The organism is Sphingopyxis sp. 2PD (assembly GCF_005503695.1).
In the GTDB taxonomy this organism is placed as follows: Bacteria; Pseudomonadota; Alphaproteobacteria; order Sphingomonadales; family Sphingomonadaceae; genus Sphingopyxis.
In genome coordinates this window covers 57,154-106,065 of the sequence record NZ_SCMU01000010.1, presented here as the reverse complement: position 1 = coordinate 106,065, position 48,912 = coordinate 57,154, and the positions used below count along the sequence as shown (strand labels likewise).

Here is a 48,912-nt window from a genome sequence, read left to right as displayed (position 1 = left end):
CTCGATGTCGATACGGCGCAGGCCTATAATGCGAAGCGCACGGGCGAGAAATATCTGATCAAGCCGCACGGATAGGCGCGGGGCCGGTTTCGTCCGAATACTGTCGTCGCCCCCGCGAAGGCGGGGGCCGCCAGCCGTCAATTCCTGCGACGCAGTGTAAACCGGCAGCGGCCCCCGCCTTCGCGGGGGCGACGGTCTAGGTACGTCCGCCCCAACCCCAATGCCGCCACCCGCATCCTACCGCTTCATGCACTGCCTTGCATCGTCGCGCTTATATTCGCTGCAATTCCACAGCGCCTTTTCGAACCCCGCCTTGTCGTCGCGGAGGTAGGAAAAGCTCATTGCCGCGCGCTGCGTGTCGCTCATCGCGTCGCTGTCGGGTTTCAGGACCGGGTTGGTCCAGCCCATGAACTTGCAATAAGGCTTGTCGCCGCACAGCCTGAGCGCGGTGGTGACGAAGCTCTCGGGCGCGGCGCGGCGGTCGAGCTGGGTGTAGATGGTGTCGCGGCCCGCGCTATCGCCCGCACCCGCCACGACGCGCGCTTCGCCGACCGCGGCGTTGGCGTCGACGCCCGTCGCGAGTTCGGCGGGCAACCCGAGCGCGATAGCGTGGAGCGGTGAGATGGCGGCGAGTTTTGCGACCGGTCCGTCGCTGCCCGACACGGCACCGCGAAACGCCCCCGGCGTGCCCCAGTAACCCGGCCAGCGGAAGAAAAGGTGCGTATCGACGATCGCGATCTTCTCAAGACTGTCGCTCCAATAAGGGCGCACCCAGTCGGTGTGATAATGCGTTGCAAGGCCGACGGGCGGATAGGTGCCGCCCGACAGCATCAGGTCGGCGTTGTTCCGCGCGCGCTGCCAGGCGGCGTCCGAATAGCGGCGGGCGAGCGCCCCGTCGCAGGTGAAGGTAAACTGGCAGCCGGTGACGCGCTCCGATCCCTGGAATACCACCCCGCAGATCGATTTGGGGAAGGCGGGATGGCGGGCGCGATTGATGACGACCTGACCGACGGCCTGCTGGCCCCTCGCGTCGTCACCCGCCTCATACAGCATCGCGGCGGCGAGGCAGTCGCGTGCGCGCGCCTTGGCATCGCCATTTCCGGCGTAGATGAAGGGACGCGGGGCAATGAAGCCCTTTGTAATGAGGGCGATGCGCGCGTTGGCAGCGCGGGCGTCGTCCTCCGCGACCGGGGCGAATTCCATCGGCAGCACGTCGGGGACGACGTCGGCGGGCGGCGCGACCGGGTGCGGGCGCGCGGTCAAGGCCCGCTCGGGGTTTCGGCCGCTGGCATAAAGGACGAGCGCGATCGCGGCCGCGGCCAGCAGCACGAACAGCCAACCGGACCAGTCGCGCCATATTGGCAACGCTGCTTGATCGCCAACGGGGCGCATGAACCGTCCTCAGATCTCCGGCAGGAAATCGGGGACCGAAAGGTAGCGCTCGCCGGTATCATAGTTGAAGCCAAGCACGCGCGTGCCCGACGGCAGATCGCCGAGCTTCTGCGCGATTGCGGCGAGGGTGGCGCCCGACGAGATGCCGACGAGCATGCCTTCCTTGGTCGCGGCGCGGCGGGCGAAATCCTTCGCCGCGCCAGCGTCGACCTTGATTACCCCGTCGAGCAGGTCGGTGTGGAGGTTGCGCGGGATGAAGCCCGCGCCGATACCCTGGATCGGGTGCGGCGCAGGCTGGCCGCCCGAGATGACCGGCGAGGCTTCGGGCTCGACCGCGAACACCTTGAGGTTCGGCCAATGTTGTTTGAGGAACTGCGCGGTGCCGGTGATGTGGCCGCCGGTGCCGACGCCGGTGATCAGAACGTCGATCGGGCTGTCCCTGAAATCGGCGAGGATTTCAGGGCCGGTCGTGCGGACATGGACGTCGATATTGGCTTCATTTTCGAACTGCTGCGGCATCCACGCGCCGGGGGTCGTCTCGACGAGCTCGATCGCGCGCTCGATCGCGCCCTTCATGCCCTTTTCGCGCGGGGTCAGGTCAAAGGTCGCGCCATAGGCGAGCATCAACCGGCGGCGCTCGACCGACATGCTTTCGGGCATCACGAGGACGAGCTTGTAGCCCTTGACCGCGGCGGCCATCGCGAGACCGATGCCGGTGTTCCCCGACGTCGGCTCGACGATGGTGCCGCCGGCTGTCAGGCTGCCATCCTTTTCGGCTGCCTCGATCATCGCGAGGCCGATGCGATCCTTGATCGATCCGCCGGGGTTGCTGCGTTCCGATTTCACCCAGACTTCGGCGCCCGGAAACAGCTTGGCCAGACGGATGTGCGGCGTGTTGCCGATGGTATCGAGGATCGAATTGGCTTTCATGATCGGTGCGCTCTTTCGTTGAATTCGAAACGCGGGTCGCGGCGGACGCGGTTTGGCCAGTCACCGGCGCGGAGCCAGCGGGCCTCGTCCGCCAGCACCGGCGTCGGCGCGGGTTGTAACGAGGCGAGCAGATACTGTCCATAAGGCCAGTCCCCGATACCCGATTCGGCGTTGATATGGCCAAAGGGACCCGCGTTCACGAACCGCGCGTCCCAGTGCCGCGACAAGCGCCAGACATGCGCGGTTTTTGCATAGGGATCGTCATCGCTGGCAACGACGATCATCGGCGTCCGTGACGACAGCGCGGGCGAATCGGCAAAGCCCGCTATGCGATGATTGCGGCGCAGCTGCGTCAGGTCGGGCGGGGCGACGAGCAGTGCGCCGACAATGCGGTCGCGCGCGACGCTGCTCGCCCCCGCGAACCAGTGGGCAAAAGCGTGACAGCCGAGGCTGTGCGCGACGATCAGGATCGGATCGGGTTCAACGCCGATCGCGTCGGCGATCCGGTCGACCCATAGGTCCTTGTCGGGGGCATCCCATTGTCCAAGCTCGACGCGTTCGCATCGCGCGAAGCGGCGTTCCCACAAGCTTTGCCAGTGGGTCGGGCCGCTGTTGTTAAGTCCGGGGATCGTCAAGATTTTGTGCTGGATAGTCAGGTGATGCATGGCGGTCGCTCCATTTGAGGGGGAGGGGAAACCGCGGTGACGGGTGGAGGAAATTTAACTCAATCAAACTAATTGACAATAGCCGATAGATGGACCGACGGGCAAATGCGTTGAACCGATTGCGCTAATGCGTCTGCTGCTTGAATTGCGGTTCAAAAGTTCGGGCGCGCCGCAGTTCGGGAAATATCCACGCCCACAGCGCCGTGACGCCGATCGCTGCGACGCCGCCGACGACGATCGCAGGGATCGGGCCGAAGGCCGCCGCCATCGATCCCGCGCGCATTTCGCCAAGCTCGTTCGACGCCGAAATCGCCAGCCCCGACACCGCGCTGACACGGCCGCGCATATGATCGGGGGTGTTGAGCTGGATCAGCGTCCCGCGGACAAAGACCGAGAACATGTCAGCCGCGCCCATCAGCACGAGCAGGCCGAGCGAGAGGAAAAAGTTGCTCGAAAAGCCGAAGGCGACGGTCCCCGCACCGAAGGCGGCGACCGCCCACAGCATCTTGACCCCGACGTTTCGTTCGATCGGGCGGACGGCGAGCCCGAGCGCGACGATTGCGGCGCCGACCGCGGGGGCCGCGCGCAGGAAACCGAGCCCTTCCGAACCCGTCTGCAAGATGTCGCGCGCGAACACGGGCAGCAGCGCCGTCGCACCCGACAGGATGACTGCGAACAGGTCGAGGGTGATCGTGCCGAGGAGAAAGCGCTCGCGCCAAGTGAATTGCAACCCGTCGGCCATCTCGCGCAAGGGGTGGCGGCGGACCTCGCTGGGAGGCGGCAGCACCGGGCGCACGCGGCTGATCGTAAAGGCCGAGATGGCGAGCAGAATGGCGGAAAAGACATAGACCGATGCGGGATGCGCGGCATAGATCAGCCCGCCCGCGGCAGGGCCCACGACCGATGCCGACTGCCATGCGATGCTGCTCATCGCGATCGCGCGGGGCAGGACGGCGGGCGGGACGATGTTTGGAGCGATTGCGCTCATCGCGGGACCGACAAAGACGCGCGCGACGCCGTGCAGCGCGGCGAGGGCAAAGAGCAGCGGCAGGGTCAGACCGTCCGTCCAGGTGTACCAGCCGAGCAGGACCGCGATGGCGAGGTCGATCATATTGGCAAAGATCGCAACCTTGCGCCGCTCGAACCGGTCTGCGACCCAGCCCGCTACCGGGGTCAGGATTGCCAGCGGTATGAACTGGACCAGCCCGAGCAAGCCGAGCTGGAACGAAGCCTCGCGGATCGACATGCCGTAATCGGTGCGCGCGGTGTCATAGAGCTGGTACCCGATGACCACGACCATCGCCATCGTTGCCATCACCGCAGTGAAGCGCGCCAGCCAATAATAGCGATAGTCGGGAAAGCTGAGTGGGGACGGCGTTTTGGGTGTCGCGTCCGGCAGGACCGGTTCTACACCTTCGGGGGGAGGGATCGTCGCCATTGCGCTTTGCCCTAAACGGCTTTTTGTCGCTGTCCAGAGGGGTTGCTGGTGCCGTTCGTCGATTATCGGATGTCAACGGCCAGCAGGAATGCCAGTAACAGGCTGCTGGGAATACAGGGAGATAGCCGAATGACACGCAAATTTACCCGTTTTGGCGGCGCGGCCATGGCTGGTGCACTGTTGGTGCTGACCGCGTGCAACGCATCGGACAACAAGTCCGCGACCGCGCCCAGCACAGCAAGCTGGACCGAATTTCGCGACCAGTTCCTGGCCGGTTATTTCCCGCTCAATCCGAATTTCGCGGTCTATCAGGGCAAGCATGAGTTTGACGGGCAACTGCCGAACTGGTCGCCCGAAGGGCTGGAGAAGCAGGCGGCCTATCTGGAAAAGGCGATTGCCGACGCCAAGGCGTTCGACGGCGCGATGACCGACGCCGAAAAATTCGAGCGCGACTATCTGGTCCATGTCGCGCAAGGCCAGCTGTTCTTCTTGCGCGACACCGATTTTGCGCAGAAGAACCCGGCCTTCTACACCGGCGCGCTCGACCCCAATGTCTATATCGCACGGCCCTATGCCGATGCGACGACGCGGATGAAGGCGTTCATCGCCTATGCCGAGAAAGTTCCGGCAGCCGCCGCGCAGATCAAGGCGAATTTGAAGCTGCCGCTGCCCGCAACCTTCGTCAAATATGGAACCGCCGGGTTCGGCGGCTTCGCCGATTATTACACCGGCGACGCCAAGGCCGCTTTTGCCGAGGTGAAGGACGCGGCGCTGCAGACGCAGTTTGACGAGGCCGCCGCCAAAGCCGGTGCGGCGATGAGCGATCTTGCCAAATATGTCGGATCGCAGCCGGGTACGCCCGACGGCTATGCGCTGGGCGCCGACAAATTTGCGAAGATGATCCTGACCAACGAAGGCGTCGATATCCCGCTGGACCAGCTGGAGCGCATCGGACAGGCCGATCTCAAGCGCAATCAGGACGCACTGAAAGCCGCCTGCGCAACTTATGCCGCGGGAATGACGATCGGCGACTGCATGAAGAAAATGGGCGCCGACAAAGCCGCCGACGGTCCGGTCGCCGAGGCGCGGCGCCAGTTACCGACGCTGCGGGCGTTCCTGATCGAGAAAGACCTGGTGACGATCCCGGGTACCGAACAGGCACAGGTCGAGGAATCACCACCGTACAACCGGCAGAACAGCGCCTATATCGATATTCCGGGGCCGTATGAAAAAGGGCTGCCGTCGGTCTATTACATCTCGCCGCCCGACCCGGCGTGGGACAAGGCAACGCAGGATGCTTTCGTCCCTGGACGAAAGGATCTGATGTTCACATCGGTCCACGAAGTGTGGCCGGGCCACTTCCTCAACTTCCTCCATTCGAACCGTGCCGAGAGTATCTTTGGCAAGCTGTTCGTCGGCTATGCCTTTGCCGAGGGCTGGGCGCATTATGCCGAGGAGATGATGTGGGAAGCGGGGCTGGGCGAGGGCGATCCCGAAACGCATATTGGCCAGCTGTCGAACGCGCTGTTACGCAACTGCCGTTACCTGTCGGCGATCGGCCTGCACACCAAGGGAATGACCGTCGCGGACTCCGAAAAGCTGTTCAAGGAGCAATGCTATCAGGATGAGGGCAATGCACGACAGCAGGCGGCGCGCGGCACTTATGACCCGTTGTACCTCAACTACACGATGGGCAAGCTGATGATCCGCAAGCTTCGCGAGGACTGGACGAAAGGCGACCGGACCAAGTGGAAGGCCTTCCACGACGAATTCCTCTCCTACGGTGGCCCGCCGATTCCGATGGTGCGCGCGGCGATGATGAAAGAGGATGCGCCGAAGGCGGTGTTTTGAGGCTGCGTGCCGATATCTGAGGCGACCGGCCCTTGAAACCTGCTCCCTCCCTCTTGATGGGGGAGGGAGCGAGACTTGCCAGCTTGCTGGCTAGTCGCAGCCGTGGGGGTGGGGCCTCGGCCTGAAGCGACGGTACATAGACGCACCCTCACCCCCATCCAACCTTCCCCCATCAAGGGGGCAGTGGCGAATCCGCGCAGGCCTCATCCCGCCGGTGCCCGCAGCCGGGCGACAAAGAAACCGTCGAGCCCGCCAGCATCGCCCAGCACACCGGGCAGGGTGCGGACGAACCCGCTTGCGTCGGGTGTCACCGCATTAGGCAGTTCATCCGCCTGCACGGGATCGATCCGCCATGTCGGGTGATGCGCGAGAAAGGCTTCGATCTGCTCCTCGCCCTCGGCGCGTTCAAGCGAACAGGTGGCGTAGACCAGCGTACCGCCGGGCTTCAGCCAGCCCGCGGCGCGCGCAAGCAATTCGCCTTGCAGCACCGCCATCTCGTCAATCTGGCGCTGCTCCACCCGGTGCAGCACGTCGGGGTGTCGGCGGAAGATGCCGGTCGCCGAACAGGGCGCGTCGAGCAGCACCGCGTCGGCGGGTTCGGCAGGCGCCCATGATCGGATGTCGGCCTGCACTATGTCGGCCGCCAGCCCCGTGCGCGCCATATTGGCACCGAGTCGTTCTAGGCGTTTGGCGCTGGCATCGACCGCGACGACATGCCAGCCAGCGGCCGCCAGCTGCATCGTCTTGCCACCGGGAGCCGCGCACAGGTCGAGCACGGTGCGTGCCTCGCCCGGACCGAGCAGCCGCGCGGGCAGGGTTGCGGCCAGATCCTGAATCCACCAGCCGCCTTCGCGGTAGCCCGGCATCGCCTCGACCGCCTGGCCGCGCGGCAGGCGGCGATGGCGCGGTGCGAGCGACACGGCATCGGGCCATTCGTCGGCGCCCGGTTCTGCGGCGAAGCTCAGGTCGATCGGCGGCGGCGAACTCCACCCGGCCTCCGCCGCCTCGACAATTGGCAGGCTCCATTGCTCGGCCCATCGTTCGGCGGTGGGCAGCGGCAGGGTGGCGCGGTCGGGGAGGTGCCAATCGTCCTGCTGCGCGCGCGACAGGATCGCGTGAACCAGTCGGCGCGGGCCGCCCGCGACGAGCGGCAGCGCGGTCGCCACCACCGCATGCGCAGGGCTTTTGAGCACGAGCAACTGCGCCAGGGCGATCCGCAACACGGCGCGCGATTTGACGTCTTCGGGCAATATCTGCGCGGTCGCGCTGTCGATCAGCGCATCGATATCGACCATCCACCGCAAGGTTTCGGATGCGATCGCCACGGCAAAGGCGCGGTCGGCGCCGGTCAGACCCTGCGCCGCGGCATGCATCGCGACGTCGAGTGAATCGCCGCGGCGCAGGATGGCGTCGACCAGCCGCAGCGCAGCGCGGCGCGGCGCGGTACCCGGGGGATCGGGCTCATGTCCCCGGCGCTGCCTGGGGCGCCGCGAGCGATCAACCATGACGATATTCGGCGAGACTGGCGTGATGCATGAAAAATCCTATATGATGCGCGTTATGACTGACCGCAGCGAAACAGACACGATCGGCGGAACGCCGCGCGCGGTGCAGCGTCCTGCGCATGTGAAAGCGCCCGCCGAATGGACGGCCAGCCCGGTACCACGCCCCGAACCGATCTGCGAGGAAAAGGCCGAGGATCAGCCCGGCGGCCGCAATCCGGTGCGCTATGGCGACTGGGAGCTGAAAGGCATCGCCGTCGATTTCTGACGTGACCGCAGCCGGACGCGTCAAAAAGGGTTCATCCGCCCCATCAGCCCGTTGCGATCGACAAACTGGTGCTTCAGCGCCGCGAGGATGTGCACGACGGCGAGTCCCAGCATGGCGAGGCCCAACACCTCGTGCCGGTCGTGCATGACGTCGGCCAGCCCCTCGTTAGGCGCGACGATCGTCGGAATGGTCGCCACCCCGAAAAAGTCGATCGGGCGACCCGCGGCGGACATCCAAACCCAACCCGACAGCGGGAGCAGGATCAGCAGCGCGTAGAACAGGAAATGCACCGCCCCGGCGAACAGTCGTTGCCAGGCTGGCGTCGTCATCGGTAGCGGCGGCGGTTTGTGGCCGAGCCGCCACAGGATGCGGAGGATGGTCAGCCCCAGAACGGCAATGCCCAGCGCCTTGTGCACATCCATCGCCGCACGATGCGTTTCGCGCGGCATGTCTTCGGTCAGCATGGCAAGGCCGATATTGGCGATCACCGCCAGTCCGATCAGCCAGTGAAGCCAGATGGCCACCCTGGTGTAACGCGAACCGGCGGTGCCGGTGGTTTCTGCCAGGGTAGCCATAGCTTTTACGCTCCTCAGATCGCGGGCATTTCCTGCATGTCCGGCACCTTGCCAGCTTTGACCTGCTCGGCAAAGACTTCGCGCATCAGTTGCAGCGAGAAAAGATGCGCAAAGATCAGGCCGAGGATGCCGTTCTGCATCATCTTGCGCAGCACGTCGCCGCGCAGTTCGCGCAGCTTGTTCTCGTCGACCATCTGGAAACCGCGATAGATATAGGGCTTGTCGACGCCTTCCTGCTGGATGCTGACTTCGCCTTCCATCAGCAGGTCGGCCTTTTTCAATTCTTCCATGAACAGACCGGTGCGCTGGCCGGCCTCTTCGAAATTCTTGCAGAATTCAAGGATCGCCTCGACCGGCTGGGTGGGCTGGCCGTTTTCGAACAGCGCATCGCCTTCGTCGAACTTGCCGATCGCGTTCGAGGTCGGATCAAAGCACAGCGACAATTCTTCCGAACCTTGCTGCAGCCGGGCCAGCATGAACGGATAGCGGCGCACATAGGCAGGAACATAGACCGGGTTGATCAGCTTGCCATTGTCGTCGACGAAGGTGTTCACGCCTTCGTTCAGGCCCATCAGCGCCAGCGGCACGGGATTGTCGCCCGCCGAAAAGACGATGGGAAAAAAGCGGCACGCCGAAACAAACTCGTCCGACGTCAGCGGAACCGCGTGCTGGTTGATCAGGAAATCGGCATTGTCCATCGGACGCGCGTGGAAATCGGCATGCTCGACGCTCGAAAGCGGCATCAGATCCTTGTAGAACAGCGGCAGGTTGGAAGGGGCGGGCGCAGTGGCCATGACAAAACTCCGGTAGGACGCCCCGACCAGCCGGGACGCAAAAGATAACAGCGCGCCTTATTGACCCGCGCCGCGTGGCGCAAGGGGGCGATGATCGGCGGCGGTTACGGCATCAGCCGATCAGCTTGCCGGGATTTAGAATCCCCGCCGGATCGAGACCGGCCTTGATCGCACGCAGCGCGGCCAGTCGCGCTGGGCTGTCGAGTTCGGCCATGACGTCGCGTTTCAGCTGGCCGATGCCGTGTTCGGCGGACAGCGAACCGCCAAGTTCGATGACATGCGCATAGACGAGGCGGCTGACCCCGGCGCCATGCTTGGCCAGCCACGCCGCGCCGTCGGTCCCCACCGGCGGTTGGACATGATGGTGGACATTGCCATCGCCAAGATGCCCGAACGACAGCGCACGGGCGCCGGGGAAGGCTGCGGCCAGCCGCGCCGGGTTGTCAGCGATGAAGGTCGGCATCAGATCGACCGGGACGCTGACGTCATGCTGCAGCGCCGGCCCCTCGGCGCGTTCCGCCTCTGAAATGGAGTCGCGCAGGCGCCAGAAATCGTCGCTTTCGCGATCGTTCTTGGCGATCACGACGTCGCGGATCAGCCCCGCATTGAGCGCCGTGGCAAGTTGGCGTTCGAGCGCATCGCTCAATTCCTGTTGATTGTCGCCCGCGAGCTCGGCGAGCACATACCAGGGATGCGGCGCGGCGATCGGGGCGCGGGTTTGCGGAATGTGGCGCAGCACTGCATCCAGGCAGGCGTGCGGAATGATCTCAAACCCTTCGAGTTCGCGTCCGATGCTGGCGTCGAGCTGGCGAAGGAGGCGTAGCGCCTGCTCCGGCGAATCGATCGCGATCCACGCGGTGCAGTGGGCGATCGCCGCTGGAACGAGGTGCAGCGTCGCGGCGGTCACGATGCCAAGCGTACCCTCCGCACCGCAGAGCAGGTGCCGCAGGTCGTAGCCGCGATTGTCCTTCTTGAGCGGTGCGAGGCCGTCAAAGATGCTGCCGTCGGGCAGGACCGCCTCGATCCCCGCAACCAGCGCGCGCATCGTGCCGTGACGCAGCACCTGGGTGCCGCCGGCATTGGTCGACACGAGGCCGCCGATCGTCGCGGACCCCTTGCCACCGAGGGTCAGCGGAAAACGCAGCCCGTGCGCAAGCGCGGCATGATGAAAGTTCTCCAGAATGACACCCGCCTCGGCCACCGCAACCTGCGCCGCTGCATCGATGCTGCGGATACGGTTCATGCGGCGCAGGCTCAGCAACAGCTGGTTGCCGCCGGGGTCGGGGGTAGCGCCGCCAACCATCCCGCTATTGCCGCCCTGCGGCACCAGCGCTGCCTGTTCAGCGGCGCACAGGCGCACGACCGCCGCGACCTCTTCGGTCGATCCCGGCGACAACATCGCCGCGGCGCGCCCGGTATATTTGCCGCGCCAGTCGGTCAGCCAGGGCGCCATGCTGTCGGGGTCGGCCATATAGCCCTTGGGTCCCAGCAACGCGGCCAGACGAGCGAGCAGATCGGGCGATGGCGCCGGGCTCATGCCTTGTTTTCCCACCTTGCGGCGGCGCGCGGGCGAATATAGTTCATTTGATGTTCAATCATGGCTGTTAAGGCGGGATTGGATGAATACCGGATTTTCGTCCAGAGGGTTTGGACGCGGGAGCAAAGAGTGACCAGCAATTTCGATCAGGACGCCGAAGGAGCGGCAGCGCGCTGGTGCTGACGGCGGCGGCCCTGTGGATTGCGGCGGCAGCCCCGGCGGGCGATGCTTTGCCGCCGGTCGCCGCGCCCGAACCGCTGGTCGCGCTGACCGCGCCGACGCCCGAACAGATCAGCGCGTTCTGGCAGGTGGTGATCGAACAGCAATTGATCATTCGCGTTCCGGCGCAGCGTTCGCAGCTCAACAATTTCGCCGCTGGACCGATGCCGTCGCGGCGTGCGACCGAAATCCCGATCGTCTGGAAAGAGAAAAAGGCGCCCAAATGTGTCGCGATGCGCAACATCATGGGGATGCAGGCGACCCAGCGCGACAGCATCGACATCATCACCCGGCAGAAGCAGCGGCTGCGGGCGCAGCTCAATCGGGGGTGCCGGGCGCTCGACTTCTATGCCGGTTTCTACATGCAGGGCAGCAAGGACGGAAATTTGTGCGAGGATCGCGATCAGATCCACGCGCGAACTGGCGCCAAATGCGAAATCGACAAGTTTCGGTTGATGGTTCCGGTCCGCGACGACGATTGATTGCGCATTTCGTCGCCATTTCTTGACTTTTCATCGCCATTTGCCCAAGGCCCGCGCAGCGCCGCCTGCGTGGAAGGCTGAGCGTCACCTCTTTTTCCGGACATGGTACCTCATGAAATTTGCCGAGATCGGCCTTTCCGACGAACTGTTACGCGCCATCGACGAGTCGGGCTATGACGAAGCGACGCCGATTCAGGCGGGGGTGATCCCCTCGGTCCTGATGATGCGCGACATCATCGGCATTGCCCAGACGGGTACGGGAAAGACCGCGTCGTTCGTTTTGCCGATGATCGACATCCTGGCCCACGGTCGCGCGCGGGCACGGATGCCGCGCTCGCTGATCCTCGCGCCGACGCGTGAGCTCGCGGCGCAGGTGGCCGAAAATTTTGAAAAATACGGCAAATACCACAAGCTTTCGATGGCGCTGCTGATCGGCGGGGTCCAGATGGGCGATCAGGTGAAGGCGCTGGAAAAGGGCGTCGACGTGCTGATCGCGACGCCGGGCCGCCTGATGGACCTGTTCGAACGCGGCAAGATCCTGCTCACCGGGTGCAACCTGCTGGTGATCGACGAAGCCGATCGCATGCTCGACATGGGGTTCATCCCCGACATCGAGAATATCTGCACCAAATTGCCGGCAAACCGTCAGACCCTGCTGTTCTCGGCGACGATGCCCGCACCGATCAAGCGGCTGGCCGACAAATTCCTGTCGAACCCGAAAACGGTCGAAGTCGCGCGCCCGGCAAGCCGAAACGAGAATATCGAACAGTTTCTGGTCAAGACATCGGAACGCGGCAAGCGCGATACCCTGCGCGGCTTGCTCGAAGCGGAGGACGTCAACACCGCGATCATCTTTTGCAACCGCAAGACGACGGTGCGCGAATTGGCGAAGGTGCTCCAGCGTTCGGGCTATAGCGCGGGCGAGATCCAAGGCGACATGGACCAGTCGAGCCGCACCGCCGAACTCGACCGGTTCAAGAATGGCACGATCAATATCTTGGTCGCGTCGGACGTCGCGGCGCGCGGCCTCGACGTCAAGGGCGTCAGCCATGTTTTCAACTTCGACGCCCCGTGGCACCCCGACGATTATGTCCACCGCATCGGCCGCACGGGGCGCGCTGGCGCCAAGGGCCGCGCATTCACGCTGGCGACCCCGTCGGATGACGAGGCGATCGACAATATCCAGAAACTGACCGGCTATAAAATTCCGGTCCATGGTGGTGATGCCGTCTCCGCCGACGGCGCCCCTGCGGCACCCCGCGAAGCGGACGACAAGCCGCGCCGGGCGCGCTCGGAGCGTGGTGGCCGCGGTCGCGGCGCCAAGGCGGACAAGGTTGCAGAGCAGCCGCGCGACGAAGCCAAAGCCGCCCCGGCCAAGGCGACCAAGTCGCGCGACGATCGCAAGTCGGCCGTACCGTCAAAGCCGAAACCTGCGCCGCGGCACGACGATCAGGATGGCCCCGACGACGGCTGGAACGGCCCGACCCCAAGCTTCTTGTCAGTCGGTTTCGGGAGCTGAGCGATTAGTCGGTCAGGTTCGTCAGAGCTTGACCAGCATCTTCCCCATATTGGCGCCGGAAAACAGGCCGAGGAAGGCGTCAGGCGCTGATTCAATTCCGTTGTGCACCGTTTCGCGGATCGTGACCGCGCCGCTGGCGATCAGGCCGCCCATGTCGGCGTAAAATTCTTCCATGCAGTCGAAGAACTGGTCGGTGTAAATAAAGCCTTCCATGCGGATCCGCGCCGGGATCGAACGGATGAGATATTTCATCTCCTGCGCCTTGCCGTCATTATAGACGTCGATCATCCCGCAGATCGCAAAACGTGCGAAATCATTGGCCGTCGCAAAGGCGGCGTCGAGATGTTCGCCGCCGACATTGTCGAAATAGACGTCAATCCCCGGTTTGCCGAGGTCGCCGAGTGCCTGCGCCAGCCCCGCAAGCACCGGGCCAGCCTTGTAATCGACCATCGCATCGGCCCCAAGTTCCTTGACCCATGCGCATTTTTCCGCTCCGCCAGCCGAACCGATAACCGTCATCTCGCGCGCCTTGGCGATCTGGACCACCGCCGACCCGACCGCGCCCGCCGCGGCCGACACGAACACCACATCGCCCGGTTTCGCTGCGGCGACGCGGAGCAGCCCGATCCACGCGGTGCCGCCGGTCAGGCCCATATTGTGCAGGAAGGTCTGCGGCGTCATCCCCGCGTCCAGCGCCGCGCGCGGCAGCTTGTTCGGCATCATGTCGAGTCCGACGACGCCGCCGTCGCGCCAGCCGCCCATGTGCAGGATCAGGTCGCCGGGCGCGAAACCGTCCATTCGGCTCTCGGTCACCTCGCCGATGGCGCCGCCCGTCATCGGTTGGTCGAGCTGGAAGCTCGCGGCATAGCTTTTGGCGTCGTTCATCCGTCCGCGCATATAGGGATCGACCGACAGCCACAGGTTGCGCACGCGCAGCTGATCGGGTTCCAGCGCCGTATCGGGCATCTCGCGCAGCGCGAAATTGTCCATCGTCGGCAGCCCCTGCGGGCGGCTGATCAAATGCCAGGCTTTGCTCATCGGAACCCCCATTCCCTGATTTGCGCGGCGATGACGGCGGTGGTCAGAAAAGCCGTTGCCAACTGCAATGCGGTGCGTTTATTACGCCGCGGTCGCGGGGCCGTAGCTCAGATGGGAGAGCGCTGCAATCGCACTGCAGAGGTCAGGGGTTCGATTCCCCTCGGCTCCACCAGCGACCCCATCCACCCTCACGACCGATCAGCCCGCGTAATCGCGGATCATGTTCTTCGCGATGACTAGCTGTTGGATCTGCGTCGTTCCTTCATAAATGCGGTAAATGCGGCAGTCGCGATAGAAGCGCTCGGCGAGATATTCCTTCAGATAGCCAGCGCCGCCGTGGATTTGGACCACCCGGTCGGCGACGCGGCCGCACATTTCGCTGGCGAACATCTTGGTTGCGGCTGCCTCGACCAGGATTTTCTCGCCGCGATCGGCGCGCGCGCAGGCGTCGTTCAGCATGCAGTCGGCGGCATAGATTTCGGCCTTGCTGTCGGCAAGCATCGCCTGGATCAGCTGGAAATTGGCAATCGGTTCGCCGAACGCCTTTCGTTCCATGGCATATTTCAGCCCCGCGTCGAGCATCCGCTTGGCATAGCCGACGCTGGCGGCCGCAACCGACAGGCGCCCATTGTCGAGGCTCTGCATCGCGGCGCGAAAGCCGATGCCTTCCTCGCCGCCGAGCAGCGCGTCGCCGTCGACATGAACGTCTTCCAGGATGACATCGGCGATCTGTGATCCGGCCTGGCCCATTTTGCCATCGGGCTTGCCGATCGAGACGCCGGGCGCATCGCGCGGGACAAGGAACGCGCTGACGTGCGCGTTCTTGGGCAGCGGCTCGACATTGGTGCGCGCCATCACAAGGATCATGTCGGCAAAGGGCGCATTGGTAATATAGCGTTTGGTGCCGTTCAGCACATAGCCATTGCCGTCGCGTACCGCGCGGGTCTTCATCGCTGCGCTGTCCGATCCGCTGTCGGGCTCGGTCAGGCCAAAGGCTGCAATGCTGCCCGTCGCCAGCTTGGGCAGCCAATATTCCTTCTGTTGCTCGGTACCAAAGCCGAGCAGCGATTTGCACACCATGCCGATGTTGATTGATACGATCGAGCGATAGGCCGGCGAGGCATAGGCGATTTCACGGATGAAGCCGACATATTGGCTGATATTCATGCCCGCACCGCCATATTGTTCGGGCATGGTCACCCCGAACAGGCCCATGTCGCGCATTTCGGCCAAGATGTCGTCGGGGACGCGGCCCAGTTCTTCAAGCTGGTCCTCCGCCGGGATCAGTCGCTCGCGAACATAGCGCTGCAACTGCTCGATAAAGGCGTCGTAGATGTCGGCGTCCATTCCCGGATTGGTCATTATTTTCCTGTCCCTTGGTCCATTATTCCGAATAGCTGTCGATCGCCGAGAAAATGCGGGTCAGCTGTTCCCGCTCGTCGGCATCGATGTCGGGACGCCAGATTTCGAACAGCAGGACGGTACGATCGCTGGTGCCGCGATTCCACGCTTCATGTTCGAAACTGTCGTCGAAAATCAGCAATTCGCCCTCGGTCCAGCCAAGCGTTTCGGGGCCGACGCGCAGGCCGCAGCCATCGGGTACCACGAGCGGAAGGTGGCAGATCAGCCGCGTATTGAGCATGCCGTGATGCGGCTGGATGTGCGTGCCGGGGGTCAGGCGCGAAAATAGCGCGAGCGGGGCGCGGCCCGGGATGACCGGTTGGGGTGCGCATTCGAGCGCAGCAAGCGTGGCGGGGCAAAGCAGGTCCATCCCATCGGCGACCTTGCCGTCCTTCCACAGCCACGCCGCGCCCCAATCGGGTTTATCGAGCAGCGGATTATTCGGTGGCGGGCGATTGGGTGCGGCGGTGACATAGGGACCGAAGCGATCCGATGCGATGTCGGTCAACGCCAGCAGCTCGGCCCGAATGGCATCGGTCGCGGCCTCGATCGCCGGGACCCAATCGAACATGGCGCGGTCGAAGACAGGCCGCTGCGCAAGGCCGGGGAAATAAAACATGTTCGGTTGCTGCAGATAGACTTGCTGTTCGCCCGCCAGCAGGCGCAGCGCTTCGGCAACGCGCGGTGCCGCGGTTCGCGCATCGATACCCGCGCCGCGCAATTGGCCCAGCAAATGGTCGGCAAAGGCGCGTTCGGACGCCACGATGAACTGTTCGGCGCGCTGAAGGCCCGGATGAAGCGAGGTCGGCACATTGCCCATCTGGGCCGCGGTGCCGAGCGCCAGCCGATAGAAGGTCCCCGCCGCGCGGTCGTCTTGCAAGCTGCGCTGCAATTCGGCCATCGCCAGGATCGCGGCGATGTTGGCACGATCGGCCTGGATCGCCGCCCGCAGAATAGCGGCTTCGGCCTCGACATCGCCGCGGCGTTCGGCGTCGCGCGCTTGCTCCAGCCATGTCGGTTGCTGCGTCATCGACCACGCCATAACGCAGCAACCGCCCTTTGCAAACGGCGCGCCGCTTCGTGTCAGACGCCAGGCGGTATCACCGGATCAACCGCCTTTTGCGTGCTTCGCAATTGCTGGCGAACGGCGCCGACGAAGCGGCTGCGCCAGAAGGCGATGAGCAGCGCGAGCAATATGCCCCACGGCAGGACCGCGGCGCCGAGCGTCAGGACAAAGGCCAGCGCGGTGCTGCCGCTGCGCATCAGCGTCTCGCCCGCATTGGCAAAGGGGTTCTCGTGGCCGATCCCGGGCAAGCCGCCGTCGCTGACGTAATTGAACGCCACGCTCGTCCACGCGATCCGCGCTTCGCCCGTGCGGCGGCTCTGGCGTTCATCGCCGAGCTGTCCGCGGAGCTGGCTGATTTGCGATAGCAGCTCTGCGCGCTCGCGCTTGTCGAGCCCGCCCGCTTTGAGCCGTGACTCCAGTCGCGCGATCTCGGCTTCCGACCCGGCGCTGCGCTGCTGCGAGGCGAGGATATTGGTGCCGACATCTTCGCCGGCCACGCTGGCGTCGGCGAGCACTCCCTCGGCCTTTTCGACGCTGGCGATCGCATTGGCGCCGAACCTGCGGGCGATGCCGGGTTCGAGTTTGAACTGGGTTTGCGCCTCGACGAGCTTTTCATCGCTCAGCTGATAGCGGACATCGACGATGCGGCAACGCTGGACGCCCAATGTTTCGCAGGCGGCGGCATGTTCCTCCTGTACACGGGCGATGTGCTTGTCGACCAGGCGGAAGGTGTAGGCATAGTCGAAGGCGACGCCGGGAGCCGCCTCAATGCCGATGCGGGGGGCTGCCGCGGCATCGGCGCTTTCTTCGGCGACCGCGGGGGCTTCGGTGTCGGTGGCAGTGCCGGTGCTTGCTTCGTCGGAAGATTGTTCCGAACAGCCGACCAGGGCGAGCGCCATCGCGCCCGCTAAGAGCTTCATTTTCATCGAGGATTCTCCCAAAGCGCGACTCGATGGTCGCGTGGGATGACATAACATAACTGTTCCAGTTGACAATAGGCTCAGGCGAGGCGGACGAAACTGTCAAGCACGCGCTTGCTGCCCGCCTGTTCAAAGGCGACTTCCAGCTTGTTGCCGTCGATGTCGGCGATTTCGCCATAGCCGAATTTTTCGTGGAACACGCGCATCCCGATCGCGAGGTCGGCGCGCGGTTTGGCGCCGACCGACGCCGCCGGGCCTTTTTCGCTCGGGGCAGGAGCGCGCGTGATCGTCGACGATTGCGCGGTGGCGCGCTGCCACGCCGGGCCGCGTGTCATGATCCGCGACGGCTGCCGTTCCGCAACATGCGCGAAGGGATCGCCCTGCGCCGACCAATTGGCGCGCCACAGGCTCTGTCCGCCGCCGAAGCTGTTTTCGCTGTCGACATGTTCGGGTGGGATTTCGGCGATGAAGCGGCTTGGGATGCTGCTCATCCACTGGCCGTAGATGCGACGGTTCGCGGCGTGATAGATGCTCGCGCGCTGGCGGGCGCGGGTGATCGCGACATAGGCGAGGCGGCGTTCCTCCTCGAGACTGGCGATACCGCCTTCGTCCATCGACCGCTGCGACGGGAACACGCCGTCTTCCCAGCCCGCAAGGAAGACATGGTCGAATTCGAGCCCCTTGGCGGCGTGAATCGTCATGATCGTGACCGTCTCGACCTGATCGTCATTGTCGCGGTCCATGACGAGGCTGACATGCTCGAGAAATTCCTCGAGCGTCTCATATTCCTCCATCGCGCGAACGAGTTCGGAGAGGTTTTCGAGGCGCCCCGCGGCCTCGGCGCTGCGGTCGGCCTGGAGCATCGCGGTATAGCCCGATTCGTCGAGGATCAGCTGGGTCAGCTCGGGGTGCGACAGCTCGTTGGCCTTGCTTTGCCAATTGCGCATCTGGGCGACGAAACTTGCGAGCTGTCGGCGCGCCTGCGGGGTCAGTTCGTCGGTTTCGGTGATCCGCGACGCGGCGTGGAACAGCGGGGCACGTTCAGCGCGCGCGAACTGGTGGATGCGTTGCAACGCCTTGTCGCCGAGCCCGCGCTTCGGAACATTGACAATGCGCTCGAAGGCGAGGTCGTCGGCGGGTGACTGGACGAGGCGGAGATAGGCGAGCGCGTCGCGGATTTCAGCGCGCTCGTAGAAGCGGAAACCGCCGACGATGCGATAGGGCATGCCGATCGCGATGAAGCGGTCCTCGAACTCGCGCGTCTGGAACTGCGCGCGGACGAGGATCGCGGCGCGGTCGAGGCTGACCTGCCGATGCTGGAGCGTTTCGAGTTCCTCGCCGATCCGCCGCGCCTCTTCTGGCCCGTCCCACACGCCGACGACGCGGAGCTTGTCGCCGGGTTCGAGTTCGGTCCACAGCGTCTTGCCAAGCCGGTCCGAGTTCTGCGCGATCAGCGCCGAGGCGGCGGCAAGGATCTGCGGCGTCGAGCGGTAATTTTGTTCGAGGCGGATGACGGTCGCGCCGGGAAAATCCTTTTCGAAGCGCAATATGTTCGCGACCTCGGCGCCGCGCCACGAATAGATCGACTGGTCGTCGTCGCCGACGCAGCAGATATTCTTGCGCGCCTGCGCGAGCAGGCGGAGCCAGAGATATTGGCTGGCGTTGGTGTCCTGATATTCGTCGACGAGCACATATTTGAAGCGCTGCTGATACTGCTCCAGCACGTCGCGGTGCGTTTTCAGGATCACGAGCATGTGGAGCAGCAGGTCGCCGAAGTCGCAGGCGTTCAGCGTCTTCAGCCGCGCCTGATAGAGCGCGTAGAAATGCTGCCCCTTGCCATCGGCATAGGCTTCCTTGTCGGCGGCATCGAGGTCGGCGGGGGTCAGTCCGCGGTTTTTCCATTTATCAATGAGCCCCGCGAGCTGACGCGCGGGCCAGCGCTTCTCGTCGAGGCCTTCGGCCTGAATCAGCTGCTTGAGCACGCGAAGCTGGTCGTCGGTGTCTAGGATGGTGAAATTGCTCTGCAAACCCACCAGTTCGGCGTGGCGGCGGAGCATCTTTGCCGCGATGCTGTGAAAGGTACCGAGCCAAGGCATCCCTTCAACCGCGTCGCCGATCATCCGTCCGATACGCTCGCGCATCTCGCGCGCCGCCTTGTTGGTAAAGGTCACCGCGAGGATTTCGGACGGCCAGGCGCGCCGCGTCGCGATGATGTGCGCCAGCCGTGCGGTCAGCGCCGCGGTTTTGCCCGTGCCTGCGCCCGCGAGCATCAGTACCGGCCCCTCGGTCGTCAGCACGGCCTGCCGCTGCGGCCCGTTCAAGCCTTGCAGGTAGGGCGGGTCCGACGGGTCGGGGCGGGTCAGGTCGGTGGTCGAGATGGGGGGCATGTTCACGCGCGAACGATTAGGGAACGCAGGGCAGGCTGTCCAGCGCGAGCAGGCGCATTTTGACCTTGCACCGATCGCCTCGTCGCGTCCAAGGCGGCGCCATCAATCCGGGAAGGGGCATTAGGCGTGGAACTGGCACCCTATCGACAGCATCGGCGCATCCTGACCGCGAGCCTTGTCGGCACGGCAGTCGAGTTTTACGATTTCTATATCTACGGGACGGCCGCAGCGCTCGTGTTCGGGCCGCTCTTCTTTCCGTCCGAATCGCCGTCGGCGCAGCTGATGCTGAGCTTCATGAGCTTTGGCCTTGCCTTTTTCGCGCGGCCCGTCGGCGCGATCGTATTCGGTCATTATGGCGACCGGATCGGGCGCAAATCGACGCTCGTCTCCTCGCTGATGCTGATGGGCGCCTCGACGCTGCTGATCGCCTTCCTGCCGACCTACGCGATGGTGGGCTGGGTCGCGCCGCTTCTGCTTTGCGTCCTTCGGTTCGGGCAAGGCTTCGGGCTCGGCGGCGAGTGGGGCGGGGCAGCGCTGCTGGCGGTCGAAAACGCGCCGCCGGGCTGGAAATCGCGCTTCGGCATGTTTCCGCAATTGGGCGCACCGGTCGGATTTATCGCGGCCAACGGGCTTTTCCTGCTGCTCGGGCTCGGCCTCAGCGATGCCGAATTTACGAGCTGGGGCTGGCGGATTCCCTTCCTCTTTTCGGCGCTGCTCGTCGGGCTTGGCCTCTGGGTGCGGCTGAAGATCGGCGAGACGCCCGATTTTCAGGAAGCGCTGGAGAAGGACAAGCCGGTGGGCGTCCCGATCGGCGAATTACTCCGGCATCATATGTTGCCGACGCTCGCGGGCACGTTCGCGGTCGTCGCCTGCTTCGCGATCTTCTATCTCGCGACCAGTTTCGCGCTGGCGCACGGGACGACAGAGCTCGGTTATCCCAAGGAGCAGTTCCTGCTGATCCAGCTTGGCGCGATCCTGTTCATGGCGGCGGGGATCATCTTTGCAGGCTACGCGAGCGACGCGTCGAGTGCGCAGCGTGTGCTGACCTGGGGCTGCGGCGCGACGATCCTCGTCGGCTTCGTCTTTGGGCCTGCGTTGGCGTCGGGAAGCTGGCTGATGATCTTTGTGGGGCTGGCCAGCGCGCTGTTCGTGATGGGGCTGGTCTATGGTCCGCTCGGCAGCTGGCTGACCGCGTTGTTTCCCGTCCACGTCCGCTATACCGGAGCGTCGGTGACGTTCAACGCGGGCGGCATATTGGGCGGGGCGATGGCGCCGATCATCGCGCAGGCGCTCGCCGAACGCGGCGGGACCGAAACGGTCGGGCTTTATCTGGCGCTGGCGGGCGCGGTGAGCTGGCTGGGGCTGCTGATGGTGCGGCGGCAGATGATCAGGCAGGCCTGAGCAGCGTCAGCTTGGCCTTGCCGACCTTGCGTGTCGCATCGATTTCGAACCCCGCAGCATCAACGTCTTCGTTGTGCGCCGTCTCGATTGAAATCCAGCTGTCCGGCCCGATCCAGCCGAGGCGAGCGAGTTTGTCGAGCGCCACGCCGCCCGCACCGGTGCCATAGGGTGCATCGAGCATCAGCAGGTCGTAGGTGCGCGGCGCCGGACCGAGCGCGAGCACCGACCCGGCGCGGACATCGGCGCGCCCGGTTGCGCCCAATGTCGCCAGATTCTTGCGCAGCGCGTCGAGTGCGTCGCGATCCTGTTCGGCGAACAGGCATTGTTCGGCACCGCGCGACAGCGCCTCGATCCCGAGCGCGCCCGATCCCGCAAACAGGTCGGCGACCACCAGCCCCTCGAAACTGCCGACGCGGCTGGTCAGCATCGAGAACAGCGTTTCGCGCGTGCGGTCGGCGGTCGGGCGCGTCGCGTCATTCCTCGGCGCGTGCAGCTTGCGGCCGCGCCATTCGCCCGAAATGACCCGCATCATCCCATCTGCCGACGGAATTTGAACAATTCGTCGCGCGGAACGACATCGACCGCGCCCAGCGGTATACCGCCCAGTTCAAAGGCGCCGTAGCGGGTCCGGATCAGGCGGCTCACCTGAAGCCCGAAATGTTCGAGCACTTTTCGAACTTCGCGGTTCTTGCCTTCGGTGAGCGTCATTTCGACCCACTGGTTGCGGCCCGTGCGGCGCTCGAGGTTCGCGTCGATCTTGCCATAGCGAACGCCGTCGATCTCGATCCCCATCGCCAGTTCCTCAAGCTGCGCCTGGCTGATGTCGCCAAAGGCGCGCGCGCGATAGGTGCGCTCGACCCCGCTCGCGGGCAGCTCGAGCTGGCGCTTGAATTCGCCGTCATTGGTCAGCAGCAACAGCCCCTCGGTATTATAGTCGAGACGGCCGACGGGCATCAGCCGCGGCAGATCGCGCGGCAACAGGTCATAGATGGTCTTGCGGCCTTTGGGGTCGCGGGCTGCGGTCAGGCAGCCTGCAGGCTTGTGAAAGCGGTAGAGGCGCGTCGAAACGGGTTTGGCGACGGGATTGCCGTCGACCGTCAGGCCTTCGAGCGAAGCGAGCAAAGGCGCGGGCTGAACGATGACCTGGCCATTCAGCGCGATGCGGCCTTCCTCGATCATCCGTTCGACGTCGCGGCGCGATCCCACGCCGGCACGCGCCAGCAGCTTGGCGATCCGCTGCGGCCCATCTTCGCGCTCGTCCTCTGCCGGCTTGGTTTTGAGGGCGGAGGCGGCGCCGCGCGCGGCGCGGCGTCCCCTTGGCGCGTCGCGGTCGCCGGCGGCTTTGGACGCGGTCCGCGGGGCGGCACGGGGAGGTCGGCGAGTGGTCATTGGAACGGATACGGCCTTTTGTCATTATGTGGGGCACAGTGTTGCCCTTGAGCCACGCTCATAGCCGGAAAAGTGTCGCTTCGTCGATGGGAAGCAGAAGCAATCTTGCACAGTGCCAACGGGCGCGTCATGGCGCCGTTAAAGGGAGTATCCATGCTGTTTGCGTCCCGCCCGTCCTGCATCAAGCGGCTGCTGATCATCGAGGATGATCCGCTGGTCGCGTTCGATAACGAGCGGACGCTGAAACACAGCGGTTACGATATCGTCGCGACGGTCGATTCGGGCGAAGCGGCCGTGCCGATCATCGCCGCTGATCAGGTCGATGCACTGGTGCTCGATTTGGGGCTGGCCGGGCATATGACGGGCCGCGAAGTGGCGCGGCTGGCACGCGACCGGGGTATCGCGGTCCTGCTCGTGACCGGGCAATGCCCCGACGACGCTGGCGATATCGCGGTGGCTTGCCTCAGCAAGCCGCACAGCGCCTCGGCCCTCGTTGCCGCGTTGCGCGCGGTGGAATCGATAAGCTGCCAGAACAAGATGCCGCGCAAGGTCAGCGGCCTCACCACCTATTGGCGCCCCGAGGCGGCGTAAGCCGCACGGCTGGCCGCGTGCATCTCAAATACCCGCTTCCAATTTGACCCCAAGGCTTTAGGCCTTGACGCCAAGCACAGAGCCGCTCGCCCGCGGCCCGCGGGGAGCACCGAATGTCCGTCGACCTTATCCGTTTTCTCATTTTTGCCGGCATCCTCGGCGGGCTGGTCGTCGTCGCGCTCGCGGTCCCGGCCTTCCGGCCCTATCTGCGCAAGAATCCCGCCGTCGCTTTCCTTCTCGGCATTTCGAGCGGGTTCCCGTTCACGCTGGTTGCCGCCACCATGACCTTCTGGCTGGCAAAGGTCGGCTTCACGCCGACAACCATCGGCTTTGCGGTGATGGTCGGCATCCCCTACACGATCAAATTCCTGTGGGCCCCGCTGGTCGACAAAATTCCTTTGCCCGTCTTGACCAAGGCGCTCGGCCAGCGGCGGAGCTGGCTGTTTCTGGTCCAATTCTTCCTTGTGATCTCGATCTGGCAGATGGGCGCGAGCAACCCGCAGCCGGACGATTATCGCTGGTTCCTGTTCTGGGCGGTCGTCACGGCCTTCTTTTCGGCAACGCAGGACATCGTCATCGACGCCTATCGCATCGAAATCCTCGAAGAGGACGAATTCGCCCACGGTACCGCCACCAACCAGTTCGGCTATCGCACCGGCAATCTGATCGCGGGCGCGGGGACGATCTATTTCGCCTCGCAGGAAGGGCTGGGGCTTGGCTGGGCCATGGCCTACGGGCTCACGACGCTCTGCGTGCTTCCCGCGGTCCTCGGCGCCTTCTGGGCGGGTGAGGGCAAATTTGTCGACCGCTTCAGTAGCGCATCGGGCATGAAGCCGGGGCAGTGGCTCGTCGAAACGGTGGTCAACCCGTTCCGCGAGTTCCTGACCCGTAACGGCGCGCTGATGATCCTGCTGTTCATCCTGGTCTATAAGGTCGGCGATGCGATGGGGCAGGCGATGCTCGGCCCGATGATCGTCGACCTCGGCTTCGCCGACCTCGACTATATTTCGGCGAACAAGATCTGGGGCTTCGCTGCACTGATTATCGGGTCTGCGCTGGGCGGGCCGTTCGTGCTGTGGCTCGGCATGGGCCGCGCGCTGCTGGTTTCGGTGCTGCTCATGATGTTCTCGAACGTCATGTTCATGGCGCTGTCGATCGTGGGCAACGACTATTGGATGCTGGTGGCGGCGATCGTGACCGAGAATATCACCAGCGGCATCGGCCTGACTGTCGTAGCCGTCTATCTCTCGGGACTGTCGAACATCGCCTATACCGCAACGCAGTTCGCGCTGTTGTCGTCGGTTGCGGTGATCGGGCGAACCTTCATGGCCGGGCCTGCCGGGTTTGCCGCGGAAAGGCTGGGTTGGACAGGCTTCTGGGGGCTCACGATCCTCGCCGCTATCCCGGGCATGATCCTGCTGTGGATGATGTGGCGCAAGGGCTATGTCGTGCAATCGATCCGCCAGAGCGGCGCGATCGACGAAGGCAAGCTTCGCAAGCCCGTCGGCGCCGCGCGCATCGCCGGCTTTGCGCTGATCGTCGCGGGCGTGGTCGGCGTGTTGCTCGCCAACCAGCTCGAGCTGGCGTGGCAGATCATGTACGCGTCGCTTGCCGCCCTGGTCGTTGGCGCGCTGCTGGCGTGGAAGGGGCCGGCGCCGAAGGTGGCGTGAGCCGCTTCCGGGAGCGCGGTCAAACCACCATGTCCATCCCGTTCGTGTCGAGCGAAGTCGAGACACCCATGAGGATCGCGTGCCTTCGCGTGTCTCGACTACGCTCGACACGAACGGAAACTAAGGGCGGTGTTGAACCGCCCCCACATGATATCCCCTAAACCGGCATCTCGCCGTTCGCGCCCAGCACCACGCCCGCCAGATAAAGCGACCCGCAGATCAGGACATCGCCCGCTGGCCGATGCGCCGCGATATGGCGGAGCGCGACCCCGACGTCGTCGCACGGCTGCGCGTCGGCTATGCCGAGGTCGACCTGGACCCAATGGCAGAGATCCTTCGGATCGTGATGTTCGTGGCCCGGGATCGGGACAGCCTGAAACGACGCGATGCGATCGGCGAACGGGCGCAGAAAGCCCGTGGCGTCCTTGTTCCGCAACAGGCCGCAGACGATGTGCAGCGGCGCGCGGCCTTCGAGCGCCTTGGCGAGCGCGACCCCGGCATCGGGATTATGCCCGCCGTCGAGCCAGAGCTCTGCGCCCGCGGGCAGCAGCGCGGTGAGCGGCCCGGCGCCGAGGCGCTGTATCCGGCCCGGCCAGAAGGCATTGCCGACCCCGGTCGCGATGGCCGCGTCGGTCGGCTGCGGATCGGGCGCCAAACGCAGCATCGCGATGGCGAGCCCGGCGTTGCGCATCTGGTGCGCGCCGGCCATGCGCGGCTGGAGTAGCGGTTCGACCGAGCCCAGCTTCGAACGCCAACGGAAGGCGTCGCCTTCGGCCTCAACCGTCCAGACCTCGCCTTCGGGAAAGAGCGTCGCGCCGACGTCAGCGACCCTCGCCGCGATGGTGTCGCGAACGGGGGGTGGATAGGCAAGGGTGGCAACGGGCGTGTCTGGCTTGATGATCCCAGCCTTTTCCCACGCGATACGCATTGCGGGCTCGCCCGGCGTCCCGGCTTCGGGCGCAAGCAGGAAGGCCTCATGGTCGATGCCGAGCGAAGCGATGCCGGCGACCGCCGGGGGCGGAATGATGTTCGTCGCATCAAGGCGCCCGCCGAGCCCGACCTCGATGATGCAGTCGTCCGCCGGGATGCGCGCGAAAGCAAGGAAGGCTGCAGCAGTGGTGATTTCGAAAAAGCTCGCTTGAAGATCCGCGGCTTCGTCGAGCACTTCTTCAAGCAGCGCGGCAAGCAGCGCGTCGTCGATCAGCGTTCCGGCGAGCCGGATACGCTCGTTGAAGCGCACGAGATGCGGGCTGGTGTAAGCGTGAACGCGGCGCCCCTCTGCTTCGAGGATCGCACGCAGATAGGCACAGGTTGAGCCTTTGCCGTTGGTCCCGGCAACGTGGAAAGTGCGCGGAAGCTGGTTTTGCGGGTTGCCGAGGCGCGCGCACAGCTCGGCGATGCGTTCGAGGCCGAGGACATCGCGCCCCGGCGAGAGCGCGGCGAGGCGGTCGATCTGGGTTTGGACGGCTGGGTCGGATGAGTGGGCGTGGTCGGGCATCGTTTCCTCCCCTCCCTGTAAGGGAGGGGCTGGGGGTGGGTGCGGCGGAGCCGCGCGGCAACGTGGAAGAGATTTCGGCGGTCGGGGCATCGAGCCCCGACCGCCGAGACCCACCCCTGACCCCCTCCCTTGCAGGGAGGGGAAGAACTAAGCCGCCTTTTCGGGCGCTAGATAACCGATCAGGCGCCCCAGCGTTTCGGGCAGCTCCTTGCGATGCACCACCATGTCAATCATCCCGTGATCGAGCAGATATTCGGCGCGCTGGAAGCCTTCGGGCAGTTTTTCGCGGATCGTATTCTCGATCACGCGCTGGCCTGCAAAACCGATCAGCGCCTTGGGTTCGCTGATCTGGATGTCGCCGAGCATCGCATAGCTGGCCGTCACGCCGCCCGTCGTCGGGTCGGTAAGCAGCACGATATAGGGCAGGCCTGCGCGGCGCAGGCGCGCAAGGGCGACCGTCGCGCGCGGCATCTGCATCAGCGACAGCGTGCCTTCCTGCATCCGTGCGCCGCCCGCGGCGGTGATCGCGATATAGGGGGCGCCGCGCTTGATCGCATTTTCGACCCCCGCGACGAAGGCTTCGCCGACCGCGACGCCCATCGACCCGCCCATGAAGGCAAAATCCTGCACGCCGATCACGACGCCCTGGCCCGAAATGCGGCCAAAGGCGTTTTGATAGGCGTCGCGGTCGCCGGTCTGCGCGCGCGCCGCCTTGATGCGGTCGACATATTTTTTGGTGTCGCGGAACTTGAGCGGATCTTCGGGTGCCGCGGGCGCGGCGATCATCTCGTGCAGCCCGCCGTCGAACAATTGCGCGAAGCGTTCCTTCGCGCCGATGCGGTCGTGGTGGTCGCAGCGCGGGCAGACGTTCAGATTATCTTCCCATTCCTTGACGAACACCATCTGCTGGCACTGGCGGCATTTGTGCCACAAATTGTCGGCGGTATCGCGCTTGGCGCCAAAGGGCAGGGCGTTGCGGACGCGGTCGAGCCAGCTCATGCGGCGATCTCCTTTGCGCCGTGGATAGCAGCGGCCAGGCTGCGGGTGAAGCTTTCGATGTGGCGCGGCGCATCGGCGCCATGCTGCGCAACGAGTTCGACCAGCGCCGAGCCGACCACGACGCCATCGGCAACGCGGGCGATATTCGCCGCCTGTTCCGGGGTGCGCACGCCGAAGCCGACCGCGATCGGCAGGTCGGTCTGGGCGCGGAGGTGCGTCACGGCCTCCTCGATGCTCGCCTGCGCCGCCTGTTGCAGCCCGGTGATCCCGGCAACGCTGACATAATAGAGGAAACCGCCCGCGCCATCGAGCACCGCGGGCAGGCGCGCCGCGTCGGTGGTCGGGGTGGCGAGGCGGATCTGGTCGACCCCGGCAGCGCGCAGCGCGGGACCAAGGCTGTCGTCTTCCTCGAACGGAATGTCGACGCAGATGACGCCATCGACGCCTGAATCCTTGCAGGCAGCGGCGAACCAGTCGGCGCCGCGCACGGTCATCGGATTGGCGTAGCCCATCAGGACGAGCGGGATGTCGGCATGGCGGGCGCGAAATCCCTTGGCGATGGCAAGGATGTCGGCGGTGGTGGTTCCGGCGGCAAAGCTGCGCAGGTTCGCGGCCTGAATCGCGGGGCCGTCGGCCATCGGATCGGTGAACGGCATACCCAGTTCGATGACGTCCGCTCCCCCCGCGACGAGGGCGTCGAGGACGGCGGCGGTGTCGCCGTCCCCGGCAGTGACGAAGGTGACGAGCGCAGCGTGCGGCTTGGCGAAAGCGTTAGCGAAGCGGGTCATATCTGCGTTCCCAACGCCTCGGCGACGGTGAAGATGTCCTTGTCGCCGCGACCGCACAGATTGACGACGATAATCGCGTCGCGGTCCATCTCGCGCGTCACCTTGGTCACCGCGGCGATCGCGTGCGACGGTTCGAGCGCGGGGATGATGCCCTCCGTGCGGCAGAGCAGCTGGAATGCGTCGAGCGCCTCCGTATCGGTCGCGCTGGTATATTCGACGCGGCCGATGTCGCGCAGCCAGGCGTGTTCGGGGCCAATGCCGGGGTAGTCGAGGCCGGCGCTGATCGAATGCGCTTCGTCGATCTGCCCATCCTCGCCCTGGAGCAGATAGGTGCGGTTGCCGTGGAGAATGCCCGGCGCGCCGCCAGCGAGGCTGGCGGCATGTTCCTTGTCGAGCCCATGCCCTGCGGCTTCAACACCGAGCATCCGCACCGACGGGTCGTCGAGAAACGGATGAAACAGCCCGATCGCATTCGATCCGCCGCCGATCGCGGCCACGAGCAGGTCTGGCAGGCGCCCGGTGCGTTCGAGCAATTGTGCGCGCGTTTCCTTGCCGATCACGCTCTGAAAATCGCGGACGAGTTCGGGATAGGGGTGCGGGCCCGCAGCGGTGCCGATGATATAGAAAGTGTCGTGGACATTCGCGACCCAATCGCGCAGCGCCTCGTTCATCGCATCCTTGAGCGTCCGGGCGCCGCTTTCGACCCCGATCACTTCGGCGCCGAGCAGCTTCATGCGGAACACGTTCGGCTGCTGCCGCTCCATGTCGCGTGCGCCCATGTAAATGACGCACGGCAGGCCGAAGCGCGCACAGACGGTCGCGGTGGCGACGCCATGCTGGCCTGCGCCGGTCTCGGCGATGATCCGCGTTTTGCCCATGCGGCGCGCGAGCAGTATCTGCCCAATGCAATTATTGATCTTGTGCGCGCCGGTATGGTTGAGCTCGTCGCGCTTGAACCAGATTTGCGCGCCCTTGCCCGCGGGGGCATCCTTGCGCAGTTCCTCGGTCAGCCGTTCCGCATAATAGAGCGGGCTGGGGCGCCCGACATAATGGGTGAGCAGATCGTCGAATTCGGCGGCGAAGGCGGGATCGCTCTGCGCGGCGCGATATTCGCGTTCGAGGTCGAGGATGAGCGGCATCAGCGTTTCGGCGACGAAGCGCCCGCCGAAAATCCCGAAATGGCCGCGCTCGTCGGGCTGGGTGCGAAAGCTGTTGGGCTGAGTGCTCATGACCGCGCCGCTTTAAGGAAAGCGGCGATCTTGTCCACATCCTTCACGCCCGGCGCGCTTTCGACGCCTGACGACACGTCGACCAGCGGCGCGCCGGTCGCGGCGATCGCTTCGGCCACGTTCACGGGGGTCAGGCCGCCCGCAACGCCCCAATCCATGGTGTGACGATGATTTTGAAGCAGCGACCAGTCGAAACGCGTGCCGGTCCCGCCGGGAAGCGCTGCTGCGGGGGCATCGAACAGGATGCGGTCGGCGGCTCCCTGATACTTCTGGACCCGCTCCAGCGTTCCGGCGTCCTTCAGGCCGACGGCCTTCCAGACCTGCGCGGGCGCGATCCGCTTGACCACGGCGAGCCATTCGGGGCTTTCATTGCCGTGGAACTGGATGATGTCGGGACGCACCGCGGCTAGCGCCTCACCGGTCAGCTGCTGCGACGCGTTGACGAGCAGCAACGCGACCTCGACATGACGTCCGGCGCGCTTGCGCAGTTCAGCGGCCGTCTTGAGATCGACGTGCCGCGGGCTGGGCTCGTAATGAACGAGCCCGATATGCGTGGCGCCCAGCTCGATGGCGGCGTCGACGGCTTCGGGGGTGGAAAGGCCGCAGATTTTGACGAAGGGGGACATGGTTCAGACTCGAGCTATCCGTTCGCATCGAGCGAAGTCGAGATGCCCCTCGACCAAGCTTCGTACCGATGGGTGTCTCGACTTCGCTCGACACGAACGGGAATTGGGGTGGGCTAAAGCGTCGCTTCGATTTCGCGCGCTGCAAGGTCGGGATCGGGCGACTGGCTGATCGGGCGTCCGACGACCAGGATCGACGCGCCGTCGGCCATCGCCTGCGCCGGGGTGACGACGCGTTTCTGGTCGCCCGCCTTCCCGTTGGAGGGCCGCACGCCGGGAACGACGAAGAAGCCGCCGGGCCAAGCCTTGCGCGCCGCCTTCACTTCCTGCCCCGAACAGACGATGCCGTCGAGCCCGGCTTCGCGCGCCAGCGCGGCGAGGCGGACGACCTGATCATGCGGGGTGCCGCCGACGCCGATGTCGTCGAGGTCGGGGGCGTCGAGGCTGGTCAGCACGGTGACCGCAACGACCTTGGTGTTCAGTCCCGCCACCGCCTTGGCTTCTTCCAGCATCGCGCGGCCGCCCGCGGCGTGTACGGTCAGGATGGCGGGTTCGAGCGGACGCAGCGCCTGGATCGCTTTCGCAACGGTGTTCGGAATGTCGTGGAGCTTGAGGTCGAGGAAGATCGGCAGCCCAAGCTTGGCCATTTCATGCACGCCGTGATGCCCGTTGGCGCAGAAAAATTCGAGCCCGAGCTTCAGCCCGCCGACATGATGCCGCACCTTTTGCGCCAGCGTCACCGCGGCGTCGAGGTGGGGATGATCGATGGCGAGATAAAGCGGCGAGCTCATGGGATATCCAGTGGCAGGCTGGGGGAAGCGGTTCCGGTGGCGGGAGCGGGGGTGGGCGCAGGCGCCGACACGGGTTCCACGGGACGATTGGCCAGCGCGCGCATGTCGGCGAGCTGGCGCTCGCTGGTGTCGAGGCGGCGTTTCAACGACCAGCGTGTGGTACGCAACGCGATCCACATCGGTACGCTGCCGATCAGGAACGCAGCAAGGATCAACACGGGCAATTTGGTATCGAGCACCTGCCCCGGCCAGATGGTCACCGTCACCGGCAGCCAGTTCGCCATGGCAAAAATGACCAGCACCGCGGTCAGCAACACCCAGATGATCGTTCGCAGGATTCCCACTATCGTCTGCTCCTCATTCGCTTGGGTCCGCCGACCCTATGCGAGTTTCCAGCGGGTTTCCACCCCGCGTTACGCGGAGCCGAAAACCCGGTCGAAGATCGTGTCGACATGTTTCATATGATAGCCGAGGTCGAAAAGTTCCGTCAGCTGATCCGCTGACAGCCGCGCGGTGACGTCCGCATCGGCCTTCAGCAGGTCGAGCAGCGACAGTTGGCCGTCGCTTTCCCAAACCCGCATCGCGTTGCGCTGGACCAGCAGATAGCTGTCTTCCCGGCTTGCTCCCGCCTGCGTCAGCGCCAGCAAAACGCGCTGCGAATGGACAAGGCCGCCCATGCGGTCGAGGTTCTTCTGCATCCGTTCGGGATAGACGAGCAGCTTGTCGACAACCCCGGTCAGGCGACCAAGCGCGAAGTCGAGGGTGATCGTCGCATCGGGACCGATGAAGCGTTCGACCGACGAATGGCTGATGTCGCGTTCGTGCCAGAGCGCGACATTTTCCAGCGCCGGAACGACCGCGCTGCGCACCATGCGCGCGAGGCCGGTGAGATTTTCGGTCAGCACCGGGTTGCGCTTGTGCGGCATCGCCGACGAACCCTTTTGCCCTGGCGAGAAATATTCCTCGGCTTCGAGAACTTCGGTGCGCTGAAGGTGGCGGACTTCGGTCGCGAGGCGTTCGATCGATCCGGCAACGACGCCGAGCGTGGCAAAGAACATCGCATGGCGATCGCGCGGGATGACCTGCGTCGAGACGGGTTCGATCGACAGGCCGAGCTTGGCCGCGACATGCGCCTCTACGCGCGGGTCGATGTTGGCGAAGGTGCCGACGGCGCCCGAAATGGCGCAGGTGGCGACTTCGGCGCGGGCGGCGATCAGGCGCGCCTTGCAGCGGTCGAATTCGGCATAAGCCTGCGCCAATTTGAGGCCGAAGGTTACCGGCTCGGCGTGGATGCCATGGCTGCGACCGATCGTCGGGGTCAGCTTATGTTCAAAGGCGCGGCGCTTGATCGCGGCGAGCAGCGCATCAAGGTCGGCGATCAATAGGTCGGCGGCCTGCGCCAGCTGGACCGCAAGGCAGGTGTCGAGAACGTCGGAGCTGGTCATGCCCTGGTGCATGAAGCGTGCTTCTTCGCCGACGTTTTCCGACACCCAGGTCAGAAAGGCGATGACGTCATGTTTGGTGACCGCCTCGATCGCGTCGATCGCGGCGACGTCGATGACGGGATTTGTCGCCCACCAATCCCACAAGGCCTTCGCAGCGGATTTCGGCACGGTTCCAAGCTCGGCAAGGGCGTCGGTGGCGTGCGCTTCGATCTCGAACCAGATGCGAAAGCGATTCTCGGCTGACCAGATCGCGGTCATTTCCGGCCTGGCGTAACGCGGAACCATTGAATTTCCTTTCTTTTAGGGCGCTCCATCGCGGAATCCCTGCGGAACCGCGCCGGGGCGCCCCGTAGCAGGGACGGGGCGTTTCGCCAAATGCCGCAGACCGGCAACCATGCCCAAACCCGGCGGTTGCTTTCATGCCCCATCAGAACAGGCGACCGGCCCCAAGCCTCAAAAGTCGCCGCGAAAGGAGAATTTCATGCTGAAACATATGCTTTTGATCGGCGCCGCGGCGGTGAGCTTCCCCGCGCTGGCGCAGACCACTGCCCCGACGGGTGAGAAACCTGCCCCGATCGACACCATGGCACCCGCGCCGGATGAAAAGCCCGCCGATGATGCCAAGCCGACCGACGGCACGGCGCCGACTGAGGACGCCATGCCGACCGACACACCCCCGGCAGCCGAGCCGAACCCGCCGGCTGACCAACCCGCTCCGGAGCCCGAGCCGACGCCCGAACCGGTCCCGGAATAATCCCCCCGACGAACAAATTAGGAGAATAACCATGTTGAAACAGATGCTTTTGATCGGTGCCGCCGCTGTGAGTTTCCCGGCGCTGGCGCAGACGACCCCCCCGGCGGCCGATCCTGCCGCCCCGACGACCGCTGCCGAACCGGCAACGACGCCCGACACGACGATGCCGGCTGAGCCCGCCCCGGCTCCGGCCCCCGACGCTTCGGCGCCGCCGACGGCGACCGAACCGGCTCCCGCCGCGGGCGCCCCGGCAACGCCGAGCCAGATCGCGCAGATCGTCGACAAGGAATTTCCGACCTATGACGGCGATGCCAATGGCGATCTGAACGAGGCCGAATTTTCGGCGTGGATGAAAAAACTCCGCGCCGCCACCGAACCGACCGTCGACACCGAGTCGGCTGAGGTGAAGACGTGGATCGGGCAGGCGTTTGCCGCCGCCGATGGCGACAAATCGGGCGCGGTCAACAAGACCGAGCTGACCGGTTTCCTTTCGCGCGGCGCCTGAACAGGCTTCCCGCGGGGTGGTGCGGCCGTCGGAGCGATCCGGCGGCCGCATCGCTGTGCGCGCGAAAGCCTAAGGCTGCCGCACCGAAACGATTCTCAGCTCATGATCGTCGCCGCTGCGGTCGGGCCAGCTGATCGACTGGCCGACGCTGAGGCCAATCAGGCCCGCGCCGACCGGCGTCAGGATCGAGATGCGGCCAGCGGCGATATCGGCGTCACCCGGGTAGACTAGGCGCACCGATCGCTCGGCGCCGTTCGTCGCGTCGACAAAGGTCACCTCCGACCCCATTGTGACGACGTCGGATGGAATGTCGGAACGGCTACAAATCGTCGCGCGATCGATTTCATCGAGCAAGCCTTCGTAAAGGTTGAGCGAATCGCGCTGCTTTAACAGCGTGAGTTCGGTCAATATGTCGGCATCGCTGTCGATCATATGGATGTGCGGCCTCGCGGCCTGGGTATATGACATGGCACGAGCTTTCCGGCTGAGGCGCGGCGATCGGAATCGCGCGCAGCAGTGTTGCAAAGGAAGGTTGCCCCGGGTTCGGGGCAAGTGCGCCGGAACCCGGGGCTAAAGGCCCGCGAGAAGTTGTCCCCCGTGGAAACGGAAGCGAAGAAGGCCGCGCCGGATCTGCATGGCCTGAATGATGTCGCAGCGCACGGGCGAAGTCAAATACGGCGCGTCGACGACCCGGCGGTTAGAGAAGTCCCATCGCGCGGAAGCTGCGATATTCCGAACCGCCGATGATGATATGATCGTGCAGGACGATCCCCAGGCGCGCGCCCGCATCGGCGATTTCGCGGGTGATCGCGATGTCCTGTCGGCTTGGTTCGGGGCTGCCGCTGGGGTGATTATGGACGAGGATGATCGCCGACGCGCCGAGTTCCAGCGCGCGCTTGATCACCTCGCGAACATAGATTGCCGATTGGTCGATCGAACCCTCGCTGGCGAGTTCGTCGCGGATCAGCATGTTGCGGGCGTTCAGGTAGAGGACGCGCACACGTTCTATGTCGATCGGCCCCATGTCGGCGCGCAGCCAGTCGAGCAGCGCGTCCCAGCTGGAAAGCAGGGGCTTGTCGCGAAACCCGCCCTTCAACAGCCGCAGGCTGGCGGTCTGGACAATCTTGAGCGCCGCGATGCCCGATTCGCCCAGCCCATCGACGCGGCGCAGCGATTCGGGATCGGCGCTGATCAGCTGAGCCAGCGAGCCGAATTCGCGCAGCAACGCCTTGGCCAGTGGCTTGGTATCGCGGCGCGGGATCGCCAGCGCGAGGAGATATTCGACCAGCTCGTAATCGGCCATCCCATCGGCGTCGCCACCGATCAGCCGCCCGCGGAGCCGCGAGCGATGGCCCGCATGGTCGGGGGCCAGATCGGGCACAGGCGCAGGCGTGTCGGCATTAGCCATCGGTCCGCCGAATAACCGCCTTGTGAGCCGCACTCAACGGGCATAGGACACAGATGATGGCAATCCGGACCAATTTGTTGCAGCGAAACGGGATTTCCGGCGTTGCTGCCAGGATTATGGGTCGGACCGGAGGACGAGTGGACGCCATGACGTCATCCGCTGACACGACTTGGCTGAGGTCGTCCGCACCGTGAGCGAAGCCGACCATAGCCCGAAGCCAAGGTGGCGGCATCGCACGCTGCTGTTCAAAAAGCGCTGGCTGACCGCGGGCGCGGTCATCGTCGTGATCGCGGGGATATGGATTGCCCGCGAACCGATCGCCGACCGCTTCATCAGCGATGAATTGGGCAGCAGGGGCGTTCCGGCGCAATATCGCATCGACGCGATCGGGTTCCGCAGCGAGCGGCTGTCGAATGTCGTGATTGGCGATCCCGAAAATCCCGACCTGACGGCGAAAAAGGTCGAGGTATTGCTGGGTTATGGCTGGTCCGGCCCCTATGTCACCGAGATCCGCGCCGAGGGGGTTCGGCTCTACGGCGGTTTTTCGGGAGGGCGGCTCTCGTTCGGGGCGCTCGACAAGTTTCGCGACCCGACGAGCACCGACCCCTTTGCCTTGCCCGACCTGACCGTCGTGCTGCGCGACGCGCGCGCGCGGGTCGACACGCCGTGGGGCAATGTCGGCGCCGCACTGAACGGCGGCGGCAACCTCCGCCGCGATTTCACCGGCAAACTGGCGCTCGTCGCGCCGCGCGTCGCCGCCGCGGGGTGCAATGGTAAGGACGTCAGCTTCTATGGCACACTGCTGGTGCGCGACGTCCGCCCCCAACTCGTCGGTCCCTTGCGCGGCCAAAGCCTGTCGTGCGCCGAGGGCGGCATCGCGGCGGCGTCGCCGCAGATCGCGCTTGACCTCTCGTTGTCGGAGGATCTGCAAAGCTGGAAGGGCGAAGCCGACGCCAGTGTCGCGAAACTTATCGCGGGTGCGCTCGAAGCGGACCGGGTGGGCGTGCTCGCCAGGTTCGACGGCGATGCGGCGGCGACCAAGCTGAATATCGACGCCGCCATGGCGCGCGTCCGCGGTTCGGATTTCACCGCCCAGACGGTAAACGTCGATGCACAGGGTGTGGTCGGGCGCTCCGCGCCGAAACTGGACGGTCAAATCCGTTTCGCCCGCGCGAGCGGCAGTGCGGCGATGCGGCGCGCGCTTGTGAACGGCGCGCGTAACCTGGACGAAACGCCGCTTGGCCCACTCGCGGCTAAGGCAGCCGCGGCGGTCAGCCGGATGCTCGCCGATGTCGGGGGCGGCGCGTCGTTCGCCCTGGCCGGGGAGGGCAGTCTTGCCCGCATCGACCTGATCGCGCCGCAATTGACGAGCGCTAGCGGCGCCCGCTTCACCGGCAGCGCCGACAGCCGCATCAGCTATGGTTATGGCGCGCCACAGCCGACGGTTGTCGCTGCCGGGCGCTGGCGTTTCGGCGGCGGCGATCTGCCCGCCGGTTCGGTCAACCTCGATCGCCGTAGCGACGGTTCGATGACCGGTGTAGCGAGCTTCGACCCCTATCAGGCGGGCACCGCGCGCCTCGCGCTGGCACCGGTGCGCTTTTCTGGCGACCGCAGCGGCCTGCTGCGGTTTGCGACGCGCGCCGATGTGTCGGGTCCGCTTGCGGGCGGGCGTATCGACCGGCTGAGCGTGCCGTTGAGCGGCTTTCTGGCGCCGACCGGCGCGCTGGCGCTCGATGGGGGATGCAGCCGGGTGAGCGCGGATCGCGTCGCCATATCGGGTTTCCAGGTCGGTCGCAGCGCGATCAATCTGTGCAGTCGCCCCGGTGCGCCCTTGCTGAGCGCGGGGCCGGATGGCCTGCGCGGCCAAATTCGCATTCCGGGCATCAATCTGCGAGGCACCAGCGGCGATTCGCCGTTTGCCGTGACCAGCGGACCGGCAAGCATCGACCTGACCACGATGCGCTGGTCGCTGGCGCTCGCCGATTTACGGCTAGGGGAGGGAGATAGCGTTACGCGCTTGAGTGCCCAGGCGATAAGCGGGCGTTCCACCGCACAGGGCATGGCGGGCGATCTGCGCGATGCCAGCGCCAAGATCGGCGCGGTGCCGCTCAACATGAGTGAAATCGCTGGCGGATGGCGCTGGGCCGATGGCGCGCTGATGCTTGACGGCGGGCTGCTGCTGACCGACGCGGCGCCGGAAGCGCGCTTTGCGCCGCTGATCAGCAACGATGCGAGCCTGCGCTTTGCCGCTGGGGTGATCGACGCCAAGGCCGCGTTCAACGAGCGTACGACCGGCACGAAGATTCTGGACGCGATCATTCGTCACCGGCTGGCCGATGGCAGCGGTTCGGCGGATCTGCTCGTCAAGGAACTGCGGTTCGACGAACGGTTCCAGCCCGACCGGTTGACCAACCTTGCGCTGGGCGTCGTCGCCAATGTGCGCGGGTCGGTCGTCGGCGATGGTCGGATCGAATGGACCGCCGATGGCGTAACCAGCCGCGGCACCTTTGCCACCGCCGACGCCAGCCTGGCGGCGGCGTTCGGCCCGGTGAGCGGGCTGACGTCGACGCTGACCTTCGACGATCTGATCGGGCTGCGCTCGGCTCCCGGGCAGATCGCCAAGATCAAGGAAATCAATCCCGGCATCCCGGTGCTCGACGGCGAAATCGAATATCAGCTGCTCGGCGACAATCGCGTGCGGGTCGAGGGTGGCAGCTGGCCCTTTGCCGGGGGGCAGTTGTTGCTCCACCCGACGACGCTCGACTTCGGCGCCGAACAGACGCGGCGGCTGTCATTCGACATCGTCGGGGTCGATGCGGCGGTATTCCTGCAAAGTTTCGGGTTCGAGAATATCAACGCGACCGGCAAGTTCGACGGCACCCTGCCGGTCGAATTCAGCGGGCTGGGCGGACGCATCGTCGGGGGACGCATCGATTCGCGCGCCGGTGGCGGCACACTGGCCTATGTCGGCGAATTGTCGAACCGCAATCTCGGTGCGATCGCCAATTTTGCTTTTGGTGCGCTCCGCAGCCTGAAATATGATGATCTGACGATCATATTGAACGGGGATCTCGACGGCGAAATGGTGACCGATATCCGCTTTGGCGGCGTGGGGCAGGGCGAGGGCGCGACGCGCAACTTCCTGACCAATGCGGTCGCCAGGATCCCGCTGGTCTTCAACGTGAAGATTACCGCGCCGTTCCGCCAACTGCTGACCTCGGCGAATGGATTTTACGATCCGTCGCTGCTGATCGAACAAAATCTGCCCGCGCTGATGCGCGCCCAGGAAGAAGCCGAAGCGGCCGAAAAAGCCCGATCTGCGCCCGTTCAGCCTCCAGAAAGCGAGCCCATGCGATGAACACACCCAAGACAGGAGCAAGGAGGCGGGCCATGGTCGGTCGCAGTCTGGCGGTTCTGATCGGTGCAGCGGCTGTAACCGGTTGCGTGCAGATCGAAACGCCCGACAAGCCGATCGAAATCAACCTGAACATCAACATTCGTCAGGAAGTGGTGTACAGGCTGGATGGCGACGCCAAAAAGCTCATCGAGCAGAATAGCGAGATATTCTGATGACAGGGAATGATATGATGCGTGTGAAGATGTGGAAACCGACCGGACTGGCGCTGGCCGCGATCGCGGCGACCGCCGCCGTTGCGCTTGCGGTGCCGTCAGCGATGGCGCAGCGCGATCCCGCTTATGCCGCGGCGCGCGCCGCGGGCCAGATCGGCGAGCAGCCCGACGGCTATCTGGGCTTCGCCAGCACCCCGACCCCGGCGATCCGGGCGTTGGTGCAGGATCTCAATATCAAGCGCAAAGCCGCCTATACCGAACGCGCGCAGGCGACGGGCAGCACGGTGGAGCAATTCGCTTTTACGAGCGGTTGCAACCTGATCGCCAACACGAAGCCGGGCGAGAAATATCAGGCGCCCGACGGCCGCTGGCTGACGCGCGGCGAGAGTCCGCCGGTCCGCAACGCCAGCTGTCCGTAATCGAACGATCGTTCAAGGGCGCCCGCGGGCGCCACATGCCGCCGCGCCCCTAAACGCGGCGGCATTTTTGTGCACTTGCGCACAAGCATTGACTTAATCGGGCGTCATTCCTAAACGGACCGCGCCTTAGGGGTCCCCCGAATTTTCGGGCCTTTTTTCGCAGGCGGAATCGGGGCTTTCCGGTTCTGTTTCAGGAGGATGGCACAAAATGACGGGGAACGGCAGCGATCCGGAACTTGGCTCAGAGGATTCGCGCCTGGTCTCGCTCAACAAGCGATTGGACCGGGCCGAAGCCGCAGAGGCAAAACGGACCGCGGTGAACGCCGGACTGGAATCCGATGCCAACTATCGGCTCGGCAACCGCGTTCTGGCCGAACTGCTGGGCGGTTTGATCGGCGGCGCCTTGTTCGGCTGGCTGATCGACCGCTTCGCGGAAACGTCACCCTGGGGTCTGTTGGTGATGTTGTTCATGGGCATAATCGTGGCCTTTCGGAACATCATTCGCCTGTCAAAGACGCCGCGCAACTAGCGGGGCGCGCCAGATATTTTCAGCGGGACGGCGCATTCGCCGCCTCGCCAGACGCGTGGAGTGAAGAGTGGCGGCGGAATCCGGCAAGATCGACCCGATGCACCAGTTCGAGGTGACCCCGCTCGGCGGCGGTTTCAACCTCGGCGGGCATGAAGTCCTGTTCACCAACAGCGCGCTGTGGATGGTGATCGCGGCGATTGCGCTGGGCCTGTTCATGTGGGGCGGCATGCGCCGCCAGCTCGTTCCGGGCCGCTGGCAGGCCGCGGTCGAAGGCTTCACCGGCTTCATTTCGAACATGATGATAGCGAATATCGGCACCGAAGGCCGCAAATATACGCCCTATGTCTTCTCGCTGTTCATGTTCATCCTGTTCTGCAACCTGCTCGGCATGTTGCCGCTGGGCGTGCTGGGGCTGCATCCCTTCACCGTCACCAGCCATATCGCGATCACCGGCGTGCTCGCGCTGATCAGCTTTGCGATCGTCCTCGTCGTCGGTTTCTGGCGCCATGGGCTCCACTTCTTTTCGCTTTTCGTGCCGCACGGAACGCCGCTGCCGATGATCCCCATCATTGCGCCGATCGAGTTCGTGTCGTTCATGGTCCGCCCGTTCAGCCTTGGCCTGCGCCTGTTCGTCGCGATGACCGCGGGTCACGTGCTGCTGAAAGTGCTGTCGGGCTTTGTCATCAACGGTTTCAACGCTGAAACGCTCTGGCTCGGTTCGATCGTGTCGGTGCTCAGCTTCATCCTGATGATCGGGATCAGCGCGCTCGAGCTGCTGGTGGCCGGCATTCAGGCTTATGTTTTCGCCCTGTTGACCTCGCTGTACATCAACGACGCGGTCAACCTTCACTAAGTTACGTTTATTTTCAAACGATTATACCAAGGAGTAATATAATGGACGCAGAAGCAGCAAAGCTGATCGGTGCCGGTCTGGCAGCCATTGGTGCCGGCATGGCCGCCATCGGCGTGGGCAACGTGTTCGGCAGCTTCCTCGAAAGCGCGCTGCGCAACCCGGCAGCCGCCGACGGCCAGCAGGGCCGCCTGTTCATCGGCTTCGCCGCTGCCGAACTTCTCGGCCTGCTGGCGTTCGTCGTTGCGATGATCCTGCTGTTCGTCGTCTGATCCGACGATCGGGTAGCGCCGACCCCGGCGGGGTTGGCCTTCCCATGCAGGTTTTTCAGTAAGTTAAGGCTCGCCTTCCATGCCTCAAATAGCCCAGCTCACCGCTGACAACTGGTATCTTGCCTCGCAGCTTTTCTGGCTGCTGGTCGTCTTCGCCGGGATTTACCTGGTGATCGGTCGTGGCATGCTGCCCAAGATCGAAGCGACGGTGGACGCCCGTGACCGCAAGGTTGCCGACGATCTGGCTGCCGCCAAGGCGGCGCACGCCGCCGCGGACAATCTGGAAGAAAGCTATCGCCAGCAGAGCGACGCAAGCCGTGCTGCTGCGCAAAAGGCGGTGGCTGCCGCCAAGGACAAGGCCGCAAAGGATGCCGAAAAGCGTCTGGCCAAGGTCGACGCCGAACTCAGCGAGAAGCTGGCTGCAGCGGAAGCCGGTGTTGCAGCGGCGCGCAAATCGGCGATGGCGGAAATCGAATCGGTCGCGGCCGACGCAGCGGGCGACTTGGTCGCCAAGCTGTCGGGCGTAAAGGTTGCTGCGGCGGACGCCAAGGCAGCGGTGAAGGCGGTGCTCCATGGCTAATCTGACGCTGATTTTTGCCGAAGGCGCCGCTCCGACCGCATTCGGGATGGACGCAACGGTCTGGGTCTCGATCGCGATGCTCGTTTTCCTGGGCATCCTGATCTGGAAGGGCGTTCCGGGCGCGATCGGCGCCATGCTCGACAAGCGGATTGCCGAGATTTCGAAGCAATTGAACGAAGCCGAAGCGCTGCGTCTCGACGCCGAATCGCTGAAGGCCGAGTATGAAGCGAAACTGGCGACGGCGACGAAGGAAGCCGACGACATGCGCGCGCGTGCCGAGGCCGAAGCCGAAGCGGTGATCGCCAAGGCGAAAGCCGACGCTACCGCGCTGATCGGACGCCGCAAGCAGATGGCCGAAGATCGCATCGCGGCGGCCGAAGCCGGCGCACTCGCCGAAGTCCGCGCAGCGACCGCCAAGGCGGCGACCGCCGCGGCAGCTGCGCTGATCGCCGAAAAGCATGACGCCAACGCCGACAAGGCGCTGGTCGATCAGGCCATTGCGAGCGTCGCGAAGGGCTGATTACCCGGACATTGCCGAATACAGAACGCCCGCGGATTTCCGCGGGCGTTTTGCTGTATGTGGACGGCTCGGCTGCTGACGACTGGAAGCAGCCGTTCAATCCAATCCCCGTTCGTATCGAGCGAAGTCGAGATACGCGTGGCTTGGCGTGGGCCTTCGGCATGTCTCGACTTCGCTCGACACGAACGGAGGTTGGGATGATCGGGAAGCCACCCCACGCCCGACATTCCGTCCATCGACAGCTATGCTTCGGCAAACGCCTTCCTGCCTCAGAACTTGATCATGATCCGCCGCGCCAGAGCCGGTGAGATGCTGTGGACCAGCTGCAAAATCTTTACCATGCCGACGTTGATCTCGGCCTTGCCGGTGCGGATGCCGTGGACGATTTCAGCGGCACAATCGTGGGCGCTCATTTTCTTGCCGCTGCGACCCGCGGTCAGGTTGGTTTCGACGACGGGCGGTAACGCCTCGATCACACGGACATTGCTGTCCTTGAGCAGGTGACGGATCGCCTGGGTGTAACTCCGGAGCCCGGCCTTGGTGGCGCAATAGATCGCACCGCCGGCGCGCGGCGCGATCGCAAGGCCCGAGGTGACGTTGACGATCGTCGCCTCGCGCTGGGCGCGCAGCGCAGGTAGCAAGCGGGTGCAAAGCGCGATTGGGGCGTCGAGGTTGGTCCGGATGCACAATTCCGCACTGCCCAGCGTCCCGGCGTCCTCAAGCTCATATTCGCTGCCGATCCCGGCATTATTGACGAGTATGGCGAGCGGTTTCCCCGCTACGCTCGTCACGACGGCATCGACCCCTGCGGCGGTCGACAGATCGCCGGCGATCGTGCCGAATCCCAGCGCCGCCATCGCTTGAAGCTTTTCCGTCGAGCGCCCCGTGACGATCACATCAGCGCCGAGCCCCTGCAATTGTAGCGCGATCTCGCGCCCGATGCCGTCGCTCCCGCCGGTGACCAGCGCCAGTTTGCCGCGTAACTCCATAAGACCCCTCCCATGTTTTACCCTGCACACTATGGCGGGTCGTATCACCTTCGCCTACATGCAAAATCATGGCCCGCCCGAACGCTCCCGACCGATTCAATGAAGAGAAGGCGACCTATGTCGTGCGCGGCGGCGGCGAGGAGGGCGACAAGCCCGACCTCGAGCGCGGGGCCGAGGCGATCCGCAGCGTCGTGCGCAAATTGCCGGTGCGTCCGGGCGTTTACCGCATGCTCGATGCGCGCGGCGACGTGCTCTATGTCGGGAAGGCGCGCGCGCTCAAGAACCGGGTCACCAACTACACGCAGGTCGCGCGGCTGCCGCAGCGCCTGCAGCGGATGGTGTCGCAGACGCGCGCGATGGAGATCGTCACGACGACCAGCGAGGCCGAGGCACTGCTGCTCGAGGCGCAGCTGATCAAGCGCTACCGCCCGCCGTACAATGTGCTGCTCCGCGACGACAAAAGCTTCCCCTTCATCCTGCTGCGCACCGACCATGATTTTCCGCGCGTGCAGAAGCATCGCGGCGCACGGCGCGCCAAGGGGCGCTACTATGGTCCATTCGCGAGCGCGGGTTCGGTGGGGCGCACGCTCAACGCGCTGCAAAAAACCTTTCTGCTGCGCAGCTGTACCGACAGTTTCTTCGCCAATCGCTCGCGGCCGTGCCTGCTCTATCAGATCAAGCGGTGCAGCGCGCCGTGCGTCGATCGCATCGCCAAGGCCGATTATGCGGCGCTGGTAAGCGACGCGCAGGACTTCCTCGAAGGCCGCTCGACCGCCGTGCAGAAGCGGCTGGGCGACGCGATGACTAAGGCCGCCGAAGCGATGGACTATGAGCAGGCCGCGGTGCTGCGCGACCGGCTGAAGGCACTGACCTTCATTCAGGGCAGCCAGTCGGTCCACGCCGACGGGCTGGGTGACGCCGATGTGTTTGCGCTCGCGGCGAAGGGCGGCCAGCTCTGCATCGCGGGCTTCTTCATCCGCGGCGGGCAAAATTGGGGGCATCGCAGCTTTTTCCCCGCGCATGTCGCAGGCGTACCCGAGGGCGAGGTACTCGAAAGCTTCCTCATGCAATTCTACGAAGGCCTGCCGCCGCCGAAACTGATCCTCGTCGATCGCGAACCCGACGAATGCGCATTGCTCGCCGAAGCGCTTGGCGAAGCGGCGGGGCGCAAGGTCGAGATCAGCGTGCCGCAGCGCGGCAACCGCAAGCGTCTGCTCGATCAGGCGGTGCGCAATGCGGGCGAGGAACTCGACCGACGCCTCGCCGAAAGCAGCAGCCAGGCCAAGCTCGGACGCGAGCTCGCCGATCTGTTCGACCTCGACGAACCGCCGCAGCGCATCGAAATCTACGACAACAGTCATATTCAGGGAACCAATGCGCTTGGCGCGATGGTCGTCGCCGGCCCCGAGGGCTGGATCAAGGGCGCATACCGCAAGTTCAACATCAAGCGCGCCGAAACCCAGCCGGGCGACGATTTCGCGATGATGCGCGAGGTGTTCCAGCGCCGCTTCGCACGCGCGATCGAGGAAGATCCCGAACGAACGAAGGGCGAATGGCCCGACCTAGTACTGATCGACGGCGGCAAGGGGCAGGTTTCGGCGGTCGCATCGGTTTTTGCCGAGCTCGGGATCGACGACCTGCCGTTCGTCGGGGTCGCCAAGGGGCCGGATCGCAACGCCGGGCGCGAGACCTTCTATCACCCCGACGGGCGCGAATTCACGCTGCCGACGAACAATGCGGTGCTGTTCTATATCCAGCGGCTTCGCGACGAGGCGCACCGTTTTGCGATCGGCGCGCACCGGGCGAAACGCGCGAAGGCGATGGGCAGCTCGCCGCTCGACGAGGTGCCGGGCATCGGCCCGGCGCGCAAGAAGGCGCTGTTGATGCACTTCGGCACCGCCCGCGCGATCAAGGGGGCGAGCCTGGAGGATCTGCAGAAAGCGCCTGGGGTCAGTGCCGGTGTGGCGCAGGCGGTCTATGATTTCTACAATCCGGGGGGATGAAGATTGAGCCCCTCTCTTTCAGGGGAGGGGTTTGGGTTAGGAAGGGACAGGACATGGATTTTGCAGCCGCCATGCCGCTTGCGGGAACGCTCGGCGTTACGATCCACGAAGGAAGCAAGGATCGCGTCGCGGGCAAACTGCCCGTGCGTCCCGAGATTTGCACCGCGGGCCATATCGTCCATGGCGGCGCTATCATGGCCTTCGCCGACTGTCTTGGCGCTGTCGGCGCGTTCCTGACGCTGCCCGAAGGCGCGCAGGGCACGACGACGATCGAGAGCAAGACCAATTTCCTTGGCGCCGGGCCGGTCGGATCGGTGTTGGTAGGAGAGGCGACCCCAGTGAAGATCGGCAAGCGGCTGTCGGTGTGGCAGACGTGCATTCGCACCGAGGACGGCGCCGACGTGGCGTTGGTAACGCAGACGCAGATGGTGCTTTGGCCAGCCTGACCGCCACCGCGATCGTCTGCGCGGTCCGTGCGCATGGCGAACATGGTGCCATTCTGCGCGCTTTGACCGAGGAAGCGGGACTTGTTGGCGGCTATGTGCGCGGCGGGCGGTCGACGCGGCTGCGCCCGATCCTTATCCCGGGCAATCTGGTCGCGATCGAGCTGCGCGCGCGGACCGAGGAGCAGTTGGCGAGTGCGACCGCCGAGTTGCTCGCCAGCCGCGCGCCGCTATTGGCCGAACCGCTCGCGGCGGCGGCGATCGACTGGGTGACCAGCCTGACCGCGGCAACGCTGCCTGAAAGCCAGCCCTACCCCGCGCTATATGCCGCGCTTTCGGCGGTGCTCGACGCGATCGGCGCCGCCTCCGCGGCGCGGCAATGGGCGGCCGCGCTGGCGCGCTACGAATTGCTGCTGCTCGCTGAACTGGGTTTCGGGCTGAACCTCGAGGAATGCGTGGTGACGAGTTCGACGAACGAGCTTGCTTTCGTCAGCCCGAAATCGGGCGGCGCGGTGAGCCTTGCAGCGGCGGCGGGTTATGAGGAACGGTTGTTTCGCCTGCCGGGCTTCCTGCCGGGTCACGATGCAAATCCCGCGATGGACGATGTAATCGACGGGCTGATCATCACCGGCCATTTCCTCGACCGTGACGTCCTCGATGGCCGCAACCGGGACTTGCTGACGGCAAGGGAAAGATTGGTCGACCGGCTCAAGAGGGCGGTTGCGTGACTCGGCCGTGCTGCCTAGAGGAGCAGCGTCGAACCGGGACTATCCGCCCACTCCGTTTGTGCTGAGCTTGTCGAAGCACCGTCCTTTCTTTGACGGCGCCAAAGAGAAGAGCGGCCCTTCGACAAGCTCAGGGCGAACGGTGTTTCTGGACGAAAAGGGTGACGCATTGAAAATCCTGCTGCTGGCTGGCGACGGTATCGGTCCCGAGATCATGGTGGAGGCCGAAAAGGTCCTTGGCGCGCTCGCGCTTCCCGTCACGCTCGACCGCGCGCTTGTCGGCGGGGCGGCGTTCGAAGCGACCGGCCATCCGCTGCCGGCTGAAACGCTCGAAAAGGCAAAAGCCGCCGATGCGATCCTGTTCGGTGCGGTCGGCGATCCACGCTTCGACAATGTCGAGCGGCATCTGCGCCCCGAACAGGCGATCCTCGGGCTGCGCGCCGAATTGGGCCTTTTCGCGAATCTTCGCCCGGCCAAATTATTCGCCGGGCTCGAAGGCAGCTCGGCACTGCGCCCCGAAGTCGCGGCGGCGATCGATCTGCTGATCGTTCGCGAGCTCAACGGCGACGTCTATTTCGGCGAAAAGGGCATGCGTACGACCGTGGGGGGAGAGCGCGAGGGTTATGACGTCATGTCGTACAGCGAGAGCGAGGTGCGGCGCATCGCGCATGTCGCGTTCCGCGCGGCGCATGGCCGCGCGAAGCGGCTTTGCTCGGTCGACAAGGCGAATGTGCTCGAAACGTCGCAGCTGTGGCGCGACGTGGTGATCGAGGTTGCGGCGGAATATCCCGACGTTGCGCTGACGCATATGTATGTCGACAATGCCGCGATGCAGCTCGTGCGCAATCCGGGCCAGTTCGATGTCGTCGTCACCGGGAACCTGTTCGGCGACATCTTGTCCGATCAGGCGTCGATGTGCGTCGGGTCGATCGGGCTGCTCGCATCCGCGTCGCTCAGCGAAGGCCACTTGGGCCTGTACGAGCCGATCCACGGCAGCGCACCCGACATCGCGGGCAGGGGCGTCGCCAATCCGCTGGCGATGATCCTCTCGCTCGCGATGCTGCTCCGCCATTCGGGCGGCGACGAAGCGAGCGCGGCGCGGATCGAGGCGGCGGTGGCCAAGATACTCGCAGATGGTTGCCGCGGCGCCGATCTGGGCGGAAACATGGGCACTTCTGCTCTGGGCGATGCGGTCGTTGCGGCTTTGAGCGCGTGAAAGCCGCACATTACTCACCGTAGCCCTGAGCTTGTCGAAAGCGCCTCCCGGCGAGGAGCGCCCTTCGACAAGCTCAGGGCTACGGTTTAGACAGCTAGAAATACACGGACGGTTGAGATGAAAAAGACCACGGGCTTCGATCGCAGCACCACCCGCAACTGGCACCCGGCGACCCAGGCGGTGCGCGGCGGCACCTGGCGCAGCGAACATGGCGAAACGTCGGAGGCGCTGTTCCTGACCTCGGGCTACACCTATGACGATGCCGAGACGGTCGCCGCGCGTTTCGCGGGCGAGGCGCAGGGCATGACCTATTCGCGGCTCCAGAACCCGACCGTCGCGATGCTCGAGGAGCGCATCGCGCTGATGGAGGGCGCCGAGGCGTGCCGGACGCAGGCGACGGGCATGGCGGCGATGACGACCGCCTTGCTCTGCCAGCTGTCGGCGGGCGACCATATCGTCGCGGCCAAAGCTGCGTTCGGATCGTGCCGCTGGCTGGTCGACCAGCTGTGCCCGCGCTTCGGAATCGAAACGACTGTGATCGACGGGCGCGACAACGACGCGTGGGAAAAGGCCATCAAGTCAAACACCAAGGTCTTTTTCTTCGAAACACCTGCGAACCCGACGATGGATATTGTCGACATGCAACATGTGTGCAGCGTCGCGCGCGCGCACGGCATCACGACGGTGGTCGACAATGCCTTTGCCACGAGCGTGCTTCAGCGCCCGATGGACTTCGGCGCCGACGTCGTCGCCTATTCGGCGACCAAGCTGATGGAGGGGCAGGGGCGTGTGCTCGCGGGCGCGGTGTGCGGGACCGAGAAATTCATCAACGACGTGCTGCTGCCGTTCCAGCGCAATACCGGCCCCAACCTGTCACCGTTCAACGCGTGGGTGGTGCTGAAAGGCCTCGAAACGCTCGACCTGCGCGCGCGGCGACAGTCGGAGAATGCACTGGCGGTCGGCAAATTTGTCGAAAAGCGGGTGCCGAAGATCCTCCACCCCGGTCTTGCCAGCCATCCGCAGCATAATCTGGCGATGAGCCAGATGGAGGCGTGCGGGCCGATCTTTTCCTTCATTCTCGAAGGGCGCGAACAGGCGATGGCGCTGCTCAACGCGCTCGAACTGGTCGATATTTCGAACAACATCGGCGACTCACGGAGCTTGTGCTGCCACCCCGCATCGACCACCCATTATAGCGTCAGCGCCGAAGCGCGCGCCGACATGGGGGTCGTTGACGGCATGCTGCGGATCAATATCGGGCTCGAAGACCCGCGCGACCTGATCGCCGATCTGGACCAGGCATTGACCAAAGTCGGGCTTTGAGCGACGCTGTGGGCGCGATGATCGACTCCTTCTTCCCCTTTGCCGCGACCACCGGCCCCGTCACGGTGCGTGTGTCGGTCAGCTATCTGCCCGAACAGTCGCACCCGGCGCTCGGTCGCTGGTTCTGGGCCTATCATGTCCGGATCGAAAATCATGGCGACGTCGCGGTCCAGCTGATCAGTCGTCATTGGCGGATCAGCGACGGGCGCGGCCAGATCAGCGAAGTCGAAGGCGAAGGGGTCGTCGGCGAACAGCCGCTGATCGCGCCCGGCGGCGCCTATGACTATGTGTCGGGCTGCCCGCTACCAACCCCCGAAGGGTCGATGGTCGGCAGTTATGCGATGGAAATCGGCGACGGATCGCAGATGCTGGTCGCGATCCCGCATTTCCCGCTCGTG

General features: G+C 64.8%; 49 protein-coding genes and 1 tRNA gene (1 of these 50 only partly in view). 24 read left to right on the top strand and 26 right to left on the bottom strand.

Features of this window, described 5'->3' with window-relative positions; genetic code table 11:
* Positions 1 to 237: 237 nt before the first annotated feature.
* The 4 genes from FFS18_RS09880 to FFS18_RS09865 all read right to left on the bottom strand — a co-directional run bounded on the left by FFS18_RS09880 (position 238) and on the right by FFS18_RS09865 (position 4,425).
* Positions 238 to 1,392, bottom strand: a complete 1,155-nt coding sequence (locus tag FFS18_RS09880) for a cell wall hydrolase (RefSeq protein ID WP_137870664.1) — start codon at positions 1,390 to 1,392, stop codon at positions 238 to 240.
* Positions 1,393 to 1,401: 9 nt separating this feature from the next.
* Entirely contained in the window at positions 1,402 to 2,322 is a 921-nt protein-coding gene (cysK, locus tag FFS18_RS09875; protein ID WP_137870663.1) for a cysteine synthase A, read from the bottom strand.
* Positions 2,319 to 2,987 carry an RBBP9/YdeN family alpha/beta hydrolase gene (locus tag FFS18_RS09870; protein ID WP_137870662.1) on the bottom strand — a complete coding sequence of 223 codons (669 nt, stop codon included), beginning with the start codon at positions 2,985 to 2,987 and terminating at the stop codon, positions 2,319 to 2,321. The genes cysK and FFS18_RS09870 overlap by 4 nt, the downstream gene beginning before the upstream one ends.
* Before the next feature lie 124 nt (positions 2,988 to 3,111).
* The gene (locus FFS18_RS09865) at positions 3,112 to 4,425 is read right to left on the bottom strand and encodes an MFS transporter (protein ID WP_137870661.1); all 1,314 of its coding nucleotides are present in this window, start codon (positions 4,423 to 4,425) and stop codon (positions 3,112 to 3,114) included.
* Between the two features lie 129 nt (positions 4,426 to 4,554).
* Between FFS18_RS09865 and FFS18_RS09860 the strand changes: the two genes are divergently transcribed.
* Entirely contained in the window at positions 4,555 to 6,276 is a 1,722-nt protein-coding gene (locus tag FFS18_RS09860) for a DUF885 domain-containing protein (RefSeq protein WP_137870660.1), read from the top strand.
* Positions 6,277 to 6,479: 203 nt separating this feature from the next.
* On the opposite strand, the gene FFS18_RS09855 is transcribed toward FFS18_RS09860, so the two are convergent.
* Complete coding sequence (locus FFS18_RS09855; protein WP_137870659.1) at positions 6,480 to 7,781, bottom strand: RsmB/NOP family class I SAM-dependent RNA methyltransferase; 1,302 nt, start codon at positions 7,779 to 7,781, stop codon at positions 6,480 to 6,482.
* A gap of 55 nt (positions 7,782 to 7,836) precedes the next feature.
* On the opposite strand from FFS18_RS09855, the gene FFS18_RS09850 reads away from it, so the two are divergent.
* Positions 7,837 to 8,046: a DUF1674 domain-containing protein gene (locus FFS18_RS09850; protein ID WP_120218181.1), complete on the top strand. Its 210-nt coding sequence runs from the start codon at positions 7,837 to 7,839 to the stop codon at positions 8,044 to 8,046.
* Between the two features lie 20 nt (positions 8,047 to 8,066).
* Here FFS18_RS09850 and FFS18_RS09845 read toward each other — a convergent pair whose 3' ends face one another.
* From FFS18_RS09845 to FFS18_RS09835, 3 genes are all read right to left on the bottom strand, one after another.
* On the bottom strand, positions 8,067 to 8,621 hold the full coding sequence (locus FFS18_RS09845; protein ID WP_137870658.1) for a cytochrome b: 555 nt from the start codon (positions 8,619 to 8,621) through the stop codon (positions 8,067 to 8,069).
* 14 nt (positions 8,622 to 8,635) lie between these two features.
* On the bottom strand, positions 8,636 to 9,415 hold the full coding sequence (locus FFS18_RS09840) for a SapC family protein (RefSeq protein WP_120216324.1): 780 nt from the start codon (positions 9,413 to 9,415) through the stop codon (positions 8,636 to 8,638).
* Between the two features lie 112 nt (positions 9,416 to 9,527).
* Positions 9,528 to 10,952: an FAD-binding oxidoreductase gene (locus FFS18_RS09835; protein WP_137870657.1), complete on the bottom strand. Its 1,425-nt coding sequence runs from the start codon at positions 10,950 to 10,952 to the stop codon at positions 9,528 to 9,530.
* Positions 10,953 to 11,128: 176 nt separating this feature from the next.
* Here FFS18_RS09835 and FFS18_RS09830 point away from each other — a divergent pair, with 176 nt between their 5' ends.
* Positions 11,129 to 11,653, top strand: a complete 525-nt coding sequence (locus FFS18_RS09830) for a hypothetical protein (RefSeq protein ID WP_120216322.1) — start codon at positions 11,129 to 11,131, stop codon at positions 11,651 to 11,653.
* Positions 11,654 to 11,765: 112 nt separating this feature from the next.
* Positions 11,766 to 13,172 carry a DEAD/DEAH box helicase gene (locus tag FFS18_RS09825; RefSeq protein WP_137870656.1) on the top strand — a complete coding sequence of 469 codons (1,407 nt, stop codon included), beginning with the start codon at positions 11,766 to 11,768 and terminating at the stop codon, positions 13,170 to 13,172.
* A 21-nt stretch (positions 13,173 to 13,193) separates the two neighbouring features.
* Here the strand turns inward: FFS18_RS09825 and FFS18_RS09820 are convergent, their stop codons facing one another.
* Positions 13,194 to 14,210: an NADP-dependent oxidoreductase gene (locus FFS18_RS09820; RefSeq protein ID WP_120216320.1), complete on the bottom strand. Its 1,017-nt coding sequence runs from the start codon at positions 14,208 to 14,210 to the stop codon at positions 13,194 to 13,196.
* A 96-nt stretch (positions 14,211 to 14,306) separates the two neighbouring features.
* Here FFS18_RS09820 and FFS18_RS09815 point away from each other — a divergent pair.
* Positions 14,307 to 14,382: transfer RNA gene (locus FFS18_RS09815), tRNA-Ala, on the top strand.
* A 26-nt stretch (positions 14,383 to 14,408) separates the two neighbouring features.
* Here the strand turns inward: FFS18_RS09815 and FFS18_RS09810 are convergent.
* The 4 genes from FFS18_RS09810 to FFS18_RS09795 all read right to left on the bottom strand — a co-directional run bounded on the left by FFS18_RS09810 (position 14,409) and on the right by FFS18_RS09795 (position 19,984).
* Positions 14,409 to 15,572: an acyl-CoA dehydrogenase family protein gene (locus FFS18_RS09810; protein WP_120216319.1), complete on the bottom strand. Its 1,164-nt coding sequence runs from the start codon at positions 15,570 to 15,572 to the stop codon at positions 14,409 to 14,411.
* A gap of 22 nt (positions 15,573 to 15,594) precedes the next feature.
* Positions 15,595 to 16,641: an aspartyl/asparaginyl beta-hydroxylase domain-containing protein gene (locus FFS18_RS09805; protein WP_249340359.1), complete on the bottom strand. Its 1,047-nt coding sequence runs from the start codon at positions 16,639 to 16,641 to the stop codon at positions 15,595 to 15,597.
* A gap of 53 nt (positions 16,642 to 16,694) precedes the next feature.
* Positions 16,695 to 17,603: a DUF4349 domain-containing protein gene (locus tag FFS18_RS09800; RefSeq protein ID WP_171005271.1), complete on the bottom strand. Its 909-nt coding sequence runs from the start codon at positions 17,601 to 17,603 to the stop codon at positions 16,695 to 16,697.
* Positions 17,604 to 17,677: 74 nt separating this feature from the next.
* Positions 17,678 to 19,984 carry an ATP-dependent helicase gene (locus FFS18_RS09795; protein WP_137870671.1) on the bottom strand — a complete coding sequence of 769 codons (2,307 nt, stop codon included), beginning with the start codon at positions 19,982 to 19,984 and terminating at the stop codon, positions 17,678 to 17,680.
* A 132-nt stretch (positions 19,985 to 20,116) separates the two neighbouring features.
* On the opposite strand from FFS18_RS09795, the gene FFS18_RS09790 reads away from it, so the two are divergent.
* Complete coding sequence (locus tag FFS18_RS09790) at positions 20,117 to 21,385, top strand: MFS transporter (protein WP_137870670.1); 1,269 nt, start codon at positions 20,117 to 20,119, stop codon at positions 21,383 to 21,385.
* Here the strand turns inward: FFS18_RS09790 and rsmD are convergent.
* Both rsmD and FFS18_RS09780 read right to left on the bottom strand, forming a co-directional pair.
* Complete coding sequence (rsmD, locus tag FFS18_RS09785; protein WP_137870669.1) at positions 21,372 to 21,914, bottom strand: 16S rRNA (guanine(966)-N(2))-methyltransferase RsmD; 543 nt, start codon at positions 21,912 to 21,914, stop codon at positions 21,372 to 21,374. The two genes, FFS18_RS09790 and rsmD, sit on opposite strands and share 14 nt — an antisense overlap.
* Complete coding sequence (locus FFS18_RS09780; RefSeq protein ID WP_137870653.1) at positions 21,914 to 22,774, bottom strand: pseudouridine synthase; 861 nt, start codon at positions 22,772 to 22,774, stop codon at positions 21,914 to 21,916. The genes rsmD and FFS18_RS09780 overlap by 1 nt, the downstream gene beginning before the upstream one ends.
* A gap of 153 nt (positions 22,775 to 22,927) precedes the next feature.
* Here FFS18_RS09780 and FFS18_RS09775 point away from each other — a divergent pair, with 153 nt between their 5' ends.
* Entirely contained in the window at positions 22,928 to 23,365 is a 438-nt protein-coding gene (locus FFS18_RS09775; RefSeq protein ID WP_137870652.1) for a response regulator, read from the top strand.
* Positions 23,366 to 23,478: 113 nt separating this feature from the next.
* Positions 23,479 to 25,035 carry an AmpG family muropeptide MFS transporter gene (locus FFS18_RS09770; RefSeq protein WP_137870651.1) on the top strand — a complete coding sequence of 519 codons (1,557 nt, stop codon included), beginning with the start codon at positions 23,479 to 23,481 and terminating at the stop codon, positions 25,033 to 25,035.
* 157 nt (positions 25,036 to 25,192) lie between these two features.
* Here FFS18_RS09770 and FFS18_RS09765 read toward each other — a convergent pair whose 3' ends face one another.
* The 8 genes from FFS18_RS09765 to purB form a co-directional block, all read right to left on the bottom strand.
* Complete coding sequence (locus tag FFS18_RS09765; RefSeq protein WP_137870650.1) at positions 25,193 to 26,533, bottom strand: bifunctional folylpolyglutamate synthase/dihydrofolate synthase; 1,341 nt, start codon at positions 26,531 to 26,533, stop codon at positions 25,193 to 25,195.
* 147 nt (positions 26,534 to 26,680) lie between these two features.
* Complete coding sequence (gene accD / locus FFS18_RS09760; protein WP_137870649.1) at positions 26,681 to 27,532, bottom strand: acetyl-CoA carboxylase, carboxyltransferase subunit beta; 852 nt, start codon at positions 27,530 to 27,532, stop codon at positions 26,681 to 26,683.
* Entirely contained in the window at positions 27,529 to 28,320 is a 792-nt protein-coding gene (gene trpA / locus FFS18_RS09755) for a tryptophan synthase subunit alpha (protein ID WP_137870648.1), read from the bottom strand. The genes accD and trpA overlap by 4 nt, the downstream gene beginning before the upstream one ends.
* Positions 28,317 to 29,549 (bottom strand): tryptophan synthase subunit beta, encoded by a 1,233-nt coding sequence (gene trpB / locus FFS18_RS09750; RefSeq protein ID WP_137870647.1) that lies wholly within the window; start codon positions 29,547 to 29,549, stop codon positions 28,317 to 28,319. The genes trpA and trpB overlap by 4 nt, the downstream gene beginning before the upstream one ends.
* The gene (locus FFS18_RS09745) at positions 29,546 to 30,175 is read right to left on the bottom strand and encodes a phosphoribosylanthranilate isomerase (protein ID WP_137870646.1); all 630 of its coding nucleotides are present in this window, start codon (positions 30,173 to 30,175) and stop codon (positions 29,546 to 29,548) included. Before FFS18_RS09745 ends, trpB begins: the two co-directional genes overlap by 4 nt.
* A 113-nt stretch (positions 30,176 to 30,288) precedes the next feature.
* Positions 30,289 to 30,963, bottom strand: coding sequence for an orotidine-5'-phosphate decarboxylase (pyrF, locus tag FFS18_RS09740; RefSeq protein ID WP_137870645.1), 675 nt, complete (start codon positions 30,961 to 30,963; stop codon positions 30,289 to 30,291).
* Positions 30,960 to 31,307: a lipopolysaccharide assembly protein LapA domain-containing protein gene (locus FFS18_RS09735; RefSeq protein ID WP_137870644.1), complete on the bottom strand. Its 348-nt coding sequence runs from the start codon at positions 31,305 to 31,307 to the stop codon at positions 30,960 to 30,962. Before FFS18_RS09735 ends, pyrF begins: the two co-directional genes overlap by 4 nt.
* A gap of 69 nt (positions 31,308 to 31,376) precedes the next feature.
* Positions 31,377 to 32,693, bottom strand: a complete 1,317-nt coding sequence (gene purB, locus FFS18_RS09730; RefSeq protein WP_137870643.1) for an adenylosuccinate lyase — start codon at positions 32,691 to 32,693, stop codon at positions 31,377 to 31,379.
* 196 nt (positions 32,694 to 32,889) lie between these two features.
* Here purB and FFS18_RS17585 point away from each other — a divergent pair, with 196 nt between their 5' ends.
* Together FFS18_RS17585 and FFS18_RS09720 are read left to right on the top strand one after the other, a co-directional pair.
* A complete protein-coding gene (locus tag FFS18_RS17585) occupies positions 32,890 to 33,162 on the top strand; it encodes a hypothetical protein (protein ID WP_212743036.1) in 273 nt (90 codons plus the stop codon).
* 31 nt (positions 33,163 to 33,193) lie between these two features.
* Positions 33,194 to 33,667: a calcium-binding protein gene (locus tag FFS18_RS09720; RefSeq protein ID WP_137870642.1), complete on the top strand. Its 474-nt coding sequence runs from the start codon at positions 33,194 to 33,196 to the stop codon at positions 33,665 to 33,667.
* Between the two features lie 69 nt (positions 33,668 to 33,736).
* Here FFS18_RS09720 and rnk read toward each other — a convergent pair whose 3' ends face one another.
* Entirely contained in the window at positions 33,737 to 34,135 is a 399-nt protein-coding gene (gene rnk, locus FFS18_RS09715; RefSeq protein ID WP_137870641.1) for a nucleoside diphosphate kinase regulator, read from the bottom strand.
* A 229-nt stretch (positions 34,136 to 34,364) separates the two neighbouring features.
* On the bottom strand, positions 34,365 to 35,075 hold the full coding sequence (gene radC, locus FFS18_RS09710; RefSeq protein ID WP_137870640.1) for a RadC family protein: 711 nt from the start codon (positions 35,073 to 35,075) through the stop codon (positions 34,365 to 34,367).
* A gap of 169 nt (positions 35,076 to 35,244) precedes the next feature.
* On the opposite strand from radC, the gene FFS18_RS09705 reads away from it, so the two are divergent.
* The 8 genes from FFS18_RS09705 to FFS18_RS09670 all read left to right on the top strand — a co-directional run bounded on the left by FFS18_RS09705 (position 35,245) and on the right by FFS18_RS09670 (position 41,815).
* The gene (locus FFS18_RS09705; RefSeq protein ID WP_249340358.1) at positions 35,245 to 38,433 is read left to right on the top strand and encodes an intermembrane phospholipid transport YdbH family protein; all 3,189 of its coding nucleotides are present in this window, start codon (positions 35,245 to 35,247) and stop codon (positions 38,431 to 38,433) included.
* Positions 38,434 to 38,465: 32 nt separating this feature from the next.
* Entirely contained in the window at positions 38,466 to 38,645 is a 180-nt protein-coding gene (locus FFS18_RS09700) for a YnbE family lipoprotein (protein WP_137870639.1), read from the top strand.
* A 14-nt stretch (positions 38,646 to 38,659) separates the two neighbouring features.
* Complete coding sequence (locus FFS18_RS09695) at positions 38,660 to 39,064, top strand: YdbL family probable chaperone protein (RefSeq protein WP_137870638.1); 405 nt, start codon at positions 38,660 to 38,662, stop codon at positions 39,062 to 39,064.
* 208 nt (positions 39,065 to 39,272) lie between these two features.
* The gene (locus FFS18_RS09690; RefSeq protein WP_137870637.1) at positions 39,273 to 39,593 is read left to right on the top strand and encodes an AtpZ/AtpI family protein; all 321 of its coding nucleotides are present in this window, start codon (positions 39,273 to 39,275) and stop codon (positions 39,591 to 39,593) included.
* A 67-nt stretch (positions 39,594 to 39,660) separates the two neighbouring features.
* A complete protein-coding gene (locus tag FFS18_RS09685) occupies positions 39,661 to 40,446 on the top strand; it encodes a F0F1 ATP synthase subunit A (RefSeq protein ID WP_137870636.1) in 786 nt (261 codons plus the stop codon).
* 41 nt (positions 40,447 to 40,487) lie between these two features.
* Positions 40,488 to 40,715, top strand: a complete 228-nt coding sequence (locus FFS18_RS09680; RefSeq protein ID WP_003044110.1) for a F0F1 ATP synthase subunit C — start codon at positions 40,488 to 40,490, stop codon at positions 40,713 to 40,715.
* Positions 40,716 to 40,794: 79 nt separating this feature from the next.
* Complete coding sequence (locus FFS18_RS09675) at positions 40,795 to 41,295, top strand: F0F1 ATP synthase subunit B family protein (RefSeq protein ID WP_120216210.1); 501 nt, start codon at positions 40,795 to 40,797, stop codon at positions 41,293 to 41,295.
* Positions 41,288 to 41,815 (top strand): F0F1 ATP synthase subunit B family protein, encoded by a 528-nt coding sequence (locus tag FFS18_RS09670; RefSeq protein WP_137870635.1) that lies wholly within the window; start codon positions 41,288 to 41,290, stop codon positions 41,813 to 41,815. The genes FFS18_RS09675 and FFS18_RS09670 overlap by 8 nt, the downstream gene beginning before the upstream one ends.
* 269 nt (positions 41,816 to 42,084) lie before the next feature.
* On the opposite strand, the gene FFS18_RS09665 is transcribed toward FFS18_RS09670, so the two are convergent.
* The gene (locus tag FFS18_RS09665; protein ID WP_137870634.1) at positions 42,085 to 42,804 is read right to left on the bottom strand and encodes an SDR family oxidoreductase; all 720 of its coding nucleotides are present in this window, start codon (positions 42,802 to 42,804) and stop codon (positions 42,085 to 42,087) included.
* 68 nt (positions 42,805 to 42,872) lie between these two features.
* On the opposite strand from FFS18_RS09665, the gene uvrC reads away from it, so the two are divergent.
* The 6 genes from uvrC to apaG form a co-directional block, all read left to right on the top strand.
* Positions 42,873 to 44,807, top strand: coding sequence for an excinuclease ABC subunit UvrC (uvrC, locus tag FFS18_RS09660; RefSeq protein ID WP_137870633.1), 1,935 nt, complete (start codon positions 42,873 to 42,875; stop codon positions 44,805 to 44,807).
* 53 nt (positions 44,808 to 44,860) lie between these two features.
* Positions 44,861 to 45,253, top strand: coding sequence for a PaaI family thioesterase (locus tag FFS18_RS09655; protein WP_120216206.1), 393 nt, complete (start codon positions 44,861 to 44,863; stop codon positions 45,251 to 45,253).
* Entirely contained in the window at positions 45,241 to 45,978 is a 738-nt protein-coding gene (recO, locus tag FFS18_RS09650) for a DNA repair protein RecO (protein WP_137870632.1), read from the top strand. Before FFS18_RS09655 ends, recO begins: the two co-directional genes overlap by 13 nt.
* 166 nt (positions 45,979 to 46,144) lie before the next feature.
* A complete protein-coding gene (leuB, locus tag FFS18_RS09645; RefSeq protein ID WP_137870667.1) occupies positions 46,145 to 47,191 on the top strand; it encodes a 3-isopropylmalate dehydrogenase in 1,047 nt (348 codons plus the stop codon).
* A 117-nt stretch (positions 47,192 to 47,308) separates the two neighbouring features.
* Entirely contained in the window at positions 47,309 to 48,514 is a 1,206-nt protein-coding gene (locus FFS18_RS09640) for a trans-sulfuration enzyme family protein (RefSeq protein WP_137870631.1), read from the top strand.
* 17 nt (positions 48,515 to 48,531) lie between these two features.
* On the top strand, positions 48,532 to 48,912 hold the 5' portion of the coding sequence (apaG, locus tag FFS18_RS09635) for a Co2+/Mg2+ efflux facilitator ApaG/CorD (protein ID WP_120218160.1). Its footprint extends 21 nt past the window's final position; the window shows 381 of its 402 coding nt (coding positions 1-381); its start codon is at positions 48,532 to 48,534; the stop codon falls past the right edge of the window.

Coding starts and splice junctions, on each gene's coding strand:
- trpA (WP_137870648.1), bottom strand. CDS start 28,320: ATGACCCGCTTCGCTAACGCTTTCGCCAAGCCGCACGCTGCGCTCGTC.
- FFS18_RS09850 (WP_120218181.1), top strand. CDS start 7,837: ATGACTGACCGCAGCGAAACAGACACGATCGGCGGAACGCCGCGCGCG.
- radC (WP_137870640.1), bottom strand. CDS start 35,075: ATGGCTAATGCCGACACGCCTGCGCCTGTGCCCGATCTGGCCCCCGAC.
- FFS18_RS09675 (WP_120216210.1), top strand. CDS start 40,795: ATGCCTCAAATAGCCCAGCTCACCGCTGACAACTGGTATCTTGCCTCG.
- trpB (WP_137870647.1), bottom strand. CDS start 29,549: ATGAGCACTCAGCCCAACAGCTTTCGCACCCAGCCCGACGAGCGCGGC.
- FFS18_RS09680 (WP_003044110.1), top strand. CDS start 40,488: ATGGACGCAGAAGCAGCAAAGCTGATCGGTGCCGGTCTGGCAGCCATT.
- pyrF (WP_137870645.1), bottom strand. CDS start 30,963: ATGAGCTCGCCGCTTTATCTCGCCATCGATCATCCCCACCTCGACGCC.
- accD (WP_137870649.1), bottom strand. CDS start 27,532: ATGAGCTGGCTCGACCGCGTCCGCAACGCCCTGCCCTTTGGCGCCAAG.
- FFS18_RS09665 (WP_137870634.1), bottom strand. CDS start 42,804: ATGGAGTTACGCGGCAAACTGGCGCTGGTCACCGGCGGGAGCGACGGC.
- FFS18_RS09800 (WP_171005271.1), bottom strand. CDS start 17,603: ATGAAAATGAAGCTCTTAGCGGGCGCGATGGCGCTCGCCCTGGTCGGC.
- FFS18_RS09865 (WP_137870661.1), bottom strand. CDS start 4,425: ATGGCGACGATCCCTCCCCCCGAAGGTGTAGAACCGGTCCTGCCGGAC.
- FFS18_RS09780 (WP_137870653.1), bottom strand. CDS start 22,774: ATGACCACTCGCCGACCTCCCCGTGCCGCCCCGCGGACCGCGTCCAAA.
- FFS18_RS09775 (WP_137870652.1), top strand. CDS start 22,928: ATGCTGTTTGCGTCCCGCCCGTCCTGCATCAAGCGGCTGCTGATCATC.
- FFS18_RS09720 (WP_137870642.1), top strand. CDS start 33,194: ATGTTGAAACAGATGCTTTTGATCGGTGCCGCCGCTGTGAGTTTCCCG.
- FFS18_RS09765 (WP_137870650.1), bottom strand. CDS start 26,533: ATGCCCGACCACGCCCACTCATCCGACCCAGCCGTCCAAACCCAGATC.
- FFS18_RS09700 (WP_137870639.1), top strand. CDS start 38,466: ATGGTCGGTCGCAGTCTGGCGGTTCTGATCGGTGCAGCGGCTGTAACC.
- FFS18_RS09840 (WP_120216324.1), bottom strand. CDS start 9,415: ATGGCCACTGCGCCCGCCCCTTCCAACCTGCCGCTGTTCTACAAGGAT.
- FFS18_RS09810 (WP_120216319.1), bottom strand. CDS start 15,572: ATGACCAATCCGGGAATGGACGCCGACATCTACGACGCCTTTATCGAG.
- FFS18_RS09855 (WP_137870659.1), bottom strand. CDS start 7,781: ATGGTTGATCGCTCGCGGCGCCCCAGGCAGCGCCGGGGACATGAGCCC.
- FFS18_RS09745 (WP_137870646.1), bottom strand. CDS start 30,175: ATGTCCCCCTTCGTCAAAATCTGCGGCCTTTCCACCCCCGAAGCCGTC.
- FFS18_RS09835 (WP_137870657.1), bottom strand. CDS start 10,952: ATGAGCCCGGCGCCATCGCCCGATCTGCTCGCTCGTCTGGCCGCGTTG.
- cysK (WP_137870663.1), bottom strand. CDS start 2,322: ATGAAAGCCAATTCGATCCTCGATACCATCGGCAACACGCCGCACATC.
- purB (WP_137870643.1), bottom strand. CDS start 32,693: ATGGTTCCGCGTTACGCCAGGCCGGAAATGACCGCGATCTGGTCAGCC.
- FFS18_RS09690 (WP_137870637.1), top strand. CDS start 39,273: ATGACGGGGAACGGCAGCGATCCGGAACTTGGCTCAGAGGATTCGCGC.
- uvrC (WP_137870633.1), top strand. CDS start 42,873: ATGGCCCGCCCGAACGCTCCCGACCGATTCAATGAAGAGAAGGCGACC.
- FFS18_RS09870 (WP_137870662.1), bottom strand. CDS start 2,987: ATGCATCACCTGACTATCCAGCACAAAATCTTGACGATCCCCGGACTT.
- FFS18_RS17585 (WP_212743036.1), top strand. CDS start 32,890: ATGCTGAAACATATGCTTTTGATCGGCGCCGCGGCGGTGAGCTTCCCC.
- FFS18_RS09820 (WP_120216320.1), bottom strand. CDS start 14,210: ATGAGCAAAGCCTGGCATTTGATCAGCCGCCCGCAGGGGCTGCCGACG.
- FFS18_RS09845 (WP_137870658.1), bottom strand. CDS start 8,621: ATGGCTACCCTGGCAGAAACCACCGGCACCGCCGGTTCGCGTTACACC.
- FFS18_RS09670 (WP_137870635.1), top strand. CDS start 41,288: ATGGCTAATCTGACGCTGATTTTTGCCGAAGGCGCCGCTCCGACCGCA.
- FFS18_RS09655 (WP_120216206.1), top strand. CDS start 44,861: ATGGATTTTGCAGCCGCCATGCCGCTTGCGGGAACGCTCGGCGTTACG.
- FFS18_RS09640 (WP_137870631.1), top strand. CDS start 47,309: ATGAAAAAGACCACGGGCTTCGATCGCAGCACCACCCGCAACTGGCAC.
- FFS18_RS09825 (WP_137870656.1), top strand. CDS start 11,766: ATGAAATTTGCCGAGATCGGCCTTTCCGACGAACTGTTACGCGCCATC.
- FFS18_RS09695 (WP_137870638.1), top strand. CDS start 38,660: ATGATGCGTGTGAAGATGTGGAAACCGACCGGACTGGCGCTGGCCGCG.
- rsmD (WP_137870669.1), bottom strand. CDS start 21,914: ATGCGGGTCATTTCGGGCGAATGGCGCGGCCGCAAGCTGCACGCGCCG.
- FFS18_RS09805 (WP_249340359.1), bottom strand. CDS start 16,641: ATGACGCAGCAACCGACATGGCTGGAGCAAGCGCGCGACGCCGAACGC.
- FFS18_RS09860 (WP_137870660.1), top strand. CDS start 4,555: ATGACACGCAAATTTACCCGTTTTGGCGGCGCGGCCATGGCTGGTGCA.
- FFS18_RS09795 (WP_137870671.1), bottom strand. CDS start 19,984: ATGCCCCCCATCTCGACCACCGACCTGACCCGCCCCGACCCGTCGGAC.
- rnk (WP_137870641.1), bottom strand. CDS start 34,135: ATGTCATATACCCAGGCCGCGAGGCCGCACATCCATATGATCGACAGC.
- FFS18_RS09880 (WP_137870664.1), bottom strand. CDS start 1,392: ATGCGCCCCGTTGGCGATCAAGCAGCGTTGCCAATATGGCGCGACTGG.
- FFS18_RS09770 (WP_137870651.1), top strand. CDS start 23,479: ATGTCCGTCGACCTTATCCGTTTTCTCATTTTTGCCGGCATCCTCGGC.